Origin of the sequence: Metapseudomonas cellulosilytica, assembly GCF_049334135.1 — a bacterium.
GTDB lineage: Bacteria > Pseudomonadota > Gammaproteobacteria > Pseudomonadales > Pseudomonadaceae > Metapseudomonas.
On sequence record NZ_JBHZGN010000019.1, the window covers coordinates 1 to 55776 of the forward strand.

The window sequence follows — 55776 nt, forward strand, 5'->3', positions numbered from 1 at the left end:
CACCAGTGTCCTGGAGGGCGTGAACAACCGCATCAAGGTGATCAAGCGCATGGCCTATGGCTTTCGGGACTCGGTCTACTTCTTCCTGAAAATCAAGGCCGCCTTCCCCGGGAAAGCGCGATGAACCTTTTTTATTCGGGTAGGGTGGATAGCGCTTTTCTATCCACCACCTGCGCGGACCTGGACACCAATGGTGGACCGATGAAGCGTGGTCCACCCTACGGATATACGTGTCGCCTGGTAGGGCAGCCGTAGTCCACCATTGCGGTGCCAGCCATCCCGGCTACCAGCCGAAGATTTCCTTGAGGAAGGGAATGGTCAGCTTGCGCTGGGCCTGGAGCGAAGCCTGGTCGAGGATGTCCAGCAGATCGAACAGCAGGTTCATGCTGCGCGGGCCGCGGGTGAGGATGAACCGCGCCACCTCGTCGGTCAGATGCAGGCCGCGGCGCGAGGCGCGCAGCTGCAACGCGCGCAATTTTTCCTCGTCGGACAGGGCGTGCAACTGGAACACCAGCGCCAGGGTCAGGCGCGATTTCAGGTCCGGCAGCTTCACACCGAGTTCGCGGGGTGATTTGCTGGCCGACAGCAGCAGCTTGCGTCCGGCATCGCGCAGGCGGTTGAAGAGGTGGAACAAGCCCTCCTCCCACTCCGGGCGCCCAGCCAGGGCATGCAGGTCATCGAGGCACACCAGCTCGCACTGCTCCAGGTTGTCGAAGACCTCCGGCCCGTAGTGGACCAGCTCGTCCATCGGCAGGTAGATGGCCTGTTCGTCGCGCTGCTCGAAGCGCAGGCACGCGGCCTGCAACAGGTGGCTGCGTCCGGCTCCCTCGCCGCCCCAGAGGTAGATCAGGCTTTCGGTCCAGCCGGCATCGGGCTCGCACAGCCGCTCGACATAGCCGAGGGCCGCGGCGTTGGCGCCGGGATAGAAGTTGGCGAAGGTGGCGTCGTCACGCAGACGCACACTCAAGGGAAGCTGGATCGGTGTCATGCCGTACTGGAAGGGTCGTCGGGACCGCTACTCGACTGTCCGTAAAGATCGGAAAGTTTATAGAAATCATGCGCATGGCGCAGCAAAACCATGATGATCGCCGCCACGGGCAGGGCCAGCAGCACGCCAGTGAAGCCGAACAGCTGCCCGCCGGCAAGTATCGCAAAAATTACCGCTACCGGATGCAGGCCGATGCGATCGCCCACCAGCAGCGGGGTCAGCAGCATACCCTCGAGCAACTGGCCGACGGTGAAGACGGCTATGACGCCGATCAGCGGATAGAGTTCGAAGCCGCCGAACTGGAAGAGCGCGGCCACCAGTGCGGCACCGAATCCGACCACGAAACCCATGTAGGGCACGATGCTGGCCAGCCCCGCCAGGAGCCCGATCAGCAGGCCCAGGTCCAGCCCCACCAGCATCAGGCCGACGGCATAGATCAGGCCAAGGGCCAGCATCACCAGCATTTGGCCACGCAGGAAGGCCCCCAGCACCTCATGGCATTCGCCCACCAGGCCGACGACATAGCCCTCGCGGCTGCGCGGAAGCAAGCCACGCAATTTCGCCACCATCAGATCCCAGTCCCGGAGCAGGTAGAACCCCACCACCGGGATCAGCAGGAAATTCCCCAGCCAGCCCATCAGCGCCAGGCCCGAAGCCGTGACCTGGGCCAGCAGGGCGCTGGCGATGTCGGTGGTCTGGCCGAGATGGCCGCCGAGCACCGCCTTGAGCCTGTCCAGGCGCCAGAAGTCATGGGGCAGCCCCAGCCGCGACTGGATCCAGGGCAATGCGCTCTGCTGCAACCAGTCGAGCATCTGCGGCGCCACCTCATAGAGACGCAGCAGCTGGCGGCCGAGCATGGGCAATAGCACCAGCAACAGCGCCAGCAGGATTATCCCGAACAGGCCGAACACCAGCGCCACGCCCCAGGTGCGCGACAACCCGAGGCGCTCCAGGCGGTCCACCAGCGGGTCGCCCAGGTAGGCCAGCAGCATGCCCACCAGGAAGGGCGAGAGCACCGGGTGCAGCTGATAGACCAGCCAGCCCAGCAACAGCAAGCCACCCAGCCACAGCCAGCGGCGCGAATCGGTCATGTCAGGCCCTCATCCTTGCGTAGCGGAATTTCCGTCCCCATTCCCAGATGTACTGGACACCACTGCACAGCGTCACCACCAGCACCACCCAGCTCAGCGGCCAGCGCACCGGGGCCAGTGCCGGCGCCAGGCTCATTTCCAGCAGCAGGCACAGCACCAGGACCATCTGCAGCAGGGTACTCAGCTTGCCCAGCCGACTCGGCGTGAATTGCGCCGGACCGGCCAGCATGCGGAACAGCCCGGCACCCAGCAGTAGCAGCAGGTCCCGCAGAAAGATCACCAATGCCAGCCAGACCGGCAGCAGCTGGGTAATGCTCAGGCAGATGAAGCTGGTCACCAGCAGGAGCTTGTCCGCCAGCGGGTCGAAGAGCGAGCCGAAACGGCTCGTCCAGCCATAGCGCCGGGCGAGGAAGCCATCCAGGGCGTCGGAGCCGCCCGCCACGGCGAACAGTACCAGGGCCTGGACGTACCGGTCGGACAAGAGCAGCCCGGCAATGGGAAGAACCAGTGCCAGGCGCAGCAGGGTGAGCAAATTGGGCAACTGGTGCATGGCATCCCCGTCACGGGTAGGCCAGCAGTTTACGCCCGCTACCAGTGGAAGCGCAGCAGGTTGTTGCGCGGTACCACCTGGGGCGCCGGTGCTGCCTGCGGATCAGCGCCCGGAGCCGGGGCCGGGGCCTCCGGCGGCGACTCCTGCAACCCGACCAGGGCCAACTGGGCGCGCAATTGCTCGGGGCTGGCATTCACGCTGTACTCCAGGCGATCACCCTCGACCTTGACCAGGCGCGCGCCGAAAGGCTCCAGCAGGCGAGACAACTCGGCATAGCGGGCCAGATCGGCGCCCTGCACTTCCAGCGCCAGGGCCTGCCCGGTGCCGGGGGCCACGGCGAAGCGCGACGCCAGGCGCTGGCTCACCGAGGCCATCACCGCATCGGCCAGGGCAGCGCTGTCGGCCGCCTCAAGGGTCCCCTGCTCGCGGTTGTCGCCCATCCAGAGGCGCCACTGCGCCTGCCACTTGCCATCGGACTCGCTGGCGTCCACCGCCAGCAGGACATCCGCGCCATAGCGCTCGGAGGCCTGGGTCAGGGCGCCAGGTGTGGCGGAAGTCAGCTGTTCGGGGGTCGCCAGCAGTTGCTCGTTGAGGTCAGCCAGCGGCAAACGCAGGGGCAGGCCACGGTTCTGCGCGGCCTGGCCCAGCAGTGCGCCCGCTTCCTGGCCGTCGCCCACCAGGCTGGCCCCCTCGGCGGAGCGATTCAGCCACCAGGCGAGGATGACCGGGCGATTGGCGCTCCACAGGGGTACGCCGGCCTGGCGCAGGGCGCGTTCAGTGGTGATCGGGTCGAAGTCCACCACCAGTTCCTGGCCTTCGTAGCCGTACTGGCTGATGAGCTGCTGCGGGTCCTTGCGCAAGGCTTCCAGGGCCGGCGTCTGCGCGGCCTTGGGGTCGCCTGTGAGGCGCTGCACCAGGGTATCCAGGGCGCGTACCAATGCCTGGTTGCGCTCTTCCGGCTGCTGCGAAACAACGGGTTCGCGCACCTGGTAAAGGTCGGGGACCGATTCGGCATGGGCCGGCAGGCCGAGCAGCGACAGGCAGAGCAGGAACATGGAAGCGATCAGGCGCATGGTGGAGTCTCTGTGGGGCGAACAGGTGCAGCATAGGCCGCAATCGAAGGGCTATACCTTAAACAGCCGTCTGCCGCGGGGCAACGCGGGTGTTTTCACAGCCTTTTCGCCAAGGCCGACCGCTGCCGATGGCCGCTACCGGGCAAGCCTGATAAAATCGCGCGCCTTCGCAAACCGGCAGCCAGACTTGCCGGTCGATCCTCGAATTTCCCCTATAGGCCTGGATTTATGAGCAAGCAACCCTCCCTGAGCTACAAGGACGCCGGTGTAGACATCGACGCTGGTGAAGCCCTGGTCGAACGCATCAAAGGCGTGGCCAAGCGCACCGCGCGCCCGGAAGTGATGGGCGGCCTGGGCGGTTTCGGCGCCCTCTGCGAGATCCCGGCCGGCTACAAGCAGCCGGTATTGGTATCCGGCACCGACGGCGTTGGCACCAAGCTGCGCCTGGCACTGAACCTGAACAAGCACGACAGCATCGGCCAGGACCTGGTGGCCATGTGTGTCAACGACCTGGTGGTCTGCGGCGCTGAACCGCTGTTCTTCCTCGACTACTACGCCACCGGCAAGCTCAACGTCGACGTGGCCGCCACCGTGGTCACCGGCATCGGCGCCGGTTGCGAACTGGCCGGCTGCTCCCTGGTGGGTGGCGAAACCGCCGAAATGCCCGGTATGTACGAAGGCGAAGACTACGACCTGGCCGGCTTCTGCGTCGGCGTGGTGGAAAAGGCCGAGATCATCGACGGCTCCAAGGTGCGCACCGGCGACACCCTGATCGCCCTGCCCTCCTCCGGCCCGCACTCCAACGGCTACTCCCTGATCCGCAAGATCATCGAAGTCAGCGGCGTCGACATCGAGCAGGTACAGCTCGACGGCAAGCCCCTGGCCGACCTGCTGATGGCCCCGACCCGCATCTACGTCAAGCCGCTGCTCAAGCTGATCAAGGAAACCGGCGCGGTGAAGGCCATGGCCCACATCACTGGCGGCGGCCTGCTGGACAACATCCCGCGCGTCCTGCCGGACAACGCCCAGGCCGTGATCGACGTCGCCAGCTGGCAGCGTCCGGCCGTATTCGACTGGCTGCAGGAACAAGGCAACGTCGACGAGACCGAGATGCACCGCGTGCTGAACTGCGGCGTGGGCATGGTCATCTGCGTCGCTCCTGAACAGGCCGAAGCGGCACTCAAGGTCCTGCGCGAAGCCGGCGAGCAGCCCTGGGTCATCGGTCAGATCGCCGCGGCCGCCGAAGGCGCCCAGCGCGTCGTGCTGAACAACCTGAAAAGCCACTGATGGCCGCACGCTGTGATGTGGTGGTGCTGATCTCCGGCTCCGGCAGCAACCTGCAGGCGCTGATCGACAGCATCACCAGCGACGACCATCCAGCCCGTATCCGCGCGGTGATTTCCAACCGCGCCGATGCCTATGGCCTGGAACGCGCGAAGCGCGCCGGCATCGATACCCGGGTACTGGACCACAAGGCCTACACCGACCGCGAGGCCTTCGACGCCGCCCTGATCGAAACCATCGATGCCTACACCCCGCAGCTGGTGGTGCTGGCTGGCTTCATGCGCATCCTCACTCCCGGCTTCGTGCGCCACTATCAAGGGCGCCTGCTGAACATTCATCCCTCGCTGTTGCCCAAGTACAAGGGCCTGCACACCCACCAGCGTGCACTGGAAGCCGGCGACACCGAACACGGCTGCAGCGTGCACTTCGTCACCGAAGAACTCGATGGCGGCCCTCTGGTAGTACAGGCCCTGATCCCGGTAGAGTCGGATGACACGCCGGAAAGCCTGGCCCAGCGGGTTCACGTACAGGAACACCGCATCTACCCGCTGGCCATGCGCTGGTTTGCCGAAGGCAGACTGTGCCTGGGTCCGAACGGCGCCGAACTGGATGGACAAGCGTTGCCTCCCTCGGGGCAACAACTGCGTAACTAGGAGATTCGCCAATGCGTCGCGCCTTGCTGTTGCTCCTCGCCTGCTTCACCCTGCCCGCCATGGCGGCCGAACTGAAACCCTTCGAAGCCAGCTACACCGCCGACTGGAAGCAATTGCCCATCAGCGGCACCGCCGGCCGCAGCCTGAAGCAGCTCGACAACGGCCGCTGGGAACTCGACTTCGAGGCTTCCATGCTGGTTGCCAGCCTGAGCGAAGTGAGCACTTTCCGCGTCGAAAACAACGCCTTCCTGCCGCTGACCTACCGCTTCAACCGCAGTGGCATGGGCAAGAGCAAGCAGGTGGAGTTCGACTTCGACTGGGCCCAGAAGCAGATCATCGGCAACGATCGCGGCAACCAGGTGCGCCTGCCCTTGAACCGCGGCCTGCAGGACAAATCCACCTACCAGCTGGTGCTCCAGCATGACGTCGCCGACGGCAAGAAGAGCATGAGCTACCAGGTGATCGACGGTGACGAGATCGAAACCTACGACTTCCGTGTGCTGGGCGAAGAACGCGTGCCCACCGAGGCCGGCCTGGTGGACGCGATCAAGGTGGAGCGCGTGCGCGATCCCACCCAGAGCAGCCGCAAGACCGTGCTCTGGTTCGCCAAGGACTGGGACTACCTGCTGGTCCGCCTGCACCAGGTGGAGAAGGACGGCAAGGAATACCAGATCATGCTCAAGGACGGCACGGTGGACGGCAAGCCGGTGAAGGGCCTGCCGAAGTAACACCTCCCCTTGCACAAGGAACCGGGCCTCGCGCCCGGTTTTTTGTGCCCGCGAGAAAGCACGGAACCCTGGTCTGGCCCCATGTTCGCGAAACAGGCTGATACTGGAAGGGGAAACCAGCGACGCCAACAGCGCCTATGCTGTTCAACCGGCCCGCCGCAGAGGACAACGCCATGACCGAGGAATACCTGCCGCTCTCTTGCGACCTCTACGACTACATCGAGATCGCCTGCCTGCACCGCTACCAGTTGCATATAGAACTGGCCGGCGGCGCCCGCCTGGACGCCCGCGCCATGACCACCCTGACCACGCCGGACAAGGAGGAATTTCTCATCGTGCAGAACGAGGGTGGCCAGGAACGCCTCAGGCTGGACCAGATCACGGCGATCACGCCGCTGACGGAAGGGGCGAGCTTCGGGCGGGTGTTGCTGGGGAATCAGATCTGCTGAAGGTGAGGGCCGGGCTTCGGACATCCTTGTAGGATGGGTGGCGCTTGCGATACCCATCAGCTCTGTCCGCATGGGTATCGCTCCGCTCGCGGAACGCCGCCCGACCCATCCTACGAGCAGGGCCTGTCCCCGGTATTCCGCGAAAAAAAACCGGGCCAAGGCCCGGTTTCTTCACATCACCACATCAGGTCATCCGGCACCTTGTAGGCTGCATACGGATCATCCGCATCCGGCTCTTCCACCTGGGTGTTGAGCAGGACCACGCGGCGCGGGTCGCGCTCCTGGATGCGCAGGGCGGCATCGCGCGGGATCACCTCGTAGCCGCCGCCGTGGCGGACGATGGCCAGTGAGCCGCGACTCAACTTGTCGCGCATCAGGGCGTTGACGGCGATACGCTTGACCTTTTTCTCGTCGACGAAGTTGTAGTAGTCGTCGCTGGTCAGCTTCGGCAGGCGGGTGCCTTCGATCAGTTGCTTGATCTGCGCCGCCTTGGACTTCTGGTCGGCCTTCTCCTGCTGCTGGCGGTTCAGCTCCTGGTCGCGGGCGGCCTTCTCGGCCTGGGCCTGGAGGGCGGCCTGGCGCAGGGAATCGTCCTTCTCGACCTGGTTCTTCTTTTCCAGGCGGGTCTGCTTCTGCTGTTGCTTGGTGGCCTGCTTGACCTGTTTTTCGTTTACCAGCCCGGCTTTCAGCAGCTGGTCGCGGAGGGAAAGGCTCATAAAGGAATTCAGTCTCTCGAGTTGTCAGGCTGTTGAAAAACTACCTGCGTTGCCCGGCCGTTGTTGAAAACGGCCTCAAAATGCTCATTTACCGCGCGTAAACTGCGCTTTTTCGGCCGTTTTCGCCTAGGCCAGGCTGCCTCGCCAACGTTTTTCAACAACCTGCTAGCAACCAAGGCTGAGTTTTTCCTGTTTCTTGGCTTCGCCCCAGAGGGCATCCAGTTCTTCCAGGGTGCAATCTTCAATGGGACGACCCGCTTCACGCAATGCCTGCTCGATGAAACGGAAGCGCCGCTCGAACTTGCCATTGGCGCTGCGCAGTGCGGTTTCCGGGTCCACCTTGAGGTGGCGGGCCAGGTTGACCACCACGAACAGCAGGTCGCCGACCTCGTCGGCGATGGCCTGCGGGTCGTTTTCGCTCATCGCCTCCAGCACCTCGTCCAGCTCTTCCCGCAGCTTGTCGATCACCGGCAGCGCCTCGGGCCAGTCGAAGCCCACCTGGGCGGCGCGCTTCTGCAGTTTGCTGGCACGGGACAAGGCCGGCAGGGCGGTGGGGACGTCGTCCAGCAGGGACAGTTGCTCGGGAGCGGCGGCCTTCTCGGCGCGCTCCTCGGCCTTGATCGCTTCCCAGCGTTGCTTGATCGCCGCCTCTTCCAGACGCGCCATGTCCGGCGCTCCGTAGAGGTCGCCATCCGGAAAGACATGGGGATGGCGGCGCACCAGCTTGCGAGTGATGGCATCCACCACGCCGGCGAATTCGAAGCGGCCTTCCTCCTTCGCCAGCTGGCTGTAATAGACCACCTGGAACAACAGGTCGCCGAGTTCGCCGGGCAGATGGTCGAAGTCGCCACGCTCGATGGCATCGGCCACCTCGTAGGCTTCCTCGATGGTATGCGGGACGATGCTCGCGTAGTCCTGCTTGAGGTCCCAGGGGCAGCCGTACTGCGGGTCACGCAGCCGAGCCATCAGGTGCAGCAGGTCGTTGAGTTGGTACATGACGGGGTCCTGTGGCGAGTCCGGGTAGGTTGGCGCCGAGCCTGCGAGGCCCAACGGCGATGTTGGGCTTCACTGCGCTCGGCACCCACCTACGGATCAGGCAGCTCTGTTACGCCGCGCCTCGATGATGTTCGGCAATTGGGCAATCCGCGCCAGCAGCCGTCCCAGCGCATCCAGCCCCGGGATCTCGATGGTCAGCATCATGGCGGCGGTGTTGTCTTCCTTGTTGGAACGGGTGTTCACCGCCAACACATTGATCCGCTCGTTGAGCAGCACCTGGGACACGTCGCGCAGCAGACCGGAGCGGTCGTAGGCACGGATGACGATATCGACCGGGTAGGTCTGCACCGGAGCCGGGCCCCAGCTGACCTGGATCATCCGTTCGGGCTCGCGGCCGGCCAACTGCAGGGCCGACGGGCAATCCTGACGGTGGATGCTGACGCCTCGGCCGAGGGTGATGTAGCCGACGATCGGGTCGCCCGGCAGCGGCTGGCAGCAGCCGGCCATCTGCGTCAGCAGGTTGCCCACGCCCTGGATCTGCACGTCGCCGCGCCTGCCTGGCTTGTGATGGGTGACCCGCCGCGGGATCAGCTCCAGCTGCTCGTTGTGGCCGCGCTCGGGCTCCACCAGGGCCTGGGCGCCGTTGACCACATGGGCCAGGCGCAGGTCGCCGGCGCCCAGGGCCGCATGCATGTCTTCGGCCGAGCGCAGGTTGCACTTCTCCGCCAGTTTCTCGAAGTCCACCGGCGGCAGCGCAAGGCGCGAAAGCTCGCGCTCGAGCATGGCCTTGCCGGCAGCGACGTTCTGATCGCGGGCCTGCAGCTTGAACCAGTGGACGATCTTCGCCCGGGCGCGCGAGGTGGTGATGTAACCCAGGTTCGGGTTCAGCCAGTCGCGACTCGGCGCACCGTGCTTGCCGGTGATGATTTCCACCATTTCGCCGGTCTGCAGGCTGTAGTTCAGCGGCACGATGCGCCCGTTGATCTTGGCGCCGCGGCAGTTGTGGCCGATCTCTGTGTGCACCCGGTAGGCGAAATCCAGGGGCGTGGCGCCCTTGGGCAGGTCGATGGCATGGCCGTCGGGGGTGAAGACGTAGACCCGGTCGGGCTCGATATCCACCCGCAGCTGCTCGGCGAGGCCGCCGATGTCGCCCAACTCCTCGTGCCATTCGAGCACCTGGCGCAGCCAGGCGATCTTCTCTTCGTAGTGGTCGGAGCTCGACTTGACGTCGGTACCCTTGTAGCGCCAGTGGGCGCAGACCCCGAGTTCGGCTTCCTCGTGCATGGCGTGGGTGCGGATCTGCACCTCCAGCACCTTGCCGTCCGGGCCGATCACCGCCGTATGCAGCGAGCGATAGCCGTTTTCCTTGGGGTTGGCGATGTAGTCGTCGAATTCCTTGGGGATGTGCCGCCAGAGCGTGTGGACGATGCCGAGCGCGGTGTAGCAGTCGCGCACCTCGGGCACCAGCACGCGCACGGCGCGCACGTCGTAGATCTGGCTGAATTGCAGGCCCTTGCGCTGCATCTTCCGCCAGATGGAGTAGATGTGCTTGGCGCGGCCGCTGATGTCGGCCTTGATGCCGGTGGCGGCCAGTTCCTCGCGCAGCTGCTTCATCACGTCGGCGATGTACTGCTCGCGGTCCAGGCGACGCTCGTGGAGCAGCTTGGCGATCTGCTTGTACTGGTCCGGCTCCAGGTAGCGGAAGGAGAGGTCCTCCAACTCCCACTTTATATGGCCGATGCCGAGGCGGTGGGCGAGCGGCGCGTAGATGTCGAACACCTCGCGGGCGACGCGATGGCGCTTCTCCTCGTCGGCGTTCTTCACTTCACGGATGGCGCAGGTACGCTCGGCCAGCTTGATCAGCGCCACGCGCACATCATCCACCATGGCCACCAGCATCTTGCGCAGGTTCTCCACCTGCGCCTGGGTGCCCAGCACCATGGACTGCCGGGGGTTGAGGCTGGCGCTGATGGCCGCCATGCGCAGCACGCCCTCGATCAGCTTGGCCACCACCGGGCCGAAGCGCTGCTGAACGGCCTGCAGCTGGATCTTGCCTTCGCGTACGCCGCGGTAGATCACCGCGGCCACCAGGGATTCCTGGTCCAGCTTCAGGTCAGCGAGGATCTCGGCGATCTCCAGACCCGTCTGGAAACTCGAGGAGCCCTCGGACCAGCGATTCTGCGTCGCTATGGCCTGCTGTTCGGCGTCGCGGGCGAACTCGCACGCCTCCTTGAGTACCGCGCGGTCGAGCACCGGGTCGAGGCTGATGACATGGTCCAGCCACGCCTCGAGATTGATGCTGCCGTCCGTATTGACCGGCTGTTGCGCTCTCACCTGTACCATCTTGCCTACCTTCCCTACGACGTGAACCCCTCACGTCGAACTGTCGCCAGCCTCTGTCGTGCCGGTCGGATTACGCGGGCTTCCTAACCCGCCTCGAATAACGCCATGGCCTCGACATGGGCCGTCTGAGGAAACATGTCGAGGATCCCGGCCTTCTTCAGCTGGTACCCCTGCTTGACCAGCTCAGCGCTGTCACGCGCCAGGGTCGCTGGGTTGCAGGATACATAGACCACTCTTCGCGCACCGGTTGCACTTATCTGCCGAACGGCTTCGAAAGCACCATCGCGCGGCGGATCGAGCAGTACGGCATCAAAGCCCTGCCGCGCCCAGGCCACATCGGCCAAGGGGTTCGACAGGTCGGCCTGGAAGAAATGCAGATTTTCCAGACCATTGGCGACGGCATTGCCGCGCGCCCGTTCCACCATCGCCTCGACGCCCTCTACCGCCACCACTTCGCGCACCTGGCGCGCCAGCGGCAAGGCGAAATTGCCGAGCCCACAAAACAGGTCCAGCACCCGGTCACCCGGCTGCGGGTTCATCCAGTCTAGCGCCTGCGCCACCATTGCCTCATTGACCGCGGCGTTGACCTGCACGAAGTCGCCGGGGCGATATTCCAGTTCCAGGTCCCAACGCTCCAGGCGGTACCCCAGGCGCGCATCGGGCTGGTCCGGGCGGGGCTCACCCTCGCCGTGCAGCCAGAGCTGCGCCTGGTGCGCCGCGCAGAATTCGCGAAGGCGTCCGAGATCGGCCGCGCCCAGCGGCTGGGTGTGTCGCAGCAGGAGCGCCGACGCGGTGCCATGGAAGAATTCGACATGCCCCACCGCCTGGGGTTTCTCCAGGCCGCGCAGCAGTTCGGGCAACGCACGCATCAATGGCTGCAAGGGCTGTACCAGTACCTGGCAATCCTTGATGCCGACAATCGCTTGGCTGGAAGCCGCGCGGAATCCCACTTCGAGCTGGCGCGCCTTGGCGTCCCAGCGCACGGCGATGCGCGCGCGGCGCCGATAACCGAATTCGGCCCCCACAAGTGGGGAAACCCACATCTGGGGCTTCAGGTCGGCGAAGCGCGCCAGCTGTTCGGCCAGGGTGCGTTGTTTCAGGGCGAGCTGTTCGCTGTGGGGCAGGTGTTGCAAGGTGCAGCCACCACAGTGACCGGCATGGGCACAAGGCGGCACCAGCCGCTGCGGGCTGGCGCTCAGTACCCGTTCGGTACGGGCTTCCACCACCTGGCTGCGGGCGGCGAGCACGCGCGCCTCGACCTCCTCGCCGGGCAGGGCACCGGCAATGAACCAGGTGCGCCCTTCGACGAAGGCGATGCCGCGACCATCGTGGGCCAGGCGCTCGATGGTCAGGCGCTGCTTCTTGCCCACCGGGACTTGCTGGGTGCGTGCGCCGCCGCTGGGCTGGAAGCGCAGGCCGGTGTTACGCCGGGACATTCGGGTCTTCGTAGATGCCAGTGGAAAGATAACGGTCGCCACGGTCGCAGATGATCGCCACCAGGGTGGCGTTCTCCACCTCGCGGGACAGACGCAGCATGGCCGCCACGGCACCGCCAGAGGAGACGCCGCAGAAGATGCCCTCTTCGCGGGCCAGGCGGCGCATGGTGTGCTCGGCCTCGCTCTGGGCCATGTCGATCACCCGGTCGACGCGGTCGGCCTGGTAGATCTTCGGCAGGTATTCCTGGGGCCAGCGGCGGATGCCGGGGATAGCCGAACCTTCCTGGGGCTGCAGCCCGACGATCTGGATGTTCGGGTTCTGCTCCTTGAGGTAGCGCGACACGCCCATGATGGTGCCGGTGGTGCCCATGGAGCTGATGAAGTGGGTAATGGTGCCCTGGGTCTGCTGCCAGATTTCCGGGCCGGTGCCAACATAATGGGCTTCCGGGTTGTCGCCGTTGGCGAACTGGTCCAGCACCTTGCCACGACCACCGCGCTGCAGGCTTTCGGCCAGGTCGCGAGCGCCTTCCATGCCCTCCTCGCGGCTTACCAGGATCAGCTCGGCGCCATAGGCGGTCATGGCGGCCTTGCGTTCGGCGCTCATGTTGTCGGGCATGATCAGCATCATCTTGTAGCCCTTGATGGCCGCAGCCATGGCCAGGGCGATGCCGGTGTTGCCCGAGGTGGCCTCGATCAGGGTGTCGCCAGGCTGGATGTCACCACGCAGTTCGGCGCGGGTGATCATCGACAGGGCCGGGCGATCCTTGACCGAACCGGCGGGGTTGTTGCCTTCGAGCTTGACCAGGAGGGTGTTGCTGGTTTCGCCGGCCAGGCGCTGTAAACGCACCAGCGGGGTGTGGCCAATGCAATCGGCGATTGTGGGGTACTGCAGGGTCATGGCGGGCTTCGCAATCCAGACGCAGGGGGTGCCTATGATAGCGGCAAACCGGGCGGCGCCAAATCGCACAAGCGTTTCGGCTTATGGCGTGCAGCTATATATATGTGCCGGAATCGAATGACTGACGCAGCCATAACCATTTCAGCCCCACAGGCGGGGTTGAACGTCGGCACTGGTTTTACAGGCTGAATGAAAATAAATACTATTCGCTTCCTACCCGTATCTCTCGGTACCCCGCCATGCTTCTGCACATTCCCGGCATTTTCACCACCGACGAAGCCGCCCGAATCCGCGAGGCCCTGGAGCAGGCCGAATGGCTCGACGGCAAGGCCACGGCGGGCTACCAGTCGGCCAAGGCCAAATACAACGAGCAATTGGCCGAGGGCGACCCACTGGCCCGCGAGATCAGCACCGCCATGCTGCAACGCCTGTGGAACAACCCACAGTTCATGTCCGCGGTGCTGCCAAACAAGGTCTATCCCCCCCTGTTCAACCGCTATCGCGGCGGCGGCACCTTCGGTTACCACATCGACAACGCCGTGCGCGCCATCAAGGGCAGCCCCGAGCAGGTGCGCACCGATGTCTCCGCCACCCTGTTCTTCAGCGAGCCGGACAGCTACGACGGCGGCGACCTGGTGATTCAGGACACCTACGGCGAACACCGGGTCAAACTGGCGGCCGGTGATCTGGTGATCTACCCCGCCAGCAGCCTGCACAAGGTCGAGGCGGTTACCCGTGGCGCACGCCTGGCCTCCTTCTTCTGGGTGCAGAGCATGGTCCGCGAGGACAGCCAGCGCACCCTGCTGTTCGAGATGGACCAGGCGATCCAGAGCCTCACCCGCGATGTGCCGGACCACCCTGCCCTGGTCCAACTCACCGGCAACTACCACAACCTCCTGCGCCGCTGGGCCGAGGTCTAGGCCGTGGGCATTCCCCTGAGCCGCACTGAAACCCTCGACGGCGATGAACTCGGCCAGCGCCTGGCCGGTGACCCGCGCCAGGCGGCACGCGCCATTCTCGCCGCGGCCCGCGAGGGCGTCACCGCAGCGCAGACACTGCTGGGCCAGATACTCCTCGACGGCAACGGCATCGAGCGCGACCCGGCCCTGGCGCGCACCTGGTTCGGCATCGCCGCCGAAGCTGGCGACGCCATGGCGCGCAACATGCTCGGTCGCTGCCTGGAACAGGGCTGGGGCGGGCCGGAGGACCTGGAGGGCGCTGCCGGTCAATACCGCAAGGCCATCGGCGACGGCCTGGACTGGGCCATGTACAACTACGCCGGCCTGCTGGCCAGCGGGCGTGGCGTCGAGCGGGACGCGCATGGCGCCTTCACCCTCTATCTGCGGGCCGCCGAGATGGGCCACGCCAAGTCGATGAACCTCGCCGGGCGCTATTACGAGGAAGGCATCGCGGTCGATCCCGCCCCCGAAATCGCCTTCACCTGGTACCGCCGCTCAGCCGAGGCCGGCGACTTCCGCGGCCAGTTCAGCCACGCGGCGGCACTGGCCTCCGAGGGCAAGGTGGACGAGGCGATCACCTGGCTGCAACGGGCATTGCTCGGTGGCAACCTGAACTTCCTACGAATCAGCCGCGCCAGCCTGGCCGAAGCGCCCGAGGCGCGTATCCGCACCCTCGCCCTCGCCTACCACCAGCGCGCCGCCGAACTGGGCGACGACAGCGACCGCCAGGCGCTGCTGGACTACCAGGCCACCCTCGGGGTCTGAAATATCAGGCGCTGTTCGGCCAGCAGGGGGGTTCCCTGCTGGCCAGATACGGGCGAGGGTGCGATGGATGCCTTGCTTGAAGATGCAGCTGCAAATTCGAACGACTACCCAATGCCACCGGCGATTCTGGCGAAACTGCCAGCAGATTCCCATCCGCTGAGTCGCTACACTGCGCTCAAAGCGCATGGGGAGGATGGGCGTGTACAAGGATCTGGGCATCAAGGGCCGCGTGCTCATGCTGACGCTGCTGCCCACCAGCCTGCTGGCGCTGGTACTGGGCGGCTATTTCACCTGGGTGCAGCAGGCCGACATGCAGGCCCAGCTGCTGCAGCGCGGCCAGATGATCGCCGAACACCTGGCGCCGCTCGCCGCCCCGGCGCTCATCCGAGGCGACGCGGTGCTGCTGGAGCGCATCGCCGACCACGCCCTGGACCAGGCGGACGTGCGCGCCGTGAGCTTCATCGGCGCGGACCACAAGCGCCTCGCCCACGCCGGGCCACGCATGCTCAACGAAAGCCCCGATGAGCCGGGCGACAACCTCGCGCTCGCGCTGAGGAGCAATACCGAGGCCACCCGCTTCCTGCAGCCGGTATTCGAGCGCCACCGCGTGCTCTCCGGCGACAAGGCATCGCCGCGCAACGACAACCTGCTGGGCTGGGTGGAACTGGAAATGTCCCACCAGGGCACTCTGCTGCGCGGCTACCGCAGCCTGCTCGCCAGCCTGCTGCTGATCGCCACCGGGCTGAGCGTCACCGCCCTGCTCGCCCTGCGCATGAGCCGTGCGATCAACGAACCCCTGCGACGCATCAAGCAGGGCGTCGCGCTGCTCAAGGAAGGCCGCCTGGAAACCCGCCTGCCGCCACTGGGCAGTCATGAACTGGACGAACTGGCCTCGGGCATCAACCGCATGGCCGAGGCGCTGCAAACCGCCCAGGAGGAGCTGCAGCACAACATCGACCAGGCCACCGAGGACGTGCGCCAGAACCTCGAGACCATCGAGATCCAGAACATCGAACTGGATCTGGCGCGCAAGGAGGCCCTGGAGGCCAGCCGCATCAAGTCCGAGTTCCTCGCCAACATGAGCCACGAGATCCGTACCCCGCTCAATGGCATCCTCGGCTTCACCAACCTGCTTAAGAAAAGCGACCTCACCGCGCGCCAGCAGGACTACCTGGCCACCATCGAGAAATCCGCCGACAACCTGCTGGGGATCATCAACGAGGTACTCGACTTCTCGAAGATCGAGGCCGGCAAGCTGGTGCTGGAAAACATCCCCTTCAACCTCCGCGACCTGATCCAGGACACCCTCACCATCCTCGCCCCGGCTGCCCACGAGAAACGCCTGGAACTGGTCAGCCTGGTCTATCGCGACACCCCCTTGCAGTTGATGGGCGACCCGATGCGCCTCAAGCAGGTGCTGACCAACCTGGTGAGCAACGCCATCAAGTTCACCCGCGAAGGCACCATCGCCGTGCGCGCGATGCTCGAGGACGACAGCGACGACGAGCTGGCGCAACTGCGCATCAGTGTCCAGGACACCGGCATCGGGCTGTCCGACGCCGACCTGCGCGCCCTGTTCCAGGCCTTCACCCAGGCCGACAACTCCCTGTCACGCCAGACCGGCGGCACCGGCCTCGGCCTGGTGATTTCCAAGCGCCTGATCGAGCAGATGGGCGGGGAGATCGGGGTCAGCAGCACACCCGGCGTGGGCTCGGAGTTCTGGATCACCCTCAGCCTGCCCAAGTCCCTGGACGAGATCGACGACGGCTTCCAGCCCAGCCTCGACGGACGCCGGGTGGCGATTCTCGAACCCCAGGAGCTGACCCGCCAGGCACTGCACCATCAACTGGAAGACTGCGGCCTGGAGGTGCTGGAGTACCCCAGCATCGACACCCTGGTGGACGAAGTCGCCGCGCGCCGCCTCGGCAATCGCCCCATCGGCCTGGCAGTTATCGGCGCCGACGTCCAGGCGCTATCGCCGGAACAGCTCAGCCAGCGGGTCTGGGAACTGGAACAGCTCGGCTGCAAGAGCCTGGTGCTCTGCCCGACCACCGAGCAGGCCCTCTACCACCGCGCGCTGCCCGAAGCACACAGCCAGCTGCAGGCCAAACCGGCCTGCACACGCAAGCTGCAACAGGCCCTGAGCGGACTGGCCAGCCCGCGCCAGCCACGCATCGAACTGGCGCAATTGAACAACAGCCGCGCGCCCCGGCTGCTCTGCGTCGACGACAACCCGGCCAACCTCCTGCTGGTGCAGACCCTGCTCACCGACATGGGCGCCGAGGTACGCGCCGTGGACAGCGGCTTCAACGCCATCGAGGCGGTGCAACGCGAGCGCTTCGACCTGGTGCTGATGGACGTGCAGATGCCCGGCATGGACGGTACCCAGGCGACCGAGGCAATCCGGCGCTGGGAAAGTGAACAGCGCATGGACCCCGTGCCCATAGTCGCCCTCACCGCCCATGCCCTGGCCAATGAGAAGCGCGCCCTGCTCCAGGGCGGCATGGACGACTACCTGACCAAGCCCATCGGCGAGCGGCAGCTGGCCCAGGTGGTGCTGAAGTGGACTGGCCTCAGCCTCGGCGCACAGCCAGCTCAGCGCCATGGCCGGGAGGATCAGCAGCACGATGCCCTGGACGTGCTGGATCCGGACGAAGGCCTGCGCCTGGCCGCCGGCAAGGCCGACCTCGCCGCCGACATGCTGTCGATGCTGCTGGCCTCCCTCGACGCCGACCGCGAGGCGATCCAGCAGGCCGCGCGCAATGGCGATCGCACGGCACTGCTGGAACGGGTCCACCGCCTGCATGGCGCCACCCGCTACTGCGGCGTGCCGCAGCTGCGCGCAGCCTGTCAGCGCAGCGAAACGCTGCTCAAGCAGAATGACCCGACTGCCCAGCAGGCCCTGGACGAACTTGATGCGGCCATCACCCGCCTCGCCGAGGTGGCCAGGCTGGAGGCATGATCCCGGACAAGATGCGATAGCCGAACGCCAGCTATGCTGCTGAACAACCAAGGAGACCCCATGCGCACCATTCTGTTCAGCAGCCAGGCCTATGACCGCGAAAGCTTCCTCGGCGCCAGCCCCACCTTCGAGCTGCACTTCCAGCAGGCGCGACTGACACTGGACACCACCGCCCTGGCCAATGGATTCGACGTCGTCTGCGCCTTCATCAACGATGACCTCTCCGCGGCGGTACTGGAGCGCCTGGCCAGCGGTGGCACGCGACTGATCGCCCTGCGTTCGGCCGGCTACAACCATGTGGACCTGGCCGCCGCCAGGCGACTGGGCCTGACCGTGGTCCGAGTGCCGGCTTACTCGCCCCATGCCGTGGCCGAGCACGCGGTGGCGCTGATCCTGGCCCTCAACCGCCGCCTGCACCGCGCCTACAACCGCACCCGTGAAGGGGATTTCACCCTCCACGGGCTGACCGGCTTCGACCTGGTGGGCAAGACCGTGGGCGTGGTCGGCACCGGCCAGATCGGCGCGACCTTCGCCCGCATCATGGCGGGCTTCGGCTGTGGCCTGCTGGCTTTCGACCCCCAGCGCAACCCGAGCGTCGAAGCGCTGGGAGCGATGTACGTCGATCTGGACGAGTTGCTCGCCAACAGCGACATCCTAAGCCTGCACTGCCCGCTCAACGACGCCACCCGGCACCTGATCAACGCCCAGAGCCTCGAGCGGATGAAGCCCGGCGCCATGCTGATCAACACCGGACGCGGTGCCCTGGTGGACACCCCGGCGCTGATCGACGCGTTGAAATCCGGCCAGCTCGGCTACCTGGGCCTGGACGTCTATGAAGAAGAAGCCAACCTGTTCTTCGAAGACCGCTCCGACCTGCCCCTGCAGGACGACGTGCTGGCCCGGTTGCTGACCTTCCCCAACGTGATAGTCACCGCCCACCAGGCCTTCCTCACTCGCGAGGCCCTGGCCGCCATCGCCCGTACCACGCTGGACAACATCAGCGCGTGGGCCGCCGGGCGGCCGTGCAATCAGGTGGACGCCTAGGCCGTGGTAGGATGCGGACCCCAGCCGGAGGACCTATGGCCGAACACGATTTTCGCTACACCCTGCTCAACCCCGCCCATACCCTGAACGAATGCCGCGCCCTCTCGCCGGGCCTCTATCAGGTCACCGGAACCGGCGGCTCGATCAAGGCCGGCGACACCCTGCTGGTCACCCTCAAAGGCAGCCGCGACCTCAGCATGCGCCTTTGCGTGGACAAAGTGCGTCATCTGATCAATCCGCCCGGCCAGTGGCTGGCGGTGGCCAAGGGCCCGGCCTTCAAGGAGCTTTCCATTCACAATTGGCACGTGGACTGCGATGCCTGCGGCACCCGACTGGACTTCGAGTTCGCAGTCGACGGCGGCCTCGGCAAGCAGGCCCAGGCCCCCGCCGCCGAAGCGCGCATTGCCGAACTGGGCTGGCGCAACCAGGCCGGGAAGCACTACTGCCCGAACTGTCGTCAGGAGGACGCACAATGACCCGGAACAGCCTGCTGCTGGCCGCTCTCGCCGCCGCCGTTTCCGGCTGCGCCACCGACCGCCCGCAACTGGAAACCGGCACGACCTACCAGGTGGAATGGATCGGCGAACGCCCGCTGATCGACCGCAGCCACCTGACCATCACCCTGGGCGACGACAATCGCGCCTACGGCAACGCCGGCTGCAACCACTGGTTCGCCACCTACAGCCTGGAAGGCGACAAGCTGACCTTCGGCGCCGCCGGCAGCACCCGCAAGATGTGCGCCCCCGCCCTGATGGAGCAGGAACAGCGCTTCCTCGATGCCTTGGGCAAGGTGCAGCGCTGGGACATTTCCCCCATCGACCAACTGCGCCTGTGGCCGGCCGAAGGCAAGCCGATCCGGCTGTGGCCGGTGGAAGGCTGAGCACAGCACTGAAGTCCGTTCTTTCTTTGTAGGGGCGAATTCATTCGCCAAGGGCAGCAACGCTGCCCCTGCGACCTCGAAGGGCAGACCTTCGGCCTGCTTGGCGAATGAATTCGCCCCTACAGAACAGCGCGGCCGTGCCTCAGAACAGGGATAGTTGCTCGACCGCGCCACGCAGGTCCTGCAACCTCACCCCCACCCCGATCAAGCGCACCGGCTTGTCGCCACGGGCGAAGGCCGTGCTGAGCAACTGCCGGTAACTGTCCAGGTCACGGCGGGCACCGGCCTGTTCGAGGGTGGTCTGGGTGAAATCGTGGAATTTCAGTTTCACGAAGGGCTTGTCCGGCTTGTAGCTGCTGTCCAGCCGCGCCATGCGGCCACGCAGCTCGTCGAGCAGGGCCGGCAGCTGCGCCAGGCACGCGTCCAGATCCGGCAGGTCATGGTCATAGGTGTTTTCCACACTGATGGACTGGCGCCGGTTATCCACCTGCACGCTGCGATCGTCCTGGCCACGGGCGAGGTTGTAGAGGCGCTCGCCGAAGCTGCCGAACTCCCGCGCCAGCGCCAGCTTGTTCCATTCCCGCAGATCGGCGCAGGTGCGCACGCCAAGGCGCGACAGCTTTTCCGCCGTGACCTTGCCCACCCCGTGCAGCTTGCTCACCGGCAACACTGCGACGAACTCGTCGACCTGATCCGGGGTGACCACGAACAGGCCGTTGGGCTTGCGCCAGTCACTGGCGATCTTGGCGAGGAACTTGTTCGGCGCCACTCCGGCGGACACCGTGATATGCAGCTCCGCCGCCACCCGCCGCCGGATCTCCTGGGCGATGCGCGTGGCACTGCCGTTGAAATGCGGGCTGTCGGAAACGTCCAGGTAGGCCTCGTCCAGGGACAGCGGCTCGATGATCTCGGTGAAGTCGCGAAAGATCTGGTGGATCTGCCGTGACACGGCCTTGTAGGCATCCATGCGCGGCCGGACGATGGTCAGGTCCGGGCACAGCTTGACCGCCGTGCGCATCGGCATGGCCGAACGCACCCCATAGGCCCGCGCTTCGTAATTGCAGGTCGCCACCACCCCGCGCTTGTCGGGCGAGCCGCCCACTGCAAGCGGTTTGCCCGCCAGCCCGGGGTCGTCGCGCATCTCGATGGCGGCATAGAAGCAGTCGCAGTCAATGTGGATGATCTTTCGTTGCGGCATGGCAGCTGAGGCAGGCGAGGAAGGATGTGCAACGCCGGACGAGCCCGCGGACCGGGTCATGATACCGCAGCAGCAAACGGTCTCCAGTCCGGCGGAAACGCTTCGAATATCCCGTCGGAGAGCTGTGCCGTGCCGTTTTCGATCGCTAAATATTTGAGGGAAAAAGATTTTTCCGCAAATATCGTTTGACACACCTTCGTGGAAATGTAGAATGGCGACCGCGGGATGGAGCAGTCTGGTAGCTCGTCGGGCTCATAACCCGAAGGTCGTTGGTTCAAATCCAGCTCCCGCAACCAACATCAGGAAAAGGCCACTCTTCGGAGTGGCCTTTTTCGTTTGGCCAAAGAATAAGTATTTGATTTAAATAGCAGAAACCATTTGACAGAGCCCTGCCGATCTGTAGAATTGCCGCCGCGGGATGGAGCAGTCTGGTAGCTCGTCGGGCTCATAACCCGAAGGTCGTTGGTTCAAATCCAGCTCCCGCAACCAATTCTGAAAAGGCCACTCAAGCGAGTGGCCTTTTTCATTTCCGCCCCTCCCCCTCCCGCCCGTCCAGGCTGTTCGTCAACCGCCCATCCCGCCAGGCCCCAGCCTCTATACTTGAAGCGCACCCATCCGGTGGAGATTGGCCATGGCTGCGTACTGCACCTCAAGCGAGGAAGTCGAGTACCTGAACCGTGCTCTGCGCACCTTGAGCGGGTGCAATCGCGCCCTGCTGCGTGCCGAGAACCCGTGCTTCCTGTTCCAGGAAATCTGCCGGGTGGTGGTGGAAGAAGGCGGCTACCGCATGGCCTGGGTCGGCCGGGCCGAGCACGATGAAGCGCAGTCCGTGACACCCTTGGCCCATGTCGGACTCGACCAGGCCTATGTGGACTCACTGAACATTACCTGGGCCGACCGCGAACGCGGACGTGGCACCACCGGCACGGCCATTCGCACCGGCGCCCCGACCATCACGCGGAATATCCTCACAGACCCCAGACTCAACCCGTGGCGGGAAAGCGCCATTACCCACGGCATCGCCTCGGTGCTGTCCCTACCCCTGCGGGTGGATGGCGAGATCTTCGGTGCCCTGGCCATCTGCGCCAAGGAGCCGGATGCCTTCGGCGAACGGGAGCTGGCGCTGCTCAGCGAAGCCGCCGACGACCTTGCCTTCGGCCTCCAGGCCCTGCGCATCAAGGCACGGCGCCGGCAGGCCGAGCTCCAGGTGGAAGCCCTCAACCGCGCCCTGTCCACCCGCGTGGCGGTCAACCATGCGGTGATCCATGCCACCAGCGAAGCGCCGCTGCTGGCAGAGATCTGCCGGGTGCTGGTGGACGAATGCGGCTATCGCCAGGCCTGGGTCGACTACCGCCAGGACGATCCGGTGCGTCCTTATAAAGTGATGGCCTGCAATGCCGCCAACGGCGTCTGCCAGGGGTGGGGCGCGGGCGGGCATGACGACGGCTTTCACAGTCAGCTGGAAACCGCCCTGCAGGCCGGCGACCCGCTGGTGATGCGCGACCTGCTCGACGATCCTGCCGCCGCGCTGCATCAGGAGGCACTTGAGTATGGCTTTGCCGCAGCCCTGGCCCTGCCGCTGCGGGTCGAAGAACAGCTCATCGGCATGCTGGTAATCATGGCCACCGATGCCGACGCCTTCGACGAGAAGGAAGTGGGGCTGCTGCTGGCCATGGCCAATGACCTGGGCTTCGGCATCGCCACCCTGCGTACCCGCGCGCGGGCGGCGGAAGCGGAGGCAACCATCCGGCGCATGGCCTACGAAGACGCCCTGACCGGACTGCCCAATCGGGTACGCCTGCGCGAACTGCTGGAAACCGCGATCACCACCGCGCGTCTGGAACGCCGCTCATTCGCCCTGCTGCATCTGGAAATCGCCCGCAACCAGGAGATCAACGAGACCCTCGGCTACCGCGAAGGCGATCGCCTGCAAGTGGAGATCGCCACCCGCCTGAAGCAGGTGGTGGGCATGGAGCGTACCGTGGCGCGCATGGGCGAATGCGAGTTCGCCGTGCTCATGCCCAATGGTGGCGCCGAGCAGGCCTCGCAGCTGGCCAAGCAGATCCTGATGGCGCTGTATGACCCGGTGGAATTGTCCGGCCTGTACCTGGAGGCGCGGGCGAGCATCGGCATTGCCCTCTACCCCGGCCACGGCACGGCCCCCGAAGCACTGGTTCGCCGCTCCGGCAGCGCCATGGAACAGGCCAAGCGCTCCAATGCCGGCTTCGCCGTGTTCCAGGGCGGCCTGGACCAGGAATGCGCCCAGCACCTGACCCTGATGGGCGACCTGCGCCGCGCCATCGATCGCAACGAACTGCTGCTCTACTACCAACCCAAGGTGGAGATCGCCAGCAACAAGGTCTGCGGCACCGAGGCCCTGGTGCGCTGGCGCCATCCGCAACACGGCATGCTGCCGCCGGACGAGTTCGTGCGCCTGGCGGAGAACACCGGGCTGATCACGCCGCTGACCCTCTGGGTGCTGGACACCGCCCTGGGCCAACGCTACGCCTGGCACGAGGAGGGCGACGAGCGCCCGATCTCGGTCAACCTTTCGGCCCATGACCTGCGCGACCCACGGCTGCTGGAGCGCATCCAGGGCTCCTTCGCCACCTGGGGAGCCAAGTCTCACTGGATCGAGTTCGAGCTGACCGAAAGCGCACTGATGGAAGACCCGGTGGCCTCCCTGCAGACCCTCTGCGCGCTCAAGGGACTGGATGCCCACCTGACCATCGACGACTTCGGCACCGGATACTCCTCCCTGGCCTACCTGCAGAAACTGCCGGTGGACTCGCTGAAGATCGACCAATCCTTCGTCAGCGACATGACCAGCAACGACGGCTCGGCCAAGATCGTCCGCTCCATCATCGAACTGGCCCACAACCTGGACTTGACGGTGGTGGCCGAAGGGGTGGAAGACCAACTGACCTTCAACCAGCTCGGCCAATATGGCTGCGATATCGCCCAGGGCTACAAGATCAGCCAGCCGATCCCCGCCGAGCAGTTCCGTGACTGGGAGAGCCGCTCGGCCTGGCATTGACCGGCAGCCCGGCGAAAGCGCGACAAATTGCCGCCTCACTCCCTAGCGTGCCCATGTGCGCCTACAGCCGCCATCCCCCGCTCGCCTAGACTTGGCGTGACAGCGGCCTGCCCGCCCCCCTCTCGTGGGCGCAAGGCACGCGAAGAAAAAATTCGGCCTGACACTTGGAACTTGCTGTCGGCGCCCACACTCAGTGGCGCACATTGCCCAGAGGTGCTCGATGCGCGCCAACAACCCGCAGTTGGAAAACGTGGAAATCCCGGCCAACAGCCAAGCCAACGACGAATCCGCCCCACTTCGCTGGCTCGACAGCCTCACGGCTTACCGGCAGTGGATCGTCATCGCCTTCACCCTGGCGGTCTTCATTTTCGGCCTGTTGGCCTGCTGGCACCTGTTGCGCGAGCTCGACCCCGACGCCTTGCGCACAGCCATCCATGAAGTCCCCGGCAGCCGCCTGCTGCTGGCCCTGGGAGCCACCGCCGTCAGTTTCATCGCCTATGTCGGCTACGAATGGTCCGGCTGCCGCTTCGCCGGTGTGCGCCTGTCGCTGCCGCGCATGGCCCTGGGCAGCTTCTGCGCCTCCGGCATCGGCAATGCCGTGGGCTTGTCGATGCTCACCGGCGGCTCGGTACGCTTCCGCCTCTACGCGCGCAACAAACTGGCAGCCGGGGATATCGCCCGCATCACGCTGTTCGCCAGCCTGGCCCTGGGCTCGGCGCTGCCGCCACTGGCGGCGCTCGCCGCACTGAGCGCACCGGACTCCGCGTCGCGGGCCCTCGGCCTGCCGGAAAGCCTGGTGATCATCCTGGGCACCGCCGTGCTGCTGGCCAGCGCCCTGCTGGTCCTGTGGATATCCCGCCAGCGCACGCCGCAGGCCCCGGTGCCGGGCTGCATCGAAATCCGCCTGGGCAACCGCAGCGTCCGCCTGCCCGGCCTGCGCCTTTCGGCGCTGCAGTTGCTGATCACGGTGGTGGATGTCTGCGCCGCCGCTTGCGTGCTCTATGTCCTGTTGCCGGAAGCGCCGCCGCTCAGTGCCTTCCTGCTGGTCTACATGCTGGCCCTGGCTGCCGGGGTGCTCAGCCACGTGCCCGGCGGCGTTGGCGTATTCGAAGCCGTACTGCTGGCGGCCTTCGCCGGCCAGTTGGGTGCCGCGCCGCTGGCGGCGGCCCTCCTGCTCTACCGCTTGATCTATGTCGGCCTGCCGCTGGTGCTGGCCTGCCTGCTGCTCCTGGCCAACGAAGCCCAGCGCCTGTTCCCCGCCGGTCGCCAGGCCCTGCGCGTCGCTTCCGGCCTGGCCGCACCGGTGCTGTCGCTGCTGGTGTTCCTGGCCGGCGTGGTGCTGCTGTTCTCCGGCGTCACGCCAGCGGTGGATACCCGCCTGGAGCACCTGAGCTTTCTGATTCCCCACCGCCTGATCGACGCCTCGCACCTGGCCGCCAGCCTGATTGGCGTGCTCTGCCTGCTGCTGGCCCACGGCCTGCGCCATCGCCTTTCGGCCGCCTGGGCGCTGACGGTCGTGCTGCTGCTGACGGGCGCGGGGCTGTCCCTGCTCAAGGGCTTCGACTGGGAAGAAGCCAGCCTGCTGACCATGACCGCGGTGCTGCTGGCCATTTTCCGCGCCGCTTTCTACCGCCCCAGCCGCCTGCTGGAAATGCCCTTTTCGCCACTCAACCTGGCAGCCAGCGCGTGCGTGCTGCTGGCCGCCCTCTGGCTGATGTTCTTCGCCTTCCAGGACGTCCCCTACAGCCATGAACTCTGGTGGCAGTTCGAGGTGGACGGCGATGCCCCCCGCGCGCTGCGTGCATCCCTGGCCAGCGGCCTGCTGCTGGCCGGCATCGCCCTGGCCTGGCTGCTGCGCCCGGTGCCACCGACCATCCACGAACCGACGACCGAGGAGTTGCAGCGAGCCGCCGAGGTGATTCGCAACTCCGACCAGCCGGACGGCGGCCTGGTACTGACCGGAGACAAGGCGCTGCTCTTCCACCCCCGCGGCGATGCCTTTCTCATGTATGCCCGTCGCGGCCGCAGCCTGGTGGCGCTGTTCGACCCCGTGGGCCCGGCTTCCCGCCGCGCCGAGCTGATCTGGCAATTCCGCGACCTCTGCGACTTCCACCATGCGCGGCCGGTGTTCTACCAGGTGCGTGCGGAAAACCTGCCCTACTACATGGACATCGGCCTGTCCGCCCTGAAGCTGGGCGAGGAGGCCCGTGTCGACCTGCCCCGCTTCGACCTGGATGCCAAGAACAAGGCCATGAAGGACCTGCGCTACACCCTCAGCCGCGGCCAGCGCGACGGACTCAGCCTGGAGATCTTCGAGGCCGGAACCGCGCCCCTGGACCAGCTCCAATCCATTTCCGAGGCCTGGATGCAAGGCAAGCAGGCGCGGGAGAAAGGGTTCTCCCTCGGTCGCTTCGACCCGGACTACCTGAACCATTTCCGTATCGCGACGATCCAGTTCGAGGGCAAGCCGGTGGCCTTCGCCAACCTACTGGAAACCGAGGGCAATACCCTGTCCAGCATCGATCTGATGCGCGTCCACCCGCAGGCGCCGAAACTGACCATGGAGTTCCTCATGCTCAGCCTGTTGCTGCATTACAAGGAGCGTGGGCACGCGCGCTTCAGCCTGGGCATGGTGCCCCTGGCCGGGCTGCAACCTCGGCGCGGGGCGCCGCTGACCCAGCGTCTCGGCGCCCTGGTTTTCCGCCGTGGCGAGCAGTTCTATAACTTCCAGGGCCTGCGCCGTTTCAAAGAGAAGTTCCAGCCCGACTGGGAGCCGCGCTACATGGCAGTGCCAGCCGGCCTCGACCCGTTGGTGGCGCTGGCCGATACCGCTGCGCTGATCGCCGGCGGTTTCACAGGCCTGGTCAAACGTTGAGGTGCCCATGCTCAAGCGCAACTGGCGACACCTGCTGCTCATCCTGATCGTCCTGCTGGTAGGCGCGCTCCTGCTGCTCTGGAGCCGTCCCACACCCCAGGCAAAGCTGGACCACCTGAAGGCCGCCGACGGCAGCCCCATGACCCTGGCCAACCCCGCTGGCGCCGTGCAGCACCGGGCCCTGCTGATGGCCAGCGGCGACCAGCGCCTGACCGATGCCGACCTGCTGGTCCTGGCCCGCAGCAGCAATGCCCGGCTGCTGCAGCTGGACCTGCCGGCCAAGGACTGCGCAGCCCAGCAACAGCGCCTGCAACAGGCCCGGGAAACCCTTGGCGGCGAACCCACCCTGGTAGCCGGCATCGGCCCGGCCGCCACCTTTGCCTGGCGCTGGCTGGCCGGCCAGGGCGACGACAACGCCCAGGCCCTGTCCATCGACTTCAGCCTGGACAGCCCGGACTGCCTCGCCCCTCTCCCGCAGAAGGCACCCCACGGCCATTGGCTGGCCGCCTGGAACGACAACCCGGATGACCCCAGTGCCGCCTTCGCCCGCAACCAGCCCAACGCCGAAACCCTGATCAGCGACTACGACACCAGCCTGGTTCAACTGCTGCAGCAGCGCCTGGCGAATCTGCTCCAGGGCCAGGGCGATCCGCTGCCCGTGGTGGAAGTGCCCACCGATCAGCACGTCGATACCGTCACCCTGTTCTATTCCGGCGACGGCGGCTGGCGCGACCTTGACCGCGCCGTGGCCGACGAGATGGCCAAGCGCGACTATCCGGTGGTGGGCATCGACGCACTGCGCTACTTCTGGCAGCACAAGAGCCCGGACCAGGGCGCCGCCGACCTCAGCCGGCTGATGAAGGACTACCGCGAGAAATGGGGTGCCAAACGCTTCGTGCTGGCAGGCTACTCCTTCGGCGCCGATGTGCTGCCCGCCTTCTACAACCACCTGCCCAAGGCCGACCAGGACCAGGTGGACGCCATCCTGCTGCTGGCCCTGGCCCGTAGCGGCAGCTTCGAGATCGAAGTGCAGGGCTGGCTCGGCAAAGCCGGCCAGGAAGCCGCCACCGGCCCGGAACTGGCCAGGCTACCGGCAGCCAAGGTGTTATGCGTGTATGGCAAGGAAGAGGTGGCGGAAAGTGGCTGTACCCAGGCCGGCGCCGTGGGAGAAAACCTGGAGCTGCCAGGCGGCCACCATTACGACGAGAATTACCCGGCATTGGCAGAGAAACTGTTGAAAGCGGTAGAGAAACGTCAGGCTAACCCGACAGAAACCTGATCTAGATTCAGATTCACTTAAGAAACCGCGGTTATCCTGCCCACCGTTTCGCCTGAAGACGAGAAAGAGGAACCGTGATGAGTCTCAAGAACGCGCCTTCCCGCTATGGGAACCTGTCCATCGCCCTGCACTGGCTGATGCTGGTCCTGATCGCAGCCGTGTACGCCTGCATCGAACTCAAGGGCAACTTCCCCAGGGGCAGCGAAACCCGCGAACTGCTCAAGCAATGGCACTTCATGCTCGGCCTGGCGGTGTTTTTCCTGGTCGGGCTGCGCCTGATCGGTCGGATGATTTCCCCTACCCCGGCCATCAAGCCGGAGCCCGCCGGTTGGCAGAACGCGCTGTCGAAGCTGATGCACCTGAGTCTCTACGCCCTGATGATCGGCGCGCCCCTGGCCGGCTGGCTGATCCTCAGCGCCGCCGGCAAGCCCATCCCCTTCTTCGGCCTGGATCTGCCTGCGTTGATCGGCCCGAACAAGGAACTGGCCGGCGAGATCAAGGAACTCCACGAACTGGCGGGCACCGCCGGCTACTGGCTGATCGGCCTGCACGCCGTGGCGGCACTGTTCCACCATTACATCGTGCGGGATAACACCCTGGTGCGGATGATGCCGGGCCGCGGCTGACGCCCTTCGCGTAGGGTCCGCCGTGCGCACCGGGTGCCCCCACGCAGGGGTTCCGGTGCGCACAGCGCACCCTACGCGTCTCACTCAAATCTCCACCTGCGTCCCCAGCTCGATCACCCGGTTGAGCGGCAGGTTGAAGTACTTCAGGTTGCTGTTGGCATTCTTCAGCAGGAAGGCGAACAGCGCCTCGCGCCAGCGCGCCATGCCGATGCGCTTGGTCGGGATCACCGTCTCGCGGCTGAGGAAATAGGTGGTGCTCATGGGGCTGAAATCCAGCTCGTTGAGGTGGCAGAGCTTCAGCGCCGCGGGTACGTCCGGCTCCTCGATGAAACCGAAGTGCAGGATCACCCGGAAGAAGCCATCGCCATAGGCATCCACCTCGAACCGCCGTTCCGCCGGTACCCTCGGCGTGTCCTCGCTGACCACCGTCAGCAGCACCACCTGTTCATGCAACACTTGGTTATGCAGCAGGTTGTGCAGCAGCGCGTGGGGCACGGCATCGGTCCGGGCGGTGAGAAACACCGCGGTGCCCTGCACACGATGTGGCGGCTGCGAACGGATGCTGCTGATGAACAGCGGCAGTGGCAGCGCGGTTTCGTCCAGGCGCTCGACGACTATCTGCTTGCCGCGCTTCCAGGTACTCATCAGGACGAACAGCGCGGCACCGGCAATCACCGGGAAGGCACCGCCCTGGATGATCTTCGGTACGTTGGCGGCGAAGAACAGGCCGTCGACCAACAGGAATCCCAGCAGCACCGGCAACGCCAGCCACCAGGGGGTTTTCCACAGCAACAGCATCACCACCGTCACCAGCAGGGTGGTGATCAGCATGGTGCCGGTCACCGCCACGCCGTAGGCCGAGGCCAGGGCCCCGGACGACTCGAACCCCAGCACCAGCAGCACCACGCCCACCATCAGTGCCCAGTTCACCGCGCCGATGTAGATCTGTCCCTGTTCCTGCTGGGAGGTGTGCTGGACGAACATGCGCGGGATGTAGCCGAGCTGCATGGCCTGGTGAGTCAGGGAGAAAGCCCCGGAAATCACCGCCTGGGAAGCGATCACCGTAGCCAGGGTGGACAGCGCCACCATGGGCAGCAGTGCCCAGCCCGGCGCAAGCAGATAGAAAGGGTTACGCGCGGCCGTGGCGTCGGCGAGGATGGCCGCACCCTGGCCGAAGTAGTTCAGCACGAGCCCCGGCAGCACCAGGAAGAACCAGGCACGGGCGATGGGCTTGCGGCCGAAATGGCCCATGTCGGCGTAGAGCGCTTCGGCGCCGGTCAGGGCCAGCACCACCGCCCCGAGGATGGCGACGCCCATGCCCGGATGAACAACGAAGAAGTGCACACACCAGTACGGATTGAGCGCTTTCAGCACCTCGGGCTGCTGGATGATCCCGTAGACGCCGAGAGCCCCCAGCACGCTGAACCAGAGCACCATGATGGGCCCGAACAGGATGCCGATGCGCGCCGTGCCGTGCTTCTGGATCAGGAACAGGCCCACCAGCACGATCAGCGACAGGGGCACGACCCAGCGTTCCAGTCCGTCGAAGGCGATCTCCAGCCCCTCGATGGCCGACAGCACCGAAATCGCCGGCGTGATCATGCTGTCGCCATAGAACAGCGCCGTGCCGAACAGGCCGAGCAGCAGAACCGCCGCCTTCAGTCGCGGCCAGGACTTGACGGCGCGCTGCGCCAGGGCGGTCAGGGCCATGGCTCCGCCCTCGCCCTCGTTGTCCGCACGCAGGATGAACATCATGTACTTGATCGAGACCACCCAGATCAGCGACCAGAAGATCAGGGACAACACCCCCAGGACCCCGTCATGGTTGACCTGGACCCCATACTGCTCGGAGAAGACCTCCTTCAAGGTGTACAACGGGCTGGTGCCGATGTCGCCGTAGACCACACCGGCGGCGGCCACCAGCAGACCGAGTCCGGAAGCCGTATGTCCGGCGCGATGCTCGGCGGGTTGCGTGATGCTTTCGCTCATCTAGACCTTCCTGCTGATGACAATTGGCGTGCATCGTCTGCGAAGCCTTGCCGGCACTGGAGAGCATCCTGCCCTTCCCACGCCAGATTCCTACAGGCTAGCTGCGAAATGACAACAGATGAGGGTAGAAATGGCTGGCGCCTGCCGCTAGAATTGCGCACTTTTTGATCAGAGGCGCCCTTCCGAGCGCCCATCGAGGTTAGCCGCAATGTCCACCGCCACCCCCAAAGTCGGATTCGTCAGCCTGGGTTGCCCGAAGGCCACAGTCGATTCCGAACGCATCCTCACCCAGCTACGCATGGAAGGCTACGAGATCGTACCGACCTACCAGGATGCAGACGTGGTGGTGGTCAACACCTGTGGTTTCATCGACAGCGCCAAGGCCGAGTCCCTGGACGCCATCGGCGAGGCCATTGCCGAGAACGGCAAGGTGATCGTCACCGGCTGCATGGGCGTGTCCGAAGACAGCATCCGCGACGTGCACCCCAGCGTGCTGGCCGTGACCGGCCCGCAGCAGTACGAGCAGGTGGTCAGCGCCGTGCATGAAGTGGTGCCGCCGAAGGCCGACCACGATCCCTTCGTCGACCTGGTACCGCCCCAGGGCATCAAGCTGACCCCGCGCCACTACGCCTACCTGAAGATTTCCGAAGGCTGCAACCACAGCTGCAGCTTCTGCATCATCCCATCCATGCGCGGAAAGCTGGTCAGCCGCCCGGTGGGTGACGTGCTCTCGGAGGCCGAGCGCCTGGTCAAGGCCGGCGTGAAGGAGCTGCTGGTGATCTCCCAGGACACCAGCGCCTACGGCGTCGACCTCAAGTACAAGCTCGACTTCTGGAACGGCCAGCCGGTCAAGACCCGCATGCTGGAGCTGTGCGAAGCCCTCTCCGCCATGGGCGTATGGGTACGCCTGCACTACGTCTACCCCTACCCGAACGTGGATGACGTGATCCCCCTGATGGCCGAAGGCAAGCTGCTGCCGTACCTGGACATCCCCTTCCAGCACGCCAGCCCGAAAGTGCTCAAGTCCATGAAGCGCCCGGCCTTCGAGGACAAGACTCTGGCGCGCATCAAGAAGTGGCGCGAGATCTGCCCGGACCTGACCATCCGTTCCACCTTCATCGTCGGCTTCCCCGGCGAGACCGAGGAAGACTTCCAGTACCTGCTGGACTGGCTGACCGAGGCCCAACTGGACCGCGTCGGCTGCTTCCAGTACTCCCCGGTGGACGGCGCCCCAGCCAACGACCTCGGCCTGGAGCCGGTGCCGGACGACGTGAAACAGGACCGCTGGGAGCGCTTCATGGCGCACCAGCAGGCCATTTCCACCGCCCGCCTGCAGCTGAAGATCGGCCGCGAAATGGACGTGCTGATCGACGAAGTGGACGGCGAAGGCGCCGTGGCCCGTTCCTGGGCGGACGCCCCGGAGATCGACGGCAGCGTCTTCATCGAGTCCACCAGCGTGCAGCCCGGCGACAAGGTGCGTGTGCGGATCATCGACGCCGACGAGTACGACATGTGGGCCGAGTTGGTCTGAGTCTTTAGCCGAATGGAAAAGCCCCGCCGATGCGGGGCTTTTTCTTTTCGGCAAACTCATGCGCGCTCTTAGTTGTAGGATGTGGCGGGCAGCGTTCCGCTGGAGCGGAGCGATATCCATCAACGGAGTCCGGCCATGCTCAAGGTCTTCTACGACGGCGCCTGCCCCCGCTGCATCGCTGACCGCCGCTGGTACGAATCCCTCCCCCGCGCCGCCGAGGGGGTGGAATGGATCGACATCACCAGTCGCGACGCCGAATTGCGCGCCCTGGGCATCGACCCCTACCTGGCCCTCACCGAACTCCACGTCCAGGACGAAGCCGGCCGCATCCACCGCGAACTGGACGCTTACATCCTCCTGCTTTCCCGCGTGCCCAGGCTGGCCCCGCTCGCCTGGCTGGTTGGCCTGCCGCTGGTCAAACCACTCCTGTCGCCTGTCTACCGCCAATGGGTCCTTCGCCGTCTGCGCCGCAGCGGCAGGCTCTAGAGGCAGGGTCTAGACTCGCTCCATCCACGGCCCAAGCGGAACAACGACAATGACCAGCCAGAACCGCCAGGTAACCCTCTACCACTGCCCCTACACCCGCTCCACCGGCGCCCTTACCCTGTTGGAAGAGCTCGGCGCCGACTATCGGCTCCACGTGATGAACATGAAGGCCGGCGAGCAACGCAAGCCGGAATTCCTCGCCATCAACCCCATGGGCAAGGTGCCCACCCTCACCCATGGCGACGCGGTGGTCACCGAACAGGTTTCGGTCTACCTGTACCTGGCCGACCTCTATCCCGAGGCGAAACTGGCCCCGCCCCTGGGCGACCCGCTGCGCGGGCCCTACCTGCGCTGGATGGTGTTCTACGGCTCCTGCTTCGAACCGGCGGTGGTGGACCGGGTACAGAAGCGCGAACCCATTCCCGAGGCGCGCTCGCCCTACGGCGATTTCGACAGCGTGATGAAGACCCTGGTCAGCCAGTTGCAGCAGGGCCCCTGGCTGCTCGGCGAGCAGTTCACCGCCGCCGACGTGCTCTGGGGCAGCGCGCTGAACTGGACCACGCAGTTCGGACTGATTCCGGAGGTTCCGGTGATCAAGGACTACATCGCCCGCTTCATCAAGCGCCCCGCCTACAACCGCGCCCTGGCCAAGGACGCCGAACTGGCCGCCGCCCAGGCCGCCCCGGCCTGACCGCGCCTCGATAATGCCCCCGCCCCGGCCGCGCCGGGGCCTTCGTGCCCATCGAAGGGTCGCTTCCGCCCCTGACGCATCGCTTGCGCGGCGCCTGGGGCGGCGCTAGGGTAGCCGCGCACGTCAGCGGAAGTCCCACATGCGCCTTGCCCTCCTCACCCTCCTGCTCACCCTGGCCGCCCCGAGCTTCGCCGCGCCGGCGCCCTTCTACATCTGGCAGAGCAAGCTGGATGGCGGGCTGACCTGTGCCCAGACCAGCCCCGGCGACGGCTGGCTCCGCCTGGGCGGCCCCTTCCGCGATGCTGGTTGTCGCGAGCCGTCCTGATATGCAGCACAGTGTTTCCCCGGTCGGCTACGTGCGCTCCTGCTTCAAGGAGAAGTTCGCCATTCCCCGCCAGCCTCATCTGGCGCCTGCCGCCCGTGGCGTGCTGGAACTGCTGCCGCCCTTCGACACGGGCGACGCCGTGGCGGGACTGGAACAGGTCAGCCATGTCTGGCTGCTGTTCCTCTTCCACCAGGCCCTGGAGGACAAGCCGCGACTTAAGGTGCGCCCGCCGCGCCTGGGCGGCAACCAGTCCATCGGCGTGTTCGCCAGCCGCTCCACCCACCGCCCCAACGGCATCGGCCAATCGGTGGTGAAGCTGGACAAGGTGGAACCCGGGCGCCTCTGGCTGTCCGGCATCGACCTGCTGGATGGCACCCCGGTCATCGATATCAAGCCCTACGTGCCCTACGCCGACCGCCAGGACGGCGCGCTGAACGCCATTGCCGACGCCGCGCCCGAGCTGATTCCGGTGGAGTGGGAGCCCGCCGCCCTGCTCCAGGCCCACGAACATGGCCAGCGCCTGGGCGAGCCCCTGGCCGAGCTGATCGAACAGTGCCTGGCGCAGGACCCGCGCCCGGCCTACCAGAAACCCGAGCCTGAGCGCCGCTACGGCGCGCGCCTGTGGGACGTGGATGTACGCTGGCACTATCCCGAATCAGGGCGCATCCGAGTGCTGGAGATCGCCCGCGGCTGAGTATTCTGGTGCGCACAGCGCACCCTACGAGCTAGTCCGTGCCGAGCTGAACGCTCATCCACCTGCACGCCACATCGCCGTAGGGTGCGCCATGCGCACCGCGCCAATGGTTCAACGTGCCGCGTTGAGCGCCAGGGAATCGGCTTCGATGCAGTCCTGCTGAAGAATCAGCGGCTCCACCAGCGGCCGGCTGGCGAGGAAGTGCGGGGTCCGCATATGGGCCTCGAAGGCGGCTTCGTCGGTGTAGACCTCATAGAGCCAGACCAGATCGGGATCGCTGCGGTCCTGTAGTACATCGAAAACCAGGCAACCGGGCTCGTCGCGCACCGAGGCGGCGGCGTTGGCGCGCATGGCGTCCATGAAGGCATCCAGGCGACCGGGGCGCAGGCGGGTCTTGAGGAGAAGGCAGTACACTTTGAACTCCGTTTTGTCTTATATTTCTCGATAATTGTATACAAAAATGGAGACCCGAAAATGCCCAGCCGTCCCGGCCGCCTCAACGGCCTGCGCCACATCGCCATCGTCGTGCCCAATCTGGAGGAGTGCGAACGCTTCTACGTGGATGTGCTGGGCATGGAAGTGCTCAACCGCGCCAACGAGGACCTGGTTTACCTCACCTGCGGCAACGACAACCTGTCCCTCGGCCGCGCGTTCGCCCCCAGCAGCGGCGTGCAGGCAGTGGATCACTACGGTTTCGTGGTGGACAGCCTGGAAGAACTGGACGCCTGGTACCACTACCTCAAGGCCCGGGGCGTGACCATGCTCGACCGCCCCTTCGCCCATGGCGACGGCGCCCACAGCTTCCACGTGCTGGACCCGGCCGGGAACAAGATCCAGCCGATCTACCACCCCGCCATCTCGGGGCAGCGCTTCAGCTCCCCGGTCTGAACCCCGGAAATGACAAAGCCCGCCGATTGGCGGGCTTTGTCATGCAGCCTTCAGCGCTTACTTCTCGACGAAGGCGCGCTCGATCAGGTAGTCGCCCGGCTCACGCATGCGCGGGGAGATCTTCAGGCCGAAGCTGTCGAGAACCTCGCTGGTCTCGTCGAGCATGCTCGGGCTGCCGCAGATCATGGCGCGGTCGTCCTGCGGATTGATCGGCGGCAGGCCGATGTCCTCGAACAGCTTGCCGCTGCGCATCAGGTCGGTGAGGCGGCCCTGGTTCTCGAACGGCTCGCGGGTCACGGTGGGGTAGTAGATCAGCTTGTCCTTGACCGCTTCACCGAAGAACTCGTTCTTCGGCAGGTGCTCGGTGATGAACTCGCGGTAGGCCACTTCGTTCACGTAGCGCACGCCGTGGACCAGGATGACCTTTTCGAAACGCTCGTAGGTTTCCGGATCCTGGATCACGCTCATGAAGGGCGCCAGGCCAGTGCCGGTGCTCAGCAGATAGAGGTGCTTGCCGGGGTTCAGGTCGTCGAGGACCAGGGTGCCGGTGGGCTTCTTGCTGATGACGATCTCGTCGCCTTCCTTCAGGTGCTGCAGTTGGGAGGTCAGCGGGCCGTCAGGCACCTTGATGCTGAAGAATTCCAGGTGCTCTTCCCAGTTCGGGCTGGCGATGGAATAGGCACGCATGAGCGGACGACCATTGGGCTGGTTCAAGCCGATCATGACGAACTGGCCGTTTTCAAAGCGCAGGCCCGGGTCGCGGGTGCACTTGAAGCTGAACAGCGTGTCGTTCCAGTGATGAACGCTGAGAATGCGCTCGGAATTCATGTTGCTCATTTACGGGGCTCCGAAAGTTCTGAAGTCGCCAGCGCCGGCCAGGGGGCGCAATTGCGCGTCATTGTATTGATAGCCACAATATCTGTTAACTGGATTATCAAGATATGGGTTATCGGTTATATCGATATGCGATTTACTCTCCGTCAGCTCCAGGTTTTCGTCGCCGTGACCCAGCAGGGAAACGTCTCCCGCGCTGCCGAACAACTGTCTCTTTCGCAGTCGGCCACCAGCACGTCGATCACCGAACTGGAACGCCAATCCGGCTGCCAGTTGTTCGACCGTGCCGGCAAGCGCCTCAGCCTCAATGCCCTCGGCCGCCAGTTGCTGCCCCAGGCCGTGGCCCTGCTGGACCAGGCCCGCGAAATCGAGGACCTGCTCAACGGCAAGACCGGCTTCGGCTCCCTCGACGTCGGCGCCACGCTGACCGTGGGCAACTACCTCGCGACCCTGCTGATCGGTGCCTTCATGCAGCGCCATCCGGAATGCCAGGTGAGCCTGCATGTGCAGAACACGGCGAATATTGTCCAGCAGATCGCCCTCTACGAACTTGACCTGGGTCTGATCGAAGGCGATTGCCAGCATCCGGACATCGAGGTCCTGCCTTGGGTGGAGGATGAGCTGGTGGTGTTCTGCGCCCCCCAGCATCCGCTGGCCGCCAAGGGCCAGGCAAGCCTGGCGGAACTGAGCCGGGAAGCCTGGATCCTCCGTGAAAAAGGTTCAGGCACCCGGCTGACCTTCGACCAGGCCATGCGTCACCATCCGACCCCGCTCAACATCCGCCTGGAACTGGAGCACACCGAAGCGATCAAGCGCGCAGTGGAATCGGGCCTCGGCATCAGCTGCATCTCGCGGCTGGCCCTGCGGGACGCCTTCCGCCGCGGCAGCCTGGTACCCGTGGAAACCCCGGGTATCGACCTGCGCCGGCAGTTCTACTTCATCTGGCACCGGCAGAAGTACCAGACCGCCGCCATGCGCGAGTTCCTCGATCAGTGCCGGGCTCTGACCGCCGGGGTGACGCGCAGCGACGAGATCGTGCTACCGCCCATTGCTTAGGCGCTCGTGCGCCGTGACCGCGGTTTCGCCGTCGACCTCAGCCCAGCAGGATGGTGGCCCAGACGGCCGTGATCAGCGTGAGCGCGGTAAATTGCGCGGCGCTGCCCATGTCCTTGGCGTTCTTCGACAGGGGGTGGCGCTCCAGGGAGATGCGGTCAATGGCTGCCTCGACCGCCGAATTCAGCAGCTCGACAATCAGCGCCAGCAGGCAGACGCCGATCATCAGGGCGCGTTCGCCGCGGCTGACGTCGAGGAAGAAGGACAGCGGGATCAGCACCACATTGAGCAGCACCAGTTGACGGAAGGCGGCTTCGCCGGTGAAGGCGGCGCGCAAGCCATCGAGGGAATAGCCAGCGGCATTGAGGATACGTTTGAGGCCGGTCTGGCCTTTGAATGGCGACATAGGAAACGGGGTCGTTGAACGGAGCGCGCAGCCTAACGCAACGCGCTTCAAATTTGCGTGAAATGACCGGGTTCAGGTCGAGGGAATCGATTCCATCTGTTGCAGCAGCAGCGCCGCCTGGGTGCGGGTGCGCACATTGAGCTTGCGGAAGATGGCTGTCACGTGGGCCTTCACCGTCGCTTCGGAGACATGCAGTTCGAAGGCGATCTGCTTGTTCAGCAGGCCTTCACAGACCATGGTCAGGACACGGAACTGCTGGGGCGTCAGGCTGGCGAGGCCTTCGCTGGCGGCCTTGGCCTCGTCGGACAGGGCCTGGGCTTCCTCCACCTGGGGCGGCCACCAGGTATCGCCGTCAAGCACCGCGCGCACGGCGCTCTGGATCACTTCCAGCGGGCTGGACTTGGGAATGAAGCCGCTGGCGCCGAATTCGCGGGAGCGGGCGACCACCGCCGCCTCTTCCTGAGCGGAGATCATCACCACCGGGATCTGCGGGTATTGGCCGCGCAACAGCACCAGGCCGGAGAAGCCATAGGCGCCTGGCATGTTCAGGTCGAGCAGGACCAGATCCCAGTCGGCGCGCTCGGCCAGCCGGGTCTCGAGTTCGGCGATGCTCGCCGCCTCCACCAGCCGCGCATCGGGCCCCAGCCCCAAGGTCAGGGCTTGCTGCAGGGCGCTGCGGAACAGCGGGTGGTCATCGGCGATGAGGATTTCGTATGAGGCCATGGGCATGTCCTTTTTGTAATGGGCCCAGACACGCCTCTCGGGGGTGAGAGAAGCGTTTCGGCACAACGGGGTACGCCGGCCAGGCCCGAAGCTTGATACGGGCAGGCCGTAAAGCGGCGCCCAGCATGCCGAGCCGGCGCGGGGTGGTCAAGTCGAACGCTTTACGGCAAAGTTCTCGACTTTTCCCACCGAGAACCTCCATGCGAAGCCAAGCACTGCGCGCCGACATCCTGATGCTGATCACCGCCGCCATCTGGGGCGCAGCCTTCGTCGCCCAGCGCCTGGGGATGGATGCGATCGGCCCGTTCCTCTATACCGGCCTGCGCTTCACCCTCGGCGCCATCATTCTGCTGCCGCTGCTGCTGGCGCTGCCCAAGCCCGCGGTCAGGCAGCCGCTCAACCGCGGCATGCTGCTGGGCGGCCTGCTGATGGGCCTGGCCCTTTCGCTGGGGATCAACCTGCAGCAAGTGGGCCTGCTCTTCACCAGCGTCACCAACTCCGGCTTCATTACCGGCCTGTACGTCATCATAGTGCCGCTGCTGGGCCTGTTCCTCGGCCACCGCACCGGCATGGGCACCTGGCTGGGCGCCTGCCTGGCGGTGGTGGGGATGTTCCTGCTCAGCGTCGGCGAAGGCTTCCAGGTGGCCTCCGGCGATTGGCTGCAGTTGGCCGGTGCCTGTGTCTGGGGTGTGCATGTGCTGCTGGTGGGTTTCTTCGCCAGCCGCTACGACCCGATTCGCCTGTCCATCCTGCAGTTCGCGGTCTGCGCGGTGGTCAGCCTGATCCTGGCGCTGGTCCTGGAAGATATTAAGGTCGACGCCATTCTCCAGGCCGGTCCCGCGATCCTCTACGGTGGGGTGATCGCCGTTGCCATCGGCTACACCCTTCAGGTGGTCGCCCAACGCCATGCCATCGCCTCCCATGCTGCCATCATCCTGTCGCTGGAAGCGGTGTTCGCCGCCATTGCCGGCGCCCTGCTGCTGGACGAATCCCTCCACACCCGCGGTTACATCGGCTGTGCCCTGATGTTCGCCGGCATGCTGGTAGCCCAGCTCTGGCCACAGAAGCACGAGCCCCAGGCCGCTCCGGCAAAGGCGCAGGCCTGATCAGAGATAGGCACTGAGCGCCTGGTGCGCCGGGCTCGCCTCGTCCAGGGGCAGGGCCCGCTTGGCGCCCAGGTAGCGCTCGGTGAAAACATCCAGATAGGCGTTCAATGCGGCACCCGCCTGGTCATCGCCCGCCAGCTCCAGGCACAACGCGCCCACTTCCGCCGTGCACAGATGCTCGTCGTTCTTGGAACGGCGCAATTGGTATCGGGAGATCTGCTCCGGGGTCAGGCTGAGTACTGGGAACCGGTCCAGGTAGGGGCTCTTGCGAAACATCTTGCGCGCCTCGGTCCAGGTGGCATCCAGCAGGATGAACAGCGGTCGCTTGCCGTCCTCCGCGCTCACCCGGTCCACGACCCGCGCCGACTCCGCGTATTCGCCGGGGAATACCAGGTAAGGCTGCCATTGCGGGTCTTCCAGCAAACCGAGCAGCGCGTCGTCCACTTCGGTGCGGGACCAGCCGAAGGCCCAGGTATCGGGCACCAGGTCCGCGATCAGCCAGCCGGTGTTGCTCGGCTTCATCGGCTCGGAGTAGTACATCAGCAGGCATACGCCCGAGCGCACCGGAACCTTTGGCCGCCAGGTGCAGAAGCAGTACTCGAAGGCCACCCGACATTCCGGACAGCGCGGCGCTCGCGATCCGCGAGCGACGAAGGGACGGGTGGCGCGCGCGAGACATTCGGCGCGCAGGCGAAAAACGGCATGACTCATCGAAGCAGGTTCCAGGACAGCGGCTGGACGCCCCGCGCGAGCCTGGCCGGCGGCGGGCGTCCATAAAAAATGATGGCGAGCAGGATCGGCCGATTCTAACAGAGACGCCGGGTGCCGCCGTCGACCGCCTGGAACGGTCTTTTTTTGCGCGACAAGCGCCGCCTGCGAACGCACAATTGCCGCGCTGGTCAAACAGCTTCATTTCGTCAGGAGATCCACATGCTGCGCCTCACCGCCCTCGCCCTCTGCGCGACCTTGCCATTCTGTGCCCAGGCCGCTTCGCTGAAGGACTACGAGCTGACCAAGATGCTCGAGAAAGTCGCCCAGGAGAGCAGCGCTGGTACGCCCCGGGCAATCAACGAAGACATCCTCGACCAGGGTTACACGGTGGATGGCAACGAACTGGTCAATCACCTCAGCGTTCGCGAGGCCCATGCCGCGCAGATGCGCGCCAACCCCGACGCAGTGCGCGCCCAGCTGGGCGCCAGCGTCTGCCGTAACACCGGCTACCGCCAGCTGCTGGCCCGTGGCGCCGGTCTGCGCTACGAGTTCAGCGAGTACAAGACCAATCGTCCGGTGACCTCGGAACGTTTCACCGCCCAGGATTGCGGCCTCAAGACCAGGTCCAACTGATCCCTCCCGCGCCCGGGCTCGAGCACTCCTTCGCCACAGCGGCCCGGCGCGCGACTTCCTCGTGCAGTCCGGGTTCGCTCCCCACGCCGGCGCTGCTTCGGACACCTCGGCAGGCTCCTTTTACCCACAGCCGAACTGGAAAAGATCCGGCCCCTGCCGCAAGCTGTAGCTGAGCGGCTCGACTGGGTCGCCCGGATTCCGGACACGGCCAGTGGCGCTGCTCTGAGTAGTTGATGAGCAAGGAGAATGCTATGCCCTATGATCCGGACGATTATCTCTCCCGGCATTTCCAGACCAGTGGCATCGACCTCACGCAGAAGGTCGATGAACTGATCAACCTCACCGTTCCCAGCGGCAGTCCGAACCTCGCGCTCTACCGTGAAATGCTGATCACCGTGGTGCGCATGGCCCAGGCCGACCGCAATCGCTGGGACGCCAAGATCATGCTGCAGACCTTGCGCGAAATGGAGCACGCCTTCAGCGTCCTGGAGCAGTTCAAGCGGCGCCGCAAAGTGACGGTATTCGGCTCGGCACGGACCCCGGAAGGCCATCCGATCTATACCCTGGCCCGCCAGCTGGGTGCGGAACTGGCCAAGCGCGATCTGATGGTGATCACCGGCGCCGGCGGCGGCATCATGGCTGCGGCACACGAAGGCGCGGGGCTGGAGAACAGTCTGGGCCTGAACATCACCCTGCCCTTCGAGCAGCACGCCAATACCACAGTGGATGGCACCGAGCACCTGCTGTCGTTCCACTTCTTCTTCGTGCGCAAGCTGTTCTTCGTCAAGGAAGCCGACGCACTTGTGCTCTGCCCGGGTGGCTTCGGCACCCTGGACGAGGCGCTGGAAGTGCTGACCCTGATCCAGACCGGCAAGAGCCCGGTGGTGCCCGTGGTGCTGCTGGATGAACCGGACGGCAGCTACTGGGAAGATGCTATCGGTTTCCTCCATGAGCAGTTGGAGCGCAACCGCTACATCCTGCCCAGCGACATGAACCTGATGCGCCTGGTGCGAAACGCCGATGAGGCGGCCGCGGAGATCGCCCAGTTCTATCGCAACTACCACTCCAGCCGCTGGCTGAAGAACAGCTTCGTGATCCGCATGAACCATCCACTCAGCGAAAAGTCCCTGGGCCAGGTGCAGGAACAGTTCGCCGACCTATGCCTGGAGGGCGACTTCAGCCAGCAGGCCTATTCGGAATCGGAGAGGGATGAGCCGGAGTTCAGTGACCTGATCCGCCTGGCGTTTCGCTTCAACGGCCGCGACCACGGCCGCCTGCGCGAACTCATCGATTTCATCAACCTGCCGCAGCACTGGGCCATCAAGGCCTGATCCGCGCTACCACACGCCTTTAGGCAGAGCAGCCGGCCATGCGCATTCGCGCATGGCTCGAGGCTGCCTGATCGGCTGATTCAGTCGTCGAGGTTGCCACGCAGGAGACGGCTGATCATTTCCATGGAATAGCCGCGGTAGGCAAGGAATCGCCCCTGTTGGGCACGCTCCCGGGCATCGACGGGCTGACGGCCACTGAACTTGCGGCGCCAGACTTCGCGCAACTGCTCGCTCCAGTCGATATCGGCATCGCGCAGGGCCTGGTCGATATCGCCACGGGGCAGGCCGCGCTGGGCCAGATCCTCACGGATACGCTGCGGCCCATAGCCGCCACGGGCACGGCTGGCGATGAAGCTTTCCAGGTAACGGGATTCACAGAGCAGGCCCTCTTCCGCAAGACGGTCGAGGGCGCTGTCAATCAACTCAAGGGGGGCGCCGCGCTGACGCAGCTTGCGCGTCAGCTCGACTCGCCCGTGTTCGCGCTGCGCCAGCAAATCCATGGCAGCCAGCCGCACAGCGGCTGGGTTATCGAGCACGACGGGCATGGGAGGATCAGAGGTCTACGTCGGCCAGGTCATCGACCGAGGCAGTCGACTTGCTGGCGGCGGAATCGACCAGCAGCTTCTCGCGGATGATCTTCTCGATGGCGCTGCCGACTTCCGGATTGTCTTCCAGGTACTTGGCGGCATTTGCCTTGCCCTGGCCGATCTTGTTGCCCTGGTAGCTGTACCAGGCACCGGACTTCTCCACGAGGCCCAACTGCACGCCCAGGTCGATGATCTCGCCGGTGCGGTAGATGCCCTTGCCGTACATGATCTGGAATTCGGCCTGGCGGAAGGGCGGGGCCACCTTGTTCTTCACCACCTTGACGCGGGTTTCGCTGCCCACGACTTCCTCACCGTCCTTCACCGCGCCGGTACGGCGGATGTCCAGACGCACGGAAGCGTAGAACTTCAGGGCGTTACCGCCGGTGGTGGTTTCCGGGTTGCCGAACATCACGCCGATCTTCATGCGGATCTGGTTGATGAAGATCACCAGGCAGTTGGCATTCTTGATGTTGCCGGTGATCTTGCGCAGGGCCTGGGACATCAGGCGCGCCTGCAGGCCGACGTGGGAGTCGCCCATCTCGCCTTCGATCTCGGCCTTGGGCACCAGGGCGGCAACGGAGTCGACGATGATCACGTCGACGGCGTTGGAGCGCACCAGCATGTCGGTGATTTCCAGGGCCTGCTCACCGGTGTCCGGCTGGGAAACCAGCAGGTCGTCGACGTTCACGCCGAGCTTGCCGGCGTAATCCGGGTCCAGGGCGTGCTCGGCGTCGACGAAGGCGCACGTGGCGCCCTGCTTCTGGGCTTCGGCGATGACGGAGAGGGTCAGGGTGGTCTTACCGGAGGACTCGGGACCGTAGATAAAGCACGTCATGCTGGAAACCGCCAAAACTGGTTCAGGTAGCTGTCCACACATCCTCCATCATCTTCCCTACCCACGCCAAGCCCCTAGGCAGGTTAAAGGGGCTAGGCACGCTTCTTTCAGATTACTTTCTGTATAGCCACATCTGCCGCCAGCAAGGCACCCTCCATGTATCCTCCCTGTTCACCGCCGGCCTCGCTGCCGATCAATGCAAGTCGATCTGCCCAAGAACCGTCGATTGATTGGCCTAGGTCATGAAGGCTATGCAAACGCGGTGGTGTTTGGTCATCTCCTGTCGCAGTGAAAGGCTCTGCTGCCCAGTCATGAACCCAGTCTTCCAATGGCGTGCCCGCCTCCTCGCCGAACAGGCGAATCAGCTGAGTCCGGCAAAGGGTCTTGAGATCCTCATCGCTGATCCATCCGCGCTGCAAGGCGCCGATGGCAAAGAAGCCGAACAACGCTGCAGCCTCGCCATTACTCGCGTCGTGAATTTCGCCAAGCGGGCCGACGGCGCTGAAAGCATCACCAGACAGTCCCTGTTCGCGCCAGAAGGGCCGTGAATAGCGAGCCACATATTTGGCATGCGCGGCCATCCAGGTCGGTACAGCAGAGAGTTGCCCTGTGCTGTGAGGTGAAAGCGCCGGGGCGTATGCAATGCGGCTTGCCAGGCGCGGCGGTATCGCCATCCATAGGTGGCTGTAGAAGGGACGCTCGGAATGGCCGACAGAAAGACGCAGTTGCACTCCTTTCTCGCCCAAATTAGCGGCGACTACCTCCGCATCGAGATATATACGCTCGGCGGGCAGACTGGCTGCCAATGCTTCTACCAGGCGCGCAGTGCCACCGTCGATGCGCATGGAAAGGTTGCCTGAGCGATAGCCTTGGCGGCGCATAACCTGACCCAGCCCGCGTTCGAGCAACGCGTCGCCAAGCTCGTACTGCTCAAAAGTGGGCAAATTCAGCTCGGCTAGCAGGCTGTGAAGGCGTGGATGGAAATCTGGCCAGAACCAGGTCGGGCCCAGATCAAGGCCACCGGTCTCGGTCGAGAGAATGCGCCCGCCCAGGCGCTCACGCGCCTCGAAAAGGTCGAACTCGATGCCTGCGCGGTGGAAGCTGTAGGCCGTGTAAACGCCAGCCAGGCCGCCGCCGACGATGGCGATCCTTTGCTTGGGCATGGATGGACTCCAGAAACAAGAATCTGGCGCTCTAAGCGCCCCCGCTATACATACATTAGGGCTTATCGAACGCCGCGACGGCATCAAATACCCGGGCACTGTAGGTCAATGCCGCACCAGCATTCAGCGCAATGGCCACACTCAGGGCTTCGGCGATCTCCTCCTGAGTCGCACCGTGTTTCAGAGCGGCCTGGGTGTGCACCGAGATGCAGCCGTCGCAGCGGGTAGTCACTCCCACGGACAACGCAATCAGCTCATGAATCTTCGGATCGAGATGCCTGGCCGGTACGTTGCCGAGAGTGTTCAGCCCTCGCATGGCTTCGGGGGCGAGCTTGCCGAACTCACCGACGCGCTGCATCAGGTTGGAGAAATAATCTTTCCAGTTCTTCATCTTGCTCGCTCGTGTCAGTTGCGGCCGGCGGTCACGCCGCCATCGACCGGGAGTACGGTGCCGGTGATCCAAGAAGCCTCGTTCGAAGCGAGGAACAGGATGGCCGCAGCCACATCGGCGGGCTGGCCGTTGCGTCCCAGCGGGTGGAAGGCGTTGAAGGTCGGCAGCACTTCCTTGACCTGATCGGCATCCATGAAGGTGCCATACACAGGTGTCTCGACCACGGCCGGGGCGACGGTGTTGATGCGAATGTTCGAGATGGCCAGTTCGATAGCCAGGTTTCGTGTCAGGGCATGCACGCCGGCATTGGCGGCGGAGTAAGCAGCCGAAGGCGTGGCACCGATAGCCTGGATAGCCCACAGCGAGCCGGTTTGCACGATGGCACCACCGCCTCGCTGCTGCATGGCCTTGGCCGCAGCCTGGGCCATGAAGAACTTGCCCTTGAGGATGGTGTCGAGGAACCAGTCGTACTCGGCCGGGCTCACTTCCAAGAAAGGCTTGGGATTGAAGACCCCGGCATTGTTGACCAGGATGTCCACGCCACCGAACTCACGCACTGCCAAGTCGACCAACGCCTGGGCTGTGGTGGGTTGGGCGATGTCGCCGGCCAGGGTGCGCACATGGCGGCCGCTGGCGTCGACGTCACGGGCGGCCCGTGTCAGCTTGGCCACGTCGCGGCCGCCAATTACTACCGATGCGCCAGCCTCGATCAGACGCTTGGCGACTTCCTTACCGATGCCCGAACCGCCTCCAGTTACGATGGCAACCTTGTTAGAAAAACTATTCATATTCTGATCTCCTCATTCGTGCTGAGCGCAAGGGGTGATGATCTTCAAGGCCTTGAAGCAGTCCCTAATCTGCTATCTTCTGGATATATTACTGCCGGCCTGGTGCGCATTGTTGATTCGGCCACCACTGCCAACAACGCATAAGATTTTGCCTCACGAGATAGAAATTCTTTCAATGAAAACACCTGCCTACCTCAATGCCCTCCGCGCCTTCGAAGCTGCGGCGCGGCACCAGAGCTTTTCTGCCGCCGCCGTTGAACTGAACGTTACCCCTGCGGCTGTGGGGCAACAGGTGCGTAACCTAGAGTCGTGGCTCGGCATCGCGCTATTTACTCGCGCCGCCAGCGGCTCAGCCCGCCTGCTGCTAACGGACGCGGCGCGGGCCGCGCTGCCCGATATACGCGAGGGTTTCGAACGGCTGAGCCTAGGGGTAGCGCGACTGAAAGACGCCGGCGTGCATGCCGAACTGACGATCACCGTCAGCCCAGCCTTCGCTTCGAAGTGGCTGCTGCCGCGCATCGAGCGTTTTCAGCAGGCCTATCCGGATTTGGACGTGCTGCTGGACACTAACTCACGCTCAGTGGATTTTCAGGCCGAACGCATTGATGTCGGCGTGCGTTACGGCGCCGGCAAATGGCCCGGCCTGAGCGCCATTCGCCTGATGGACGAGATCATGTTCCCGGTCTGCGCTCCCAACTATGCGCTGTTGCAGGATGGCAGCCTGCCGCCCGAGGTACTGCCGCGTTGTACCTTGATCCATGATCTGTCGATGGCCGGCTACGCCGATTACCCAACCTGGCGAATGTGGCTGGACGCCGCGGGCTATAGTCACGTGAAGACCGACCATGGCCTTCGCATCAACAACTCGGCGGCGGTGCTGCAAGCAGCGACAGAGGGGCAGGGGTTGGCCTTAGCGCGCAGCATCATGGTCAAGGATGATCTGGATGCTGGTCGATTGATCCGACCCTTCGCAGACAGGGGCTTAGATTGCCCGCTGACCCAAGCCTATTACGTCGTGTATCGGCCGGAATGCGGCGAGCTACCCAAGGTGCAGGCCTTTCGTGACTGGGTGCTTATCGAGGCGAGCAAAACTACATCAGAAACCTAAGTCGTGACAGGCGTCCTTGACCCACAGACGAGTTCCATCTTTGCCTGCCTTGACTTCGAAGGGATCACCAGCGGGAAGGCGTATCCAGTCCAAATGCTTCAAAGGTTGATCATCAAACGTCAGCTCACCTTCGAGAACGAAGATCTCCAGGCCTCGCAGATTGGCTAGTTTTCGATAACTGCTCGGAGGCATGTCCTGCACCCACACCCGCTCGTGCTCGCTCTCGAAGAGCACCTGATTGCCTTGAGCTTGTAGATGAGTGATCAAATGTTCTTGGTCGTGGATACGGAACTGCCGCAACCTCACGAAGATCATGCAGCCGATACCTGCCGCTGGAGAGTGACGGCTTCCAGGTGGATTGCGCACATAAGTGCCAACTGGATAACTTCCGTGTTCGTCCTCGAACACACCCTGCAACACCAAAAACTCTTCACCTCCTGAATGAATGTGCGCGCTGAAAGAGCTGCCTGGCGCGTAGCGCACCAAGCTCGTAGCTCTGGCCTGCTCACCGCCCACTCGGTATAGAGGGCGTCGCTCTACGCCAGTCTGCGGGCTGGGAATCCAGGGCAAGTCGGCGCCATGCATGATGGCTCGCGTGTTGAGGTCAGAATTGAGGCGCTCTTGAATCACAGCTCGGCCCTGCCTCCGTCAACGACGATCTCGACACCAAGCATGTAGCTGGAGCCGTGTAGGACTTGAACGTCATCTTCCCGAATCAGCAGCTCCTTGGAGTAGACGCCGTTAATCTGGGGTGAGGAGCGGTTGCTTGTACTTTGCATACACCGCAGCAGCGCCTGGACGGTTGGCCTTGGAGATTTTCCGGTTGATCTGAAGGTAGTGCATGGAAAGCTCCTGTCTTAGACGTTAGAGGAGGGCCTCGCCACGTACGCGCCGTAAGCCGCGCATGAGGTGGACTCCATGATCGGCAAGCAGGAGGAGATGAGCGACTGACTTAATCTTTTCTGTCGAAATAGAAAATGTTCGTTGTCGTGGCGACTTCTACGCCCTAGAAACCTAACGCGCTCGATATAAAAGGGCCTTCGCGTGCGTGGCGTCGAATGTGCCCGGGAAATGCACTAGGTCGAGAGGGATAACCAGTATCACTTCATTGCCAAGGCCGCACATTGGCGTTTCAAACCGGATCGCGGATGGAACGGTTGACTGCCCAAAGCGAAGCGTTCAGTACTTTGGCCGTATTTTTCTCGCTTGGCTTCGACTATGGCTACCTACTCTCCGGCAGGTGTGGACTAACGGTAGCGACGGGTCAATTGCTGAACTCAAGTCATTCATAATTCTACTTCGGAAAAGTCGAACGCATTGCCAAGTACAAAAAAGGAGCATTACCTCACGGTAATGCCCAACTAACGCAGACATAGCCATTCAGATCGCCTGCATGTGAGCATAGTTATGAATAGAAGTTTTGACTCACCACACTAGGCTGAGCCTCTCTTGAACCCCTGCCCAGCCATCAATCGAGGCCAATGGATATTGGGGGCAGCAGAGCTCCTGGCTCGCACTGCAGAACACCAGCTATGGAATACAACTTCTCTACGGTGAGGTTTACCTCACCGCGCTCAATGCGTCCCATGTAGCTTCGGTCGATTTTGCAGGACAACGCCAAGGCATCCTGAGAAAGCCCCTTGGCCTTCCTCTGTGCTCGGATGTTCTTGCCCAACGCGTTCGCAAGCTGACCCATGGCCGCCTCGGTTCCCTTGAGGCGGCAATATCCTGTGTTTGCGGACGCATCGGCCACGGACTATAATCCGTATTTTTAGCTGCTCCGCGACACCCGCTCCAGGTACCCGCATGAAATCGGATTCGCTCATCTTCGACAGGCGGCTGTACGAGCTGCTGCAGCAGGAGAGATACTTGCAATTTACAACCCGTGACTTGCGCGATGCCTATGCCGAATGCCTTGTGGGAACGAGCTTCAGCCTCAGTGAGTTACGGCGGTACGTGTATGAGCAGATCCGGCGCATGCTGCGAGTTGGCTGGATCACTCAGGACGCTGAGCGTCGCAAGCGGGGACAGGTCTATCACCTGTGCCCAATCCCAGAAGGCCTGAATCTCGAACTCGTCGATAACGGGTTCAAGAGCAGTCCCACGCCCCAGTGCGATCCGTTGCTGCAGCAGGCTCAGGACATTACTCATGGGGCTCCACCAACCTCGGAGATCGATGTCTTGGAGCATCTAGAATCGCTGCTAAAGGAGATACGGCTCGACTTTCTGACTTCGATGGGCGAAACAGAGCGCTACAAGCAACTCCTCGATGAAATGCCGCACCTCAGGGACCGGGTCGAGGGTGACTATCTTGACGCACGGGACCGCAGCTCTCGCCTGCTGGGGCATCTTCGCGCAGTCGAGAAGACGCTCAAGACATTTGCTCCAAAGCAATGAAGGCCTCATTGAGAGACTGGCAGCGTCGATGCATTAAGACGGCGCTGGAGCACTACGTCACGACACCGCACTTCTTCTGCCAAGCGACACCCGGCGCTGGAAAGACGTGGATGGCAGCAGAACTGGCCAGCTGCTTGCTCCAACAAGGCGAGATTGATCTGGTGCTCTGTTTTGCCCCTTCCTGCCAAGTCGTCGATGGGTTCCGGTCCACCTTCTCTAGGGTGTTAGGCAAGCGACTTGATGGCTTGATCGGCGCCATTGGTGACGCTTGCACTTATCAGGCGATGGAGTATCAGGCCGAGGCGTTCTGGGCGCTCTTGGACGACTATCGGGTGTTAGCTGTTTTCGATGAGATTCACCATTGCGCCGGCCATGATCCACTGCTGAGCAATGCCTGGGGGCAGCAGATCATCCAGAAAATACAGGATCGTGCAGCTTTTACCTTGGCGCTCTCGGGCACTCCGTGGCGTTCCGACGACAAGGGCATTGCGCTGGCTCGTTACTCAGCGCCTGAGGGCCGCTTGATCTGTGATTATCGATATGGGCTGGAAGAGGCCATTGCGGACAATGTCTGCCGCTCGCCTCGAATCGTGCTGCTGGATAACCACGCGGTGAAGCTGACAGAAGAGCTAGAAAATGACAGCTCGGTCAGACTCTTTCCTAGTATCGACCAGCTTCTGAGTGAGTCGCCGGTCTCGTACGAGGAGCTCCTTCGCCATCCCGACATGATCAATCAAATGCTGGCCCTGGGGACCGCAAAGCTCGATGAGCTCCGGGCGATCAAACCGGATGCGGCCGGCCTAGTAGTTGCCACCGACGTCGAGCACGCCCACCAGGTGGCCTTGGCCCTTGAAGCCAAGGGGGAGTCTTGCCGCATTGTTACCAACAGAGATACACGTGCCCAGCATCTGATAAACGAGTTCCGGAGCGGCAACTCCCGCTGGATCGTCGCGGTAGGGATGATCAGCGAAGGGACGGACATTCCTCGATTGCAAGTTTGTTGCTACCTCAGCCGCATTCGCACGGAGCTGCACTATCGGCAGGTATTGGGGCGTGTCCTAAGGCGGACGAGCACATGTGATGATCAGGCTTGGTTATTTGTTTTGGCAGAGTCAACACTCGAGGGATTCTCCCAGCGCGTGGCCGATGATTTGCCGGAGGATCTAGCCCTTTTGAGCCGTGTGCATACGACTGCTGTGGTCACTGGTGAGGCCGCAGATGAAACAGTTGTCAGTTTTCACCTGGGAAGCCCGCAATACAATGACGCTGAGCCTCCACTGCGTACGGGTGCTGCACCGGACTTTTCGTTGGGCAGTTCGGACTCCACATCGACCTACCACGTCAGTTTTTCACAGCGCTATCACCATCAGTTGTTGGCGCTTTTCTAGGTTTTTTACGAAAATCTATCGTCACCCAAGCTTCTGCAATGCTGATCAGCGATGAGCTGAGCCCCAGTCACCGGTCCGATGAGGCCGAATGAAAGTTCAAGGGAAAAGTCGATGAGCTTGGGATGGAAAGGAGCGATGAGTTACGACCAAATCATTGATGCCATTGAGGCACTGGCCTCGGGCGACTCCAGCGCGAAAAGCGGCAATGCATGAATTGCCGATGCACCCCGTGAAGTTCTCACCTGCGGAAGAACGACTGATCGCGTCGATCATTGAGCACATCTACCCCGAACCGAAGGAAGGCACTGTTCTGCCGGTTGAGCATGGTGAACAGCGTGCTGCATGCGGTTTACGCTTGCGACCAAGCTTCTGATCGACGCTGCGAGGTATCGCGATAGGCGAGGTACTTACGCTGCATAGAGATATGGTCAGCAATGTACTTGGCGTCCCGCCAGACTCCCCCGATGAAGGTCGAATCACGACGCGACAGCCACGGCAGGCCTAAGAAATAAACGCCAGGCACGCTCGAAACGCCGCGCTGATGCTGCGGCTTGCCATTCCCGTCGAAGGCGTTGACCTTCAGCCAGCGGTAATCAACCGCATATCCAGTTGCCCAGATGATCGTGGTAATGCCGGCCTCGATCATATCGAGCTCGAGAATGGGATTGGTCACACATTCCGGATCCGGGAGGGTAATGCGGGCTTCAGGCTCTTCCGGTAGCTCGAGACTGTTGCGGGCAATGTAGGCATCAGCGGCATTCAGCAGCGCTAGGTAGTTTCTGTCGCCACCAGCGATATTCTCTGCAAGATCCGGTTTGAAGGCCACCACACCGTCATTGAACAATTTTGTCCATCCAACGAGCGTCATCCCTTGGCGGGCAAGGTTCCGGAAGTCAACCGTATGGCCACCACGGGCACCGCTTACGGCAATGGTGACGCGCTCCTTGCCCGGCCTAGCGACCTCCGCCTCCCATTCGCCCAGAACACCCAGCCACCAGCAAAAATCACGGTTGCGGTAGGCGCGGGGAGGACGATCGTGCGGTCCGACTGAGAGGTAGACCTTCTTGCCAGCACGCTGTAGCTCATCCGCGATCTGCACCCCCGAGGATCCGGCGCCCACTACCAGCACGGCCCCCTCAGGCAGTTGCTGTGGATTACGGTACGCGGCTGAGTGGATCTGCGTGAGCTTCTCGTCCTTCGGCGCAATCAACGGGATAACCGGGTGCTGAAACGGTCCGGTTGCAGCAACCACGCGATTGGCCTGGAGCACGCCCGCGGACGTTTCAATTGTGAAGCCCGGCCGGTCGGCATTGCGGACCACCTTCTTCACTTCCACGCCGGTGCGGATGGGGGCATTGAACTTCCTGGCATAGGCTTCGAAATAAGCCGCAATCTGGTCTTTCGGGGCGAAGGCGTCGGGATCGAGGCCGAATTCCAGACCCGGGAAGCGATCGTGCCAGGCCGGACCATTGGCAACCAGTGAATCCCAGCGTCCCGTGCGCCAGGCTTCGGCGATACGATTGCGCTCCAGAACCAGATGGGGCACGCCGAGCTGACTGAGGTGTTCACTCATCGCCACACCAGCCTGGCCAGCGCCAACGACAAGCGTATCAATTTCTATTTTTTCAACTGTCATTTCTGTGTCCTTGCTGCTCCACACATGCAGTTGCGCAGCAAACTTGCCGCCTTGCTCAAGAAAGCATCCACCAGATCAAGAGTGACTTCTTCGTAGCCGGTCAGGCCGGCATAGTGGCTTTCGAAGTTCAGTGGTTCATTCATCACACCGCAGATGTCGAGCTCAGGTGCGGAACCCGGCAACCGCATCGTTCAGTGTGCCGCCGACCAGTTCCAGTTGGCGCACCGAGCCGTCCAGTTCTCCACTGGCCGCATTGCTCTCTTCGGCGATGGCGCGAACCCGCTCCATGCTCAAACCAACCTGTTCGGCCACGACACTCTGCTGCTCGGCTGCCGTGGCAATCTGCAGGCTCATCTGCTCCACGATCGACACAGCCCGGCTGATCGCCTGTAGCGCTTGCGAGGCTTCGGCGGTCAGCGAAACACTAGCCCGAGTCAGTTCCCGGCTGCCCTGCAGGCGCTCCGACGCTTCAACGCTGACCGCTCTCAGCTGTTCGACAATGGCGGCGATCTCGTCTGTCGAGGCCTGAGTGCGATGGGCCAGACCCCGTACCTCTTCCGCCACCACGGCAAAGCCGCGGCCGTGATCGCCAGCGCGAGCCGCCTCGATGGCGGCATTTAGCGCCAATAGGTTGGTCTGCTCGGCCAGACTGTCGATCACGTCGAGCACCCTTCCCACGGCGTCGCTTTCCCGAAGAAGACGGGCCATCGCCTCGCTGCAGCCGTGCATTTCGCGGTCCAGCCGGTCGATCCGATCACTGGCCTGGCGCACCAACTCGTCACCTCGGCGCGCCTCCTGATTGGCCTGCAGAACAGCCTCGCAGGTTTCGCTGGCATTGCGTGCCACTTCCTGGGCAGTGGCGGTCATTTGTTGCAGCGCGGTAGCCGCCTGCTCGGTTTCTGCGTACTGCAACTCGACGCCTTGGCGAGTGCGGACGGCCACCGTCACCACACCTTCGGCGGTGTGGTTGAGCCGACCGATGTCCTGGCCGATCCGGCCGACCAAGGCTCGCAGGCTGTCCAGCATGGCGACAACACTGGCCAGCAGCTGACCCAGTTCGTCGCGTCGACCATCGGCCTCGATCTGGGCGCTGAGATCACCGGCTGCCACCCGCCGGGTCAGGGCTAACGCCTGGCGCAAGGGATGCAGGATCAGGTGGCGAATGAGCAGGGCCCCGCCAATGCCGAGGACCAGCGAGACGCCTAGGGTCAGTCCGAGTAACTGCGTCACCTGCCGGCTGGTCAGTTGCCAGGCCTGCTCTTGGTTGGCTGCCACCGCAGCCAGTTGCTGGCCGACCTTGTCCGAGGCCTGCCCCATGGCCACCTGGCTGGCACCGGCCTGGTCCCGGCTGGCGACAAAACGGGTGAAGGCGCCACGGTAGTCAGTCAAGGCCTCGTTGGCCTGGCGCAGCGATTCCTGCTCGCTGCCGTCGAGCTGGCGGGCAAGGCTGTCCATGTAGGTGAGCAGCTCGGTCATGTGCGATTCCCACTCGTCGCGGGAGCGACGGCCACCTTCGTGGGCAAAGTGCAGCTCGCTGTCGCGCAGGACCTCGAGCTTGTCGCGCAGCATCGAGGTTTGCCGCAGCAGGGTCAGACGCTCCTGGCTGGCCGCTTGGCCCTGCTCAGCGAGGGCATTTTGCGAGTCCAATTGGTCGAGTAGCACGGCAGTGAAACGTTCGCCGAGGCTCTGTGCCAGCTCTTGCATGCGGATACGTGCATCACGCTCCTCGCTCTTGGCCCGGCTGTAGTGCTGAAACTGACTTAAATAGACGGTGGCAGCCTTGTCCGCTTCAACCGATTCAGGAAGGTATGCGTGATGCCGGAGCAAAGCACCGAGTTGCTCAATGAAACCGGCAACCTGTTGGGCGGAGGCGGGATCCAGTTCCAGGCCGAAAGCCTTTTCCGATTCGCGGGCTCGCAGCATCAACGTCAGGGCGATACCGAAGTCGCGAATGGTGGCGCCGCGCTCCTCCAGACTATGCAGGGCCTGAAAGGCGGTGAGGACGACCGCGAGGGTCGACAGCAATACTAAGCCAATGCCGACGGATAGCTTGGCGCCCACCGAAAGGTGGCCGAGCAGACGAGCGAGCATGGTGACCTCCTGAAGTGACGTATCCGTGGCATGCGCCTAGCCCAGGTGTAAGAGCGCAATGTGGACGAACGGGTCAGCAGGCGCGGCCCACGCCCGGGAGAAGTGGGATAAGGGGCATGACTATTCTTCTTGCTCTGGTCATAAAAACGGTTCTTCGCGGATTTCCGGGGGAAGCGGCTTTTAATTTCATGAAGAGGAAGTCGCTGTCCCGGTAATCCGTGAAGAACCTAAAGAGCGGGTAGGGATAACCCGCGGCTTAACGACGTCTGTTGCTACTTAAAGAAGGTCTGTTGGCTAGTACGGCGCTGAACCAGACCATCGGTCAGGCTGTACAGGGGGCCCTGTGCGTAGTGCTTTTCCACCAGCGAGCAGAACACTCCGACCCCAAGGGTATCGACATAGCGCAGCGGACCGCCGCGGAAGCGAGGGAACCCAAGACCCAGCACCAACCCCATATCCACCTCGGCAGCACTATCGGCGATACCCTCGTCCAGACAACGCACTGCTTCCAGGCATAGCGGGATCATCATCCGCTCGACAATCTCAGAGTCGCTGACCGCCAGGCAGGCGGTGCTCATGGATTCGATCAGGTCGTAGACGTCGTTTTCCGCCTCTTTGGATCGTTTGCCTTGGCTGTCAACACCATATCGGTAGAAACCGAAACCGTTCTTCTGCCCCAGCCGTCCATTACGTACCAGTGCCTCGGCCACGGTCTCGCCGTCGTGGCCCATACGTTCCGGGAAGCCGTCCACCATAACCGCGTCGGCGTGAACCAGGGTGTCCAGGCCCACCACGTCGGCCAGGAACGCCGGCCCCATCGGCCAGCCGAAAGATTCCATCACCCTGTCGATACGCTGGTAATCGACGCCGTGCTTCAGCAAGCGGTTAAAGGCATTGAAGTAAGGGAACAGAATGCGGTTGACCAAAAACCCGGGGCAGTCATTGACTACAATCGGAGTTTTGCCCATAGAGATCGCGTAGGCCACGGTGGTGGCGACCGCCTCTTCGGAACTACGCTCACCCCGGATCACCTCCACCAGCGGCATGGCATGAACCGGGTTAAAGAAGTGCATGCCGCAAAAGTTCTCCGGCCGCTGCAGGGACTCGGCCAAGTGGCTAATGGAGATCGACGACGTATTAGAGGCAATTACTGCATTGGGA

General features: G+C 64.0%; 54 protein-coding genes, 2 tRNA genes and 1 pseudogene (1 of these 57 only partly in view). 30 read left to right on the plus strand and 27 right to left on the minus strand.

What is annotated here, in order from left to right:
* A partial coding sequence (locus tag ACFW0H_RS21410; protein WP_422915967.1) for a transposase occupies positions 1-124 on the plus strand: 124 nt, incomplete at its 5' end.
* 159 nt (positions 125-283) lie between these two features.
* On the opposite strand, the gene hda is transcribed toward ACFW0H_RS21410, so the two are convergent.
* From hda to ACFW0H_RS21430, 4 genes are read right to left on the minus strand one after another with little or no spacing between them, the layout of a single operon-like run.
* Entirely contained in the window at positions 284-988 is a 705-nt protein-coding gene (hda, locus tag ACFW0H_RS21415; protein ID WP_422915871.1) for a DnaA regulatory inactivator Hda, read from the minus strand.
* On the minus strand, positions 985-2079 hold the full coding sequence (locus ACFW0H_RS21420; protein WP_422915872.1) for an AI-2E family transporter: 1095 nt from the start codon (positions 2077-2079) through the stop codon (positions 985-987). Before ACFW0H_RS21420 ends, hda begins: the two co-directional genes overlap by 4 nt.
* A 1-nt stretch (position 2080) precedes the next feature.
* Complete coding sequence (locus ACFW0H_RS21425) at positions 2081-2629, minus strand: CDP-alcohol phosphatidyltransferase family protein (RefSeq protein ID WP_422915873.1); 549 nt, start codon at positions 2627-2629, stop codon at positions 2081-2083.
* A 38-nt stretch (positions 2630-2667) separates the two neighbouring features.
* Positions 2668-3702, minus strand: a complete 1035-nt coding sequence (locus tag ACFW0H_RS21430; RefSeq protein WP_422915874.1) for a DUF2066 domain-containing protein — start codon at positions 3700-3702, stop codon at positions 2668-2670.
* 228 nt (positions 3703-3930) lie between these two features.
* Here ACFW0H_RS21430 and purM point away from each other — a divergent pair, with 228 nt between their 5' ends.
* The 4 genes from purM (at position 3931) to ACFW0H_RS21450 (ending at position 6816) form a co-directional block, all read left to right on the plus strand.
* Positions 3931-4989, plus strand: a complete 1059-nt coding sequence (gene purM / locus ACFW0H_RS21435) for a phosphoribosylformylglycinamidine cyclo-ligase (RefSeq protein ID WP_422915875.1) — start codon at positions 3931-3933, stop codon at positions 4987-4989.
* Positions 4989-5639 carry a phosphoribosylglycinamide formyltransferase gene (purN, locus tag ACFW0H_RS21440; protein ID WP_422915876.1) on the plus strand — a complete coding sequence of 217 codons (651 nt, stop codon included), beginning with the start codon at positions 4989-4991 and terminating at the stop codon, positions 5637-5639. The genes purM and purN overlap by 1 nt, the downstream gene beginning before the upstream one ends.
* A gap of 11 nt (positions 5640-5650) precedes the next feature.
* On the plus strand, positions 5651-6367 hold the full coding sequence (locus ACFW0H_RS21445; RefSeq protein ID WP_422915877.1) for a DUF3108 domain-containing protein: 717 nt from the start codon (positions 5651-5653) through the stop codon (positions 6365-6367).
* A 173-nt stretch (positions 6368-6540) separates the two neighbouring features.
* On the plus strand, positions 6541-6816 hold the full coding sequence (locus ACFW0H_RS21450; protein WP_069086607.1) for a Rho-binding antiterminator: 276 nt from the start codon (positions 6541-6543) through the stop codon (positions 6814-6816).
* A gap of 176 nt (positions 6817-6992) precedes the next feature.
* Here the strand turns inward: ACFW0H_RS21450 and ACFW0H_RS21455 are convergent, their stop codons facing one another.
* From ACFW0H_RS21455 to cysM, 5 genes are all read right to left on the minus strand, one after another.
* Complete coding sequence (locus ACFW0H_RS21455) at positions 6993-7532, minus strand: DUF2058 domain-containing protein (protein ID WP_422915878.1); 540 nt, start codon at positions 7530-7532, stop codon at positions 6993-6995.
* A gap of 165 nt (positions 7533-7697) precedes the next feature.
* The gene (mazG, locus tag ACFW0H_RS21460) at positions 7698-8528 is read right to left on the minus strand and encodes a nucleoside triphosphate pyrophosphohydrolase (RefSeq protein ID WP_422915879.1); all 831 of its coding nucleotides are present in this window, start codon (positions 8526-8528) and stop codon (positions 7698-7700) included.
* 96 nt (positions 8529-8624) lie between these two features.
* On the minus strand, positions 8625-10871 hold the full coding sequence (relA, locus tag ACFW0H_RS21465) for a GTP diphosphokinase (protein ID WP_422915880.1): 2247 nt from the start codon (positions 10869-10871) through the stop codon (positions 8625-8627).
* An 83-nt stretch (positions 10872-10954) separates the two neighbouring features.
* Entirely contained in the window at positions 10955-12307 is a 1353-nt protein-coding gene (rlmD, locus tag ACFW0H_RS21470; protein WP_422915881.1) for a 23S rRNA (uracil(1939)-C(5))-methyltransferase RlmD, read from the minus strand.
* The gene (gene cysM, locus ACFW0H_RS21475; protein WP_422915882.1) at positions 12294-13205 is read right to left on the minus strand and encodes a cysteine synthase CysM; all 912 of its coding nucleotides are present in this window, start codon (positions 13203-13205) and stop codon (positions 12294-12296) included. Before cysM ends, rlmD begins: the two co-directional genes overlap by 14 nt.
* A gap of 239 nt (positions 13206-13444) precedes the next feature.
* On the opposite strand from cysM, the gene ACFW0H_RS21480 reads away from it, so the two are divergent.
* The 6 genes from ACFW0H_RS21480 to ACFW0H_RS21505 all read left to right on the plus strand — a co-directional run bounded on the left by ACFW0H_RS21480 (position 13445) and on the right by ACFW0H_RS21505 (position 19815).
* Positions 13445-14125 (plus strand): Fe2+-dependent dioxygenase, encoded by a 681-nt coding sequence (locus ACFW0H_RS21480; protein ID WP_422915883.1) that lies wholly within the window; start codon positions 13445-13447, stop codon positions 14123-14125.
* 3 nt (positions 14126-14128) lie between these two features.
* A complete protein-coding gene (locus tag ACFW0H_RS21485; protein ID WP_422915884.1) occupies positions 14129-14929 on the plus strand; it encodes a tetratricopeptide repeat protein in 801 nt (266 codons plus the stop codon).
* 199 nt (positions 14930-15128) lie between these two features.
* The gene (locus ACFW0H_RS21490) at positions 15129-17891 is read left to right on the plus strand and encodes an ATP-binding protein (protein WP_422915885.1); all 2763 of its coding nucleotides are present in this window, start codon (positions 15129-15131) and stop codon (positions 17889-17891) included.
* A gap of 60 nt (positions 17892-17951) precedes the next feature.
* Positions 17952-18935, plus strand: coding sequence for a 2-hydroxyacid dehydrogenase (locus ACFW0H_RS21495; RefSeq protein WP_422915886.1), 984 nt, complete (start codon positions 17952-17954; stop codon positions 18933-18935).
* A gap of 35 nt (positions 18936-18970) precedes the next feature.
* Positions 18971-19411 carry a hypothetical protein gene (locus tag ACFW0H_RS21500; protein ID WP_422915887.1) on the plus strand — a complete coding sequence of 147 codons (441 nt, stop codon included), beginning with the start codon at positions 18971-18973 and terminating at the stop codon, positions 19409-19411.
* Entirely contained in the window at positions 19408-19815 is a 408-nt protein-coding gene (locus ACFW0H_RS21505; RefSeq protein WP_422915888.1) for an META domain-containing protein, read from the plus strand. Before ACFW0H_RS21500 ends, ACFW0H_RS21505 begins: the two co-directional genes overlap by 4 nt.
* Before the next feature lie 142 nt (positions 19816-19957).
* Here the strand turns inward: ACFW0H_RS21505 and dinB are convergent, their stop codons facing one another.
* A complete protein-coding gene (dinB, locus tag ACFW0H_RS21510; protein ID WP_422915889.1) occupies positions 19958-21013 on the minus strand; it encodes a DNA polymerase IV in 1056 nt (351 codons plus the stop codon).
* A 219-nt stretch (positions 21014-21232) separates the two neighbouring features.
* On the opposite strand from dinB, the gene ACFW0H_RS21515 reads away from it, so the two are divergent.
* The 6 genes from ACFW0H_RS21515 to ACFW0H_RS21540 all read left to right on the plus strand — a co-directional run bounded on the left by ACFW0H_RS21515 (position 21233) and on the right by ACFW0H_RS21540 (position 28830).
* Positions 21233-21309 (plus strand) — tRNA-Met (locus tag ACFW0H_RS21515).
* A 116-nt stretch (positions 21310-21425) separates the two neighbouring features.
* Positions 21426-21502, plus strand: a tRNA-Met gene (locus tag ACFW0H_RS21520).
* A gap of 142 nt (positions 21503-21644) precedes the next feature.
* The gene (locus ACFW0H_RS21525; protein WP_422915890.1) at positions 21645-24050 is read left to right on the plus strand and encodes a bifunctional diguanylate cyclase/phosphodiesterase; all 2406 of its coding nucleotides are present in this window, start codon (positions 21645-21647) and stop codon (positions 24048-24050) included.
* A gap of 220 nt (positions 24051-24270) precedes the next feature.
* Positions 24271-26925, plus strand: a complete 2655-nt coding sequence (gene mprF, locus ACFW0H_RS21530; protein ID WP_422915891.1) for a bifunctional lysylphosphatidylglycerol flippase/synthetase MprF — start codon at positions 24271-24273, stop codon at positions 26923-26925.
* 7 nt (positions 26926-26932) lie between these two features.
* Complete coding sequence (locus tag ACFW0H_RS21535; RefSeq protein ID WP_422915892.1) at positions 26933-28204, plus strand: virulence factor family protein; 1272 nt, start codon at positions 26933-26935, stop codon at positions 28202-28204.
* Positions 28205-28281: 77 nt separating this feature from the next.
* Complete coding sequence (locus tag ACFW0H_RS21540) at positions 28282-28830, plus strand: cytochrome b (RefSeq protein WP_422915893.1); 549 nt, start codon at positions 28282-28284, stop codon at positions 28828-28830.
* A gap of 84 nt (positions 28831-28914) precedes the next feature.
* On the opposite strand, the gene ACFW0H_RS21545 is transcribed toward ACFW0H_RS21540, so the two are convergent.
* Complete coding sequence (locus ACFW0H_RS21545) at positions 28915-30819, minus strand: potassium transporter Kup (RefSeq protein ID WP_422915894.1); 1905 nt, start codon at positions 30817-30819, stop codon at positions 28915-28917.
* 208 nt (positions 30820-31027) lie between these two features.
* Between ACFW0H_RS21545 and rimO the strand changes: the two genes are divergently transcribed.
* The 5 genes from rimO (at position 31028) to tsaA (ending at position 34546) form a co-directional block, all read left to right on the plus strand.
* A complete protein-coding gene (gene rimO, locus ACFW0H_RS21550; protein WP_422915895.1) occupies positions 31028-32350 on the plus strand; it encodes a 30S ribosomal protein S12 methylthiotransferase RimO in 1323 nt (440 codons plus the stop codon).
* A 135-nt stretch (positions 32351-32485) separates the two neighbouring features.
* Entirely contained in the window at positions 32486-32836 is a 351-nt protein-coding gene (locus tag ACFW0H_RS21555; RefSeq protein ID WP_422915896.1) for a thiol-disulfide oxidoreductase DCC family protein, read from the plus strand.
* Positions 32837-32885: 49 nt separating this feature from the next.
* The gene (locus ACFW0H_RS21560; RefSeq protein ID WP_422915897.1) at positions 32886-33527 is read left to right on the plus strand and encodes a glutathione S-transferase family protein; all 642 of its coding nucleotides are present in this window, start codon (positions 32886-32888) and stop codon (positions 33525-33527) included.
* Positions 33528-33666: 139 nt separating this feature from the next.
* Complete coding sequence (locus ACFW0H_RS21565) at positions 33667-33852, plus strand: hypothetical protein (RefSeq protein ID WP_422915898.1); 186 nt, start codon at positions 33667-33669, stop codon at positions 33850-33852.
* A 1-nt stretch (position 33853) separates the two neighbouring features.
* Positions 33854-34546, plus strand: a complete 693-nt coding sequence (gene tsaA / locus ACFW0H_RS21570) for a tRNA (N6-threonylcarbamoyladenosine(37)-N6)-methyltransferase TrmO (RefSeq protein ID WP_422915899.1) — start codon at positions 33854-33856, stop codon at positions 34544-34546.
* 111 nt (positions 34547-34657) lie between these two features.
* Here tsaA and ACFW0H_RS21575 read toward each other — a convergent pair whose 3' ends face one another.
* Positions 34658-34960, minus strand: a complete 303-nt coding sequence (locus ACFW0H_RS21575) for a putative quinol monooxygenase (protein ID WP_422915900.1) — start codon at positions 34958-34960, stop codon at positions 34658-34660.
* Between the two features lie 60 nt (positions 34961-35020).
* Here ACFW0H_RS21575 and ACFW0H_RS21580 point away from each other — a divergent pair, with 60 nt between their 5' ends.
* Positions 35021-35434 (plus strand): VOC family protein, encoded by a 414-nt coding sequence (locus ACFW0H_RS21580; protein WP_422915901.1) that lies wholly within the window; start codon positions 35021-35023, stop codon positions 35432-35434.
* A gap of 57 nt (positions 35435-35491) precedes the next feature.
* Here the strand turns inward: ACFW0H_RS21580 and fpr are convergent, their stop codons facing one another.
* Complete coding sequence (gene fpr, locus ACFW0H_RS21585; RefSeq protein ID WP_422915902.1) at positions 35492-36271, minus strand: ferredoxin-NADP reductase; 780 nt, start codon at positions 36269-36271, stop codon at positions 35492-35494.
* A gap of 126 nt (positions 36272-36397) precedes the next feature.
* Between fpr and ACFW0H_RS21590 the strand changes: the two genes are divergently transcribed.
* Positions 36398-37324 (plus strand): LysR family transcriptional regulator, encoded by a 927-nt coding sequence (locus ACFW0H_RS21590; protein ID WP_422915903.1) that lies wholly within the window; start codon positions 36398-36400, stop codon positions 37322-37324.
* A 37-nt stretch (positions 37325-37361) separates the two neighbouring features.
* On the opposite strand, the gene ACFW0H_RS21595 is transcribed toward ACFW0H_RS21590, so the two are convergent.
* On the minus strand, positions 37362-37727 hold the full coding sequence (locus ACFW0H_RS21595; RefSeq protein WP_069085287.1) for a diacylglycerol kinase: 366 nt from the start codon (positions 37725-37727) through the stop codon (positions 37362-37364).
* 72 nt (positions 37728-37799) lie between these two features.
* A complete protein-coding gene (gene erdR / locus ACFW0H_RS21600) occupies positions 37800-38450 on the minus strand; it encodes a response regulator transcription factor ErdR (RefSeq protein ID WP_377695374.1) in 651 nt (216 codons plus the stop codon).
* 125 nt (positions 38451-38575) lie between these two features.
* Here erdR and ACFW0H_RS21605 point away from each other — a divergent pair, with 125 nt between their 5' ends.
* On the plus strand, positions 38576-39556 hold the full coding sequence (locus ACFW0H_RS21605; protein ID WP_422915904.1) for a DMT family transporter: 981 nt from the start codon (positions 38576-38578) through the stop codon (positions 39554-39556).
* On the opposite strand, the gene ACFW0H_RS21610 is transcribed toward ACFW0H_RS21605, so the two are convergent.
* The gene (locus ACFW0H_RS21610) at positions 39557-40267 is read right to left on the minus strand and encodes a tRNA-uridine aminocarboxypropyltransferase (RefSeq protein ID WP_422915905.1); all 711 of its coding nucleotides are present in this window, start codon (positions 40265-40267) and stop codon (positions 39557-39559) included. It abuts the gene before it with no gap.
* 219 nt (positions 40268-40486) lie between these two features.
* On the opposite strand from ACFW0H_RS21610, the gene ACFW0H_RS21615 reads away from it, so the two are divergent.
* A complete protein-coding gene (locus ACFW0H_RS21615; RefSeq protein ID WP_422915906.1) occupies positions 40487-40900 on the plus strand; it encodes a quorum-sensing-regulated virulence factor family protein in 414 nt (137 codons plus the stop codon).
* A gap of 251 nt (positions 40901-41151) precedes the next feature.
* The gene (locus tag ACFW0H_RS21620) at positions 41152-42231 is read left to right on the plus strand and encodes an LOG family protein (protein ID WP_422915907.1); all 1080 of its coding nucleotides are present in this window, start codon (positions 41152-41154) and stop codon (positions 42229-42231) included.
* Positions 42232-42311: 80 nt separating this feature from the next.
* Here the strand turns inward: ACFW0H_RS21620 and recX are convergent, their stop codons facing one another.
* From recX to ACFW0H_RS21645, 5 genes and pseudogenes are all read right to left on the minus strand, one after another.
* Entirely contained in the window at positions 42312-42776 is a 465-nt protein-coding gene (recX, locus tag ACFW0H_RS21625) for a recombination regulator RecX (RefSeq protein WP_422915908.1), read from the minus strand.
* A 7-nt stretch (positions 42777-42783) separates the two neighbouring features.
* Positions 42784-43641 (minus strand): annotated as a pseudogene (recA, locus tag ACFW0H_RS21630) (recombinase RecA); the annotation flags it as partial.
* A gap of 119 nt (positions 43642-43760) precedes the next feature.
* Complete coding sequence (locus ACFW0H_RS21635) at positions 43761-44816, minus strand: flavin monoamine oxidase family protein (RefSeq protein ID WP_422915909.1); 1056 nt, start codon at positions 44814-44816, stop codon at positions 43761-43763.
* 55 nt (positions 44817-44871) lie between these two features.
* Positions 44872-45207 carry a carboxymuconolactone decarboxylase family protein gene (locus tag ACFW0H_RS21640; protein ID WP_422915910.1) on the minus strand — a complete coding sequence of 112 codons (336 nt, stop codon included), beginning with the start codon at positions 45205-45207 and terminating at the stop codon, positions 44872-44874.
* Positions 45208-45221: 14 nt separating this feature from the next.
* Positions 45222-45995 (minus strand): SDR family NAD(P)-dependent oxidoreductase, encoded by a 774-nt coding sequence (locus ACFW0H_RS21645; protein WP_422915911.1) that lies wholly within the window; start codon positions 45993-45995, stop codon positions 45222-45224.
* Positions 45996-46170: 175 nt separating this feature from the next.
* Between ACFW0H_RS21645 and gcvA the strand changes: the two genes are divergently transcribed.
* On the plus strand, positions 46171-47103 hold the full coding sequence (gcvA, locus tag ACFW0H_RS21650; RefSeq protein WP_422915968.1) for a transcriptional regulator GcvA: 933 nt from the start codon (positions 46171-46173) through the stop codon (positions 47101-47103).
* Here gcvA and ACFW0H_RS21655 read toward each other — a convergent pair.
* A complete protein-coding gene (locus ACFW0H_RS21655; protein ID WP_422915912.1) occupies positions 47092-47688 on the minus strand; it encodes a cupin domain-containing protein in 597 nt (198 codons plus the stop codon). The genes gcvA and ACFW0H_RS21655 overlap by 12 nt on opposite strands.
* An 883-nt stretch (positions 47689-48571) precedes the next feature.
* Positions 48572-48799, minus strand: coding sequence for a helix-turn-helix domain-containing protein (locus tag ACFW0H_RS21660; protein ID WP_422915969.1), 228 nt, complete (start codon positions 48797-48799; stop codon positions 48572-48574).
* A gap of 110 nt (positions 48800-48909) precedes the next feature.
* On the opposite strand from ACFW0H_RS21660, the gene ACFW0H_RS21665 reads away from it, so the two are divergent.
* Both ACFW0H_RS21665 and ACFW0H_RS21670 read left to right on the plus strand, forming a co-directional pair.
* On the plus strand, positions 48910-49500 hold the full coding sequence (locus ACFW0H_RS21665) for a hypothetical protein (RefSeq protein WP_422915913.1): 591 nt from the start codon (positions 48910-48912) through the stop codon (positions 49498-49500).
* Positions 49497-50888: a DEAD/DEAH box helicase gene (locus ACFW0H_RS21670; protein ID WP_422915914.1), complete on the plus strand. Its 1392-nt coding sequence runs from the start codon at positions 49497-49499 to the stop codon at positions 50886-50888. The genes ACFW0H_RS21665 and ACFW0H_RS21670 overlap by 4 nt, the downstream gene beginning before the upstream one ends.
* 349 nt (positions 50889-51237) lie before the next feature.
* On the opposite strand, the gene ACFW0H_RS21675 is transcribed toward ACFW0H_RS21670, so the two are convergent.
* The 4 genes from ACFW0H_RS21675 to fadB form a co-directional block, all read right to left on the minus strand.
* The gene (locus ACFW0H_RS21675) at positions 51238-52524 is read right to left on the minus strand and encodes a flavin-containing monooxygenase (protein WP_422915915.1); all 1287 of its coding nucleotides are present in this window, start codon (positions 52522-52524) and stop codon (positions 51238-51240) included.
* Positions 52521-52667, minus strand: coding sequence for a hypothetical protein (locus tag ACFW0H_RS21680; RefSeq protein ID WP_422915916.1), 147 nt, complete (start codon positions 52665-52667; stop codon positions 52521-52523). Before ACFW0H_RS21680 ends, ACFW0H_RS21675 begins: the two co-directional genes overlap by 4 nt.
* A gap of 19 nt (positions 52668-52686) precedes the next feature.
* A complete protein-coding gene (locus tag ACFW0H_RS30175) occupies positions 52687-54615 on the minus strand; it encodes a methyl-accepting chemotaxis protein (RefSeq protein WP_459077326.1) in 1929 nt (642 codons plus the stop codon).
* Positions 54616-54887: 272 nt separating this feature from the next.
* Positions 54888-55776, minus strand: partial view of a fatty acid oxidation complex subunit alpha FadB gene (gene fadB, locus ACFW0H_RS21695; protein WP_422915917.1) — the 3' end only. Its footprint extends 1250 nt past the window's final position; 889 of the gene's 2139 nt are visible here — the last part of the coding sequence; the start codon falls outside the window, past its right edge — the gene reads right to left on this strand; its stop codon occupies positions 54888-54890.

Bases quoted from the DNA above. Each gene is read 5' to 3' on its own strand.
- hda (WP_422915871.1), bottom strand. From the start codon at position 988: ATGACACCGATCCAGCTTCCCTTGAGTGTGCGTCTGCGTGACGACGCC.
- ACFW0H_RS21420 (WP_422915872.1), bottom strand. From the start codon at position 2,079: ATGACCGATTCGCGCCGCTGGCTGTGGCTGGGTGGCTTGCTGTTGCTG.
- ACFW0H_RS21425 (WP_422915873.1), bottom strand. From the start codon at position 2,629: ATGCACCAGTTGCCCAATTTGCTCACCCTGCTGCGCCTGGCACTGGTT.
- ACFW0H_RS21430 (WP_422915874.1), bottom strand. From the start codon at position 3,702: ATGCGCCTGATCGCTTCCATGTTCCTGCTCTGCCTGTCGCTGCTCGGC.
- purM (WP_422915875.1), top strand. From the start codon at position 3,931: ATGAGCAAGCAACCCTCCCTGAGCTACAAGGACGCCGGTGTAGACATC.
- purN (WP_422915876.1), top strand. From the start codon at position 4,989: ATGGCCGCACGCTGTGATGTGGTGGTGCTGATCTCCGGCTCCGGCAGC.
- ACFW0H_RS21445 (WP_422915877.1), top strand. From the start codon at position 5,651: ATGCGTCGCGCCTTGCTGTTGCTCCTCGCCTGCTTCACCCTGCCCGCC.
- ACFW0H_RS21450 (WP_069086607.1), top strand. From the start codon at position 6,541: ATGACCGAGGAATACCTGCCGCTCTCTTGCGACCTCTACGACTACATC.
- ACFW0H_RS21455 (WP_422915878.1), bottom strand. From the start codon at position 7,532: ATGAGCCTTTCCCTCCGCGACCAGCTGCTGAAAGCCGGGCTGGTAAAC.
- mazG (WP_422915879.1), bottom strand. From the start codon at position 8,528: ATGTACCAACTCAACGACCTGCTGCACCTGATGGCTCGGCTGCGTGAC.
- relA (WP_422915880.1), bottom strand. From the start codon at position 10,871: ATGGTACAGGTGAGAGCGCAACAGCCGGTCAATACGGACGGCAGCATC.
- rlmD (WP_422915881.1), bottom strand. From the start codon at position 12,307: ATGTCCCGGCGTAACACCGGCCTGCGCTTCCAGCCCAGCGGCGGCGCA.
- cysM (WP_422915882.1), bottom strand. From the start codon at position 13,205: ATGACCCTGCAGTACCCCACAATCGCCGATTGCATTGGCCACACCCCG.
- ACFW0H_RS21480 (WP_422915883.1), top strand. From the start codon at position 13,445: ATGCTTCTGCACATTCCCGGCATTTTCACCACCGACGAAGCCGCCCGA.
- ACFW0H_RS21495 (WP_422915886.1), top strand. From the start codon at position 17,952: ATGCGCACCATTCTGTTCAGCAGCCAGGCCTATGACCGCGAAAGCTTC.
- ACFW0H_RS21500 (WP_422915887.1), top strand. From the start codon at position 18,971: ATGGCCGAACACGATTTTCGCTACACCCTGCTCAACCCCGCCCATACC.
- ACFW0H_RS21505 (WP_422915888.1), top strand. From the start codon at position 19,408: ATGACCCGGAACAGCCTGCTGCTGGCCGCTCTCGCCGCCGCCGTTTCC.
- dinB (WP_422915889.1), bottom strand. From the start codon at position 21,013: ATGCCGCAACGAAAGATCATCCACATTGACTGCGACTGCTTCTATGCC.
- ACFW0H_RS21525 (WP_422915890.1), top strand. From the start codon at position 21,645: ATGGCTGCGTACTGCACCTCAAGCGAGGAAGTCGAGTACCTGAACCGT.
- mprF (WP_422915891.1), top strand. From the start codon at position 24,271: ATGCGCGCCAACAACCCGCAGTTGGAAAACGTGGAAATCCCGGCCAAC.
- ACFW0H_RS21535 (WP_422915892.1), top strand. From the start codon at position 26,933: ATGCTCAAGCGCAACTGGCGACACCTGCTGCTCATCCTGATCGTCCTG.
- ACFW0H_RS21540 (WP_422915893.1), top strand. From the start codon at position 28,282: ATGAGTCTCAAGAACGCGCCTTCCCGCTATGGGAACCTGTCCATCGCC.
- ACFW0H_RS21545 (WP_422915894.1), bottom strand. From the start codon at position 30,819: ATGAGCGAAAGCATCACGCAACCCGCCGAGCATCGCGCCGGACATACG.
- rimO (WP_422915895.1), top strand. From the start codon at position 31,028: ATGTCCACCGCCACCCCCAAAGTCGGATTCGTCAGCCTGGGTTGCCCG.
- ACFW0H_RS21555 (WP_422915896.1), top strand. From the start codon at position 32,486: ATGCTCAAGGTCTTCTACGACGGCGCCTGCCCCCGCTGCATCGCTGAC.
- ACFW0H_RS21560 (WP_422915897.1), top strand. From the start codon at position 32,886: ATGACCAGCCAGAACCGCCAGGTAACCCTCTACCACTGCCCCTACACC.
- ACFW0H_RS21565 (WP_422915898.1), top strand. From the start codon at position 33,667: ATGCGCCTTGCCCTCCTCACCCTCCTGCTCACCCTGGCCGCCCCGAGC.
- tsaA (WP_422915899.1), top strand. From the start codon at position 33,854: ATGCAGCACAGTGTTTCCCCGGTCGGCTACGTGCGCTCCTGCTTCAAG.
- ACFW0H_RS21580 (WP_422915901.1), top strand. From the start codon at position 35,021: ATGCCCAGCCGTCCCGGCCGCCTCAACGGCCTGCGCCACATCGCCATC.
- fpr (WP_422915902.1), bottom strand. From the start codon at position 36,271: ATGAGCAACATGAATTCCGAGCGCATTCTCAGCGTTCATCACTGGAAC.
- ACFW0H_RS21590 (WP_422915903.1), top strand. From the start codon at position 36,398: ATGCGATTTACTCTCCGTCAGCTCCAGGTTTTCGTCGCCGTGACCCAG.
- ACFW0H_RS21595 (WP_069085287.1), bottom strand. From the start codon at position 37,727: ATGTCGCCATTCAAAGGCCAGACCGGCCTCAAACGTATCCTCAATGCC.
- erdR (WP_377695374.1), bottom strand. From the start codon at position 38,450: ATGGCCTCATACGAAATCCTCATCGCCGATGACCACCCGCTGTTCCGC.
- ACFW0H_RS21605 (WP_422915904.1), top strand. From the start codon at position 38,576: ATGCCGAGCCGGCGCGGGGTGGTCAAGTCGAACGCTTTACGGCAAAGT.
- ACFW0H_RS21610 (WP_422915905.1), bottom strand. From the start codon at position 40,267: ATGAGTCATGCCGTTTTTCGCCTGCGCGCCGAATGTCTCGCGCGCGCC.
- ACFW0H_RS21615 (WP_422915906.1), top strand. From the start codon at position 40,487: ATGCTGCGCCTCACCGCCCTCGCCCTCTGCGCGACCTTGCCATTCTGT.
- ACFW0H_RS21620 (WP_422915907.1), top strand. From the start codon at position 41,152: ATGCCCTATGATCCGGACGATTATCTCTCCCGGCATTTCCAGACCAGT.
- recX (WP_422915908.1), bottom strand. From the start codon at position 42,776: ATGCCCGTCGTGCTCGATAACCCAGCCGCTGTGCGGCTGGCTGCCATG.
- ACFW0H_RS21635 (WP_422915909.1), bottom strand. From the start codon at position 44,816: ATGCCCAAGCAAAGGATCGCCATCGTCGGCGGCGGCCTGGCTGGCGTT.
- ACFW0H_RS21640 (WP_422915910.1), bottom strand. From the start codon at position 45,207: ATGAAGAACTGGAAAGATTATTTCTCCAACCTGATGCAGCGCGTCGGT.
- ACFW0H_RS21645 (WP_422915911.1), bottom strand. From the start codon at position 45,995: ATGAATAGTTTTTCTAACAAGGTTGCCATCGTAACTGGAGGCGGTTCG.
- gcvA (WP_422915968.1), top strand. From the start codon at position 46,171: ATGAAAACACCTGCCTACCTCAATGCCCTCCGCGCCTTCGAAGCTGCG.
- ACFW0H_RS21655 (WP_422915912.1), bottom strand. From the start codon at position 47,688: ATGCATGGCGCCGACTTGCCCTGGATTCCCAGCCCGCAGACTGGCGTA.
- ACFW0H_RS21660 (WP_422915969.1), bottom strand. From the start codon at position 48,799: ATGGGTCAGCTTGCGAACGCGTTGGGCAAGAACATCCGAGCACAGAGG.
- ACFW0H_RS21665 (WP_422915913.1), top strand. From the start codon at position 48,910: ATGAAATCGGATTCGCTCATCTTCGACAGGCGGCTGTACGAGCTGCTG.
- ACFW0H_RS21670 (WP_422915914.1), top strand. From the start codon at position 49,497: ATGAAGGCCTCATTGAGAGACTGGCAGCGTCGATGCATTAAGACGGCG.
- ACFW0H_RS21675 (WP_422915915.1), bottom strand. From the start codon at position 52,524: ATGACAGTTGAAAAAATAGAAATTGATACGCTTGTCGTTGGCGCTGGC.
- ACFW0H_RS21680 (WP_422915916.1), bottom strand. From the start codon at position 52,667: ATGAATGAACCACTGAACTTCGAAAGCCACTATGCCGGCCTGACCGGC.
- ACFW0H_RS30175 (WP_459077326.1), bottom strand. From the start codon at position 54,615: ATGCTCGCTCGTCTGCTCGGCCACCTTTCGGTGGGCGCCAAGCTATCC.